Consider the following 56629-nt stretch of genomic DNA (forward strand, 5'->3'; position numbering starts at 1 on the left):
CCGGAGACGACCAGCTTGAGCGGCGCGGCGGGCCAGGCGAGGTCCGGACCCGAGGGGTCCGGGGCGAGGAGGTCCGGCCGGGCAGGGTCCGGGGGAAAGAGCGGGCCAGTCATGCGCGCGCTCCGGTCAGGCGACGCAGCGCACCCAACAGACGCTGCACCAGCGGCGCCGAAGCCGCTGGCGCACTCCCGTCCATGCCGGGAGTGGGCGGGGGAGAGGCGGCGGTGAGGGGAGCCGCGACCGGGGCCGCCGCCCGTTGCGGCGCGATGAGATCGGCAGCGCGCAGCCGGTGCAGCGTTGCCAGGACCTCCGCTTCGGGGCGGGCCACCCGCGCGGCGAGTTCCGCGCCGCTGGCGCCCGCGAGCAGGTGCGGCGCCAGCAGGGACCAGGCGCCCTCCAGGGAAGCCGGGACGGGCAGCGCCGCTGCCGTGGGCACGAAGCGGGTGTCGGGGTGCGGCAACTGGTCCGGCGGAACCAGCAGTTCGGCCGACGCCTCAAGCAGTTCGGCCAGCCGCAGGTCGTAGAAGTGCGGAGCCGCAGCCGGAAAGTCCCGTTTCTGGAACTCGAAGGCTCCCCGGCCCTGCGCCCGCAGCTCGCGCAGGATGTCGCGGACCTGCGCCGGCTGCTGCACCGGAAAGCCGTCCAGGTACGCGGCGCGCAGGTGTCCCCGGATCAGCAGCAGTTCCAGCGTGCGGCTCTGGTAGGCCTCGTGAAAAAACAGGGTCCCGGTCTGGGATCTGAGGACCTTTGCCAGATCGGTGAGTGCGTGGTGTTCCAGATCACCGAAGAGGGCCATGTCAACTCCTTTCAGGGGCGGGGGGGCAGGGCGAGAAGGGCCGAGCAGCCCCCAGAGAGGCGAAAGCCCCGGGGAAACTGGAGAGGCCTGTCTATGGTTGGCTGCTGAAAGGAGTTCTACCCCTCTAAAAATCACAGGTTCATCACACTTCATGTCGAACGGTTCGAACTCGAAACAGCAAGCCGTCTGACAGGGCCTTTTTTGTGTGTCTCCCCCTGTCTGGGGGGGGCCGGGTGGGCACGCAGGCGCCAGAGCCGCCCTCCCGCGCGGAGGGCCAGTCCCCACGTCTCAAGCCCTCAGGGGACCGACCCAGCCAGGGCCAGCAAAGCGGCTGCCCTGGCTCTGGAAGTCACGTGGTTTGGAGGCGCGCCGGGGCCGACGGGCAGAGGAGAGAGGGGCGCTCCCTCAGGCCGTCCTCCAGGGCAACGCGGTGCTGGCCCGGCTCCCGGCATGGCGCGCCCGGCCTGAGGCGCCAGACCGTGAGCTATCGTGAGACCCGGGTGAGAAACCGCGAGACCGGCCTTACAGCACCCCGCCGCCCAGGAACAGCCGCAGCGCCGCGAGGGCGATCAGCACCAGGTTGAGGACCTGGCCCGGTCGGCTGCGGCCCACCGCGCCGAAGATCAGCCCCAGGATCGCAAGCGGCAGGGTCAGGAACCAGTTGGTCCAGCCCAGCAGAGGGATAAAGCCCAGCAGCAGCGCGAGAGCGGCCAGGACACCGGCGACGATCGACAACGTGTTCCACATAGACGTTCCTCCGGGTGTCTCCCCCCAGGTCTCTCCAGTCCGTGTCCGCTGCGCCCGATATACCACAGTGCGGCGGCCTCCTCCGGCCCCGGCCCGCGCCGTCCGACCCGGCCGAACCGTGAGGCGGAGATTTGCACGCTTTCTTGGGCCTCTCACTTTTCAGACAGTTTGCTCCCCCACGCTAGGCGGGTCCCCCCTCATCCTCAGTCTTCCCGACTGCCGATCTCTCTGCGTTGTTTCAGGAAGGGGCAAGAACGATGGCCGACGCCCGACCGTTCCGTTATCAGGCGACTTTTCAGGACCCTGGGCAGGCGAAAGACGACTTTGCCGCCGTCTCGGCGCTGCACCGGACCGGGCTGCTGGGCACCTACGGGGCCGCCCTGATCACCCGGGACCCAGGCTCGGGGGAGGTGTGGCTGTCCACCCGCGCGCTGCCTGCCGAGCGTAGCGCGGTGCTGGGCGCCGTGCTCGGCCTGCTGCTGGGGCGGCTGCTGAGGGCCTCGCTGCTGCTCTCGGCCGCCGCCGGGGCGCTCGCGGGGGGCGTGACCGGGCACCTGCGCGCCGGGCTGCCGCGCCGGGAACTGCAAGCCCTCGCCGCCACCCTCGCGCCCGGCGAGTCGGCGGTGGTGGTGGTCGGGGAGTCGCGGCTGGAAGAGGCGCTGCGGCAGGCGGGGGAGCGCGCGGCCCGGCGGCTCGCGCGGCGGCGGGAGGAGGTGCGGCAGATCAACCGGCAAGGGGAAGAAGCGGCCCAGCGAACAGGCGCCTGACCTTGGGCCGCATCCTCCCCCTTCCCCTCGTCTCCCAGGAGTCCACCCATGACCACCACCACTCCCCTGCGCATCCTCGGCATCGCGGGCAGCCTGCGCGAGGGGTCCTACAACCGCGCCACCCTGCGCGCCGCGACCGAACTCGTCCCGGACGGCGCCGTCATCGAGACCTTCGAGCTGAACGGCCTCCCCGCCTACAACCAGGACGAGGAGCGAAACCCGCCCGAGAAGGTCAGGGAACTCAAGCGCCGCATCCGCGAGGCCGACGCCCTGCTGATCGTGACGCCCGAGTACAACTACTCCATTCCCGGCGTGCTGAAAAATGCCATTGACTGGGCCTCGCGGCCCTACGGCGACAACTCCTTCGACGGCAAACCGGCGGCGATCATGGGGGCCAGCATCGGTTCCATCGCCACGGCGCGGGCGCAGTACGACCTGCGGAAGATGTTCGTGTACCTCAACGTCTTCGCGCTCAACCAGCCGGAGGTGATGATCGGCCACGCCCAGGACCGCTTCGACGAGGAGGGCAACCTGATCGACGAGACGACCCGCGCCTTCATCCGTCAGCAGCTCGAAGCCCTCATCAAGTGGACGCGGCGGCTGGAGCGGGGCAAGGAGGGGGCATGACCGAGGGCGCGAACGCGATGGCCGCCCAGGGGATGACGCTGGACTACACGGGCGAGGTGGTCCTCGTGACCGGGGGCAGCACGGGCATCGGGCGGGCGACCTCCCTCGCCTTTGCCCGCCAGGGGGCGCGGGTGGTCATCGGCGACCTCGCCGACGAGGCCAATGAGACTGTCGAGATGATCAGGGATGGCGTCTGCGTCAACGCCCCCGCCCCCGGCCTGGTCGAGACGCCCATGACCCGGCGCTGGCTGGACGACCCCGAGATGCGGCGGGGGGCCGTCCTCGCCGGGCCGCCGGAGGAGATGAGCGGCATGGTGCTCTTTCTCTGCTCGCCGCTGGCCTCCTTCGCCACCGGACAGGTGTTCGTCGTGGACGGCGGGCAGACCGCGCACTGACTTCTCTGCGGGAGGAACCCGACATGACCCAGAACAGCGACCTCGGCCCCGCCCCCCGCTCGTCCTCGCTGCGTGCCGCTGCCCGTTCCTCGTGGGGCTGGACGGTGGCGCGCGGCGTGCTGACCCTGATCTTCGGCATCCTCGCGCTGATCTGGCCGGGCGCGGCCTTCCTGTCGCTCGCCATCGTATTCGGCGCCTACGCCTTCGTGGACGGCGTCGCCACGCTGATCGGCGGCTTTGCCTCACGCTCGGGGGGCGTGCGCTGGCCCCTGATCCTCAGCGGGGTGCTGGGCATCGTCGCGGGGGTCATCACCTTCGTCAACCCCGGCGCGACCGTGCTGGCGCTGCTGTGGTTGATCGCCGCCTGGGCGCTGGTGCGCGGCATTCTGGAGATCGTCGCGGCGATCCGCTGGCGGGCAGAGATTCCCGGGGCGGGCGAATGGCTGGTCGGCCTCAGCGGCCTGCTGCTCGTGATCCTGGGCCTCCTGCTCTTGTTCAACCCGCTCGCCGGGATCATCACGACCGCGTACCTGATCGGCTTTTACGCCGTCCTGGCGGGCATCGTGCTGATCCTGCTGGGCTTCCGGCTGCGGAACCTGTAGGCCGCCTGAGCGCGGTGGGCCAGGCCCAGGGAGTGTGAAGTCAGACACAAGGTGGGCGCCAGAAAGTGTGGGAGCCGCTGCGCCTCAGTTGACACGAACAGCGCCAGACGCCCACGACGCGCGCCTGAAGGAGGCCCGGCCCATGACCCGTTCGTCCTCTCCCGCTCCAGCCCAGGGCCAGCCCCCTGCCCCCGCTCCTTTCCCCCAGATGGTCTGGATTCCCGGCGGCACCTTCCGCATGGGTTCGGACAGGTTCTACCCCGAGGAGCGCCCCGCCCACCGCGTCACCGTGGACGGCTTCTGGATGGACGAGCACCCGGTCACCAACGGCGAGTTCGCCCGCTTCGTGGGGGCCACCGGGTACGTCACCGTGGCCGAGCGGGCGCCGAACCCGGCGGACTATCCGGGCGCCGACCCGGCCCTGCTGGTGCCCGGCTCGCTGGTCTTTCGCCCGCCGCCGCACCGCGTCAGCCTGCGCGATCTCGGCGCGTGGTGGGCCTACGTCCCCGGCGCGTGCTGGAAGCACCCCGAGGGACCGGGCAGTACCCTCGACGGACGCTACCGCCACCCCGCCGTCCACCTCGCCTTTGAAGACGCCGCCGCCTACGCCGCCTGGATGGGCAAGACCCTCCCCACCGAGGCCGAGTGGGAATTCGCCGCGCGGGGTGGGCTGGAGGGCGCCACCTACGTGTGGGGCGACGAGTTCGCGCCGGGGGGGCACCAGATGGCGAACACCTGGCAGGGCGAGTTCCCGTGGCTGAACCTGGAACTCGACGGCTACGCGGGCACCTCCCCGGTGTGCATCTTCCCGCCGGGCGGCTACGGCCTCTACGACATGGCGGGCAACGTGTGGGAGTGGACGAGCGACTTCTTCCGGCCCCGTCACCCGGGCGAGGTGGGGGAGGCCTGTTGCATCCCCCGCAACCCCCGGGTGGACTCGGCACAGGGGAGCCATGCCCACGACGGACCTGACTCGCACATCCCCCGCCGGGTCCTCAAGGGCGGCTCGCACCTGTGCGCCCCGAACTTCTGCCTGCGTTACCGCCCGGCGGCCCGCCAGGGCGAGGCGGTGGACACGTCCACGGGTCACATCGGTTTTCGCTGCATCGTCCGGGCGACGTGAGGTCCGGCGAGGGAGGAACGTATGGGCTGTCTGTTCGGTATTTTCGCGGGTCTGTTTCCCCGTCTGGGCGTGCTGCTGATCTGGCTGGCGCGGCCCGTCCTGTTCACCGCTGCGTTCGGCGGGGCATGATTGCTGCCGATCCTCGGGGTGATCTTCCTGCCCTTCACCACGCTGCTGTACGTCCTGCTGTGGACCCCGCTGGGGTTGCCGCCGCTGAGCTGGCTGTGGCTGATCCTGGCGGTGCTGCTGGACCTGGGAAGCTGGGGCAGCACGGGCTACGCCAACCGCGACCGCTACGTCAGGCGGCGGGCGTGAGGGGCACCCATGTTTGAGTTCCTGCAACGGCTCGCCGGGTTCACCGTCCCGATCTTCGTGATCGCCACCATGCTCAACGTCGGCCTGACCCAGAAGCCGTCGGACATCGTGCGCTACTGGAAGGAGTGGCCCTTCGTCCTCAAGATGTTGCTGGCGAACTTCGTGCTGGCGCCGCTGGTGATGGTTCTGGCGACAAACTTTTTTACCTTCGACCCGGCGCTGGAGGCGGGCCTGCTGATCTTCGCGCTGTGCGCCGGGGCGCCCTTCCTGATCAAGCTCACCCAGGCGTCCGAGCACGACATCGCCCTGGGTGCCGCCACCATGCTGCTGCTGATGGTGGGCACGGTGATCTACGCGCCGCTGGTGCTGCCCCTGGTGCTGGAGGGCGTGTCCGTGGACGCCTGGGCGGTCGCGCGCGCGCTTTTCCTGCAATTGCTGCTCCCCATCGCCGTCGGGATGCTGCTGGTGCAGTTTCTGGAGGGATTCGCGGGGGCGATCCAGCCCTGGGCAGCCAAGATCGGCAATTACGCCCTGTACGTGGTGCTCGGTGCCACGTTGATCGGCTACCTGCCCAACATGCTGAACATCGTGGGGACGGGGGCCATCCTGCTCGGCGTCGTGTTCGTGCTGGTGGCGTTTGGCATCGGGTACGTGCTGGGCAAGGGCGAGGACCACACCGAGGACGTGGGCGGCCTGGGCACCGCGCAGCGCAACACTGCCGCCGGACTGATCATCGCCACCCAGAACTTCACCGACCCCAACGTGCTGGTGATCCTGACCCTCGCCAACACCATCGGCATCGTCATGCTGCTCTTCCTCGCCCGCAGGCTCAGCCGCGACAACGAGGGCCAGACCGAGAAAGCCTGATCGTCACCCATCTCGTGGGGCAGCTCACGGCGGGAAATTCAGGGAGGGAACCGTATGACGAAAGAAAACGGCGGGAACGAACAGAAGAAAGCACAGCTCAAGGACGGACAGCGCGGCGGAGGGCAGCGGCCTAACATCCTCGTTCTGTGCATCGATCAGTGGGACGTGCACATGAAGCTGCCCGACGGGGTCGAGTTGCCCGCCCTGGAGCGCCTCCAGCAACAGGGCGTCACCTTCGACCGCCACTACTGCACCGTGCCCATCTGCACGCCGAGCCGCGCGACGATGTGGACCGGGCAGCACGCCAAGAAAGTCGGGCTGTGGGACAACACCAACTTCGCCTGGATTCCGCACGGCCTCTCGCCCGACGTGCCCACGCTGGGGACCATGCTGCGCGAGCAGGGCTACCACACGGTCTTCAAGGGCAAGTGGCATCTCAGCGAGTCGCAGCCCGGCGAGGACATGCTCGAACCGTACGGCTTTTCCGACTACCAGGGCTGGGGCGACATGTTCGGCTCTCCCCTTCAGGGCGAGATGCTCGACGGCACCGTCGCCATGCACGCGGTGGACTGGCTGGAGAACAAGGCGCCGGACGTGGACCAGCCCTGGCTCTTGGTCGCCAGCATGGTCAACCCGCACGACATCATGTACTTCTACTCGGACCCCGAGGCCGAGTTCCGGTGGGGCGAGGGCGAGCCGATCATGCGGCCCAAGCTCCACGGGGCGCAACAGCTCGGCTTCTTCGAGGACTGGGACCCCGAGCTGCCCGCCAACCTCCACGACGACCTCTCGGGGCAGCCGCCCGGCGTGCGCTCCTACCAGGAGAATATCCGCCTCACGTATGGGGCACCGCCCGAGAGCCGCGACGACCTGTGGAAGGCGCGGCGCAACTACCTCATCAACTGCATGCGCCTCGTGGACGCCGAGTTTCAGAAGGTTCTGGACGCGCTCGACCGCCGGGGCCTGTGGGAGAACACCATCGTGATCTACACCAGCGATCACGGCGAGATGAACGGCGCCCACCAGATGCACCAGAAGGGCGCCATCCACTACGACGAGGCCGCCGTGGTCAACCTGACGGCGGTGGTGCCGGGCGGGCCGCAGGGGGAGAAGACCGGCTCGGTCGGCTCGCACCTCGACCTCGTGCCCACGCTGCTCGACTTCGCGGGGGTGAGCGAGGAGGAGCGGCACTCGCGGTATCCGCAGCTCAGGGGGCGGTCCCTGCGCGGGGTGATCCAGCAGCCCGATCAGACGGGGCCGCGCGGCAGCGCCCAGCAGCCGGGCGACGGGGCGCTGATCACGTGGGACGGCCTGAACATGCTCGACCCGCAGTGGAACGCCACCGGGGCAATGGGCGGCCTCACGGACCTGGGCCTGGACGAGGCGGGGCTGAAAGAGGCCCTGCGCAAGACGGGGGAGGAGTACGGGGCGCCGGACTTCTCGCGCCGGACCTTTTTCCGCGCGGTCGTGGACGGGCGCTACAAGCTGGTGCGCTGGTTCAGCCCGGAAGAGTATGTCCAGCCGGGCACCCTGAACGAGCTGTACGCCCGCAGCGACGTGACCCTGCACGACCTGCGCGACGACCCCGGCGAGATGGAAAACCTCGGCAGCCTGGACCACCCGGGGTACGACCCGGCGCTCGTGGGGCAGATGCTCGGCAAGCTCACGGCCCTGATCGAGCACGAGCTGGGCGAGGACGACTGCCCCTTCGACCTGAACATGTTCGGCACGCGCGAGGTGAAGGACAAGCAGGCGAAGGCCGGGGCGAGCGGGGATGACTGACCGGGGCACCCCCACCAGAGGAAGCGTCCCGCCCCCATGAGCGGCCTCAACTTCCGTACCCTCCCCAACGACCTCGTCGCCGGGCTGGTCAACGGCGTGGCGAGCGTGCCGTCCAGCATGGCGACGGCGGCCTTGGCGGGCGTCAACCCGGTCTATGGCCTGTACGCCATCACCGTCGCGCCAGCGGTGGGAAGCCTCCTCGCCAGCTCGCAGATGATGCAGGTGGCGACCACCGGGGCGTCCGCCCTGACCGCGAGCCAGGCCATCGCGGGCTACTCGGGGGGCCAGCGGGCCGAGGCACTGTTCCTGGTCGTCGCGCTCGCGGGGGCCTTTCTGGTGCTGTTCGGGCTGCTGAAGGCCGGGCGGCTGGTGCGCTACGTCTCCTACCCGGTGATGACCGCCTTTCTCTCCGGGGTGGCGCTCGTGCTCGTCTTCGACCAGTCGGCCCAGCTCGTCGGTTACAGCCCCCAGGGCCAGACCAGCCTCGGGGAATTCGCCGATCTGCTGCGGAATGTCGGCCAGATCAGCCTTCAGTCCACCGTCGTCGGGCTGCTCGCGCTCGCCATCATCGTGGGGCTGTCGCGGACGCGGCTGAGCAACGTCTCCTCGCTCGTCGGGCTGGCGATTCCGACCGCCATCGTCGCGTTCTGGCGGCCCGCCGACGTGCAGATCGTGTCGGACGTGAGCACGATCCCGCGCGGCCTGCCGCCGTTCGGGCTGCCGGACCTCGGCCTGCTCTCGGCCAACCTGATCTTCTCGGCGTTCGCCCTCGCGGTCGTCGTCGCCATCCAGGGCGCGGGCATCAGCCAGAGTTACCGGAACCCGGACGGCAGCCCGGCCAACGCCTCCCGCGACATGTTCGCGCAGGGGGCGGCCAACATCGCCGGAAGCCTGGTCTCCGGGATGCCCACCGGCGGCTCGGTCGGTCAGACCGCGCTGAACGTCAGCGCCGGGGCGAAAAGCCGCCTGGCGGGCATCTTCCACAGCCTGTCCATGCTGGCGATCATCCTGCTGGTGCCCGGCCTGGTGAGCCTGGTCCCCATGCCCGTGCTTGCCGCCGTGATGATCGTGGCCGGGGTGGGCGCGATCCGCTTCGCGGACATCGGCTTCATCTGGCGCACTGCCGGTTCGGGCCGCTGGGTGCTGGCCGTGACCTTCCTGGCGACGCTGCTCGTCTCGGTGGCGGCGGCGGTCGCGGTCGGGGTGGTGACGGCCATCGTGTTCAACTTCTACTCCGCGACCCGGACGGTGCAGGTGCGGGCGCTCGTGCAGCAGGAGGACGGCGAGATTCACATCGTGGACCCGCCCAGGGAACTGCCGAGCCGCAGCGTCACCGTGCTCGAGGTCTACGGCAGCCTCTTTTTCGCGGCGGCCCGCACGCTCGGGGACCTGTTGCCGAAGCCTGGCGGGGCCGAGCGCCCGGTGGTGGTCTTGCGGCTGCGCGGCAACTACCAGATCGGGTCCACGCTGATCGAGGTGCTGAACGACTACGCGCACAACCTGGCCCAGGCGGGGGGTCGCCTCTACCTGGTCGGCATGGACGAACAGATGAGTGCCCGCCTCCAGCGCGCCCGCCGGTTCGATCTCGACCAGGAGGTCGTCATCATTCCGGCGAGCGATGTCCTGGGGGGGTCAACGCGGGAGGCGGTGTCGGCGGCAGCGGAGTGGCTGCGTCAATCTGGAGACAACGTGGACGTGAGTGACGAAGTGGCGGCATGGAAGGATTAAGGCGTGGGGCGGTGTTAAGCGGGCGGGCTGTGCCTCAGCGGTTTGTCCGTCTCTTTCCTGAGGCTGCCCCGCCCGTCCACCCCCTCTCCTGCGGAGCTGCACCAGTCTGCTTCGCAGCTCTCCGAGTCCCAACCTCTTCCCTCACCAGGGACGGGCGGCAGGGAGGGCGACCGTGAGTGACCCGATGCCCGCCACCGCCAAGGCCGCCCCCGGCGAGTCGCGCTGGAGCAAACTGCGGCAGGACACCGTCGCCGGGCTGATCAACGCCGTCGTGAGCGTGCCCGACGGGCTGGCCTCGGCGGCGCTGGCGGGGGTGAATCCGGTCTACGGCCTCTACACCAGCATCGCTGCGCCGGTCGCCGGGAGCGCCCTGGTCAGCGCCCAACTGATGCAGATTTCTACCACCACTGCCTCGGCCCTGGCGGCGGGGCAGGCCATCGCGGGCTACCCGGCGGCCCAGCGCGACGGGGCGCTGTTCCTGCTCGTCCTGCTCGTCGGCGTGTTCCTGGCGATCTTCGGCGTACTGCGGCTCGGGAGGCTGGTGCGCTTCGTCTCGCACGCGGTGATGACCGGCTTCCTGACCGGGGTGGCGGCGGTGCTCGTCCTCGATCAGCTCGCGCCGCTGGTGGGGTACAGCCCACGGGGTGCCAACGAGATCGTGCAGTTCGTGGACCTGCTGCGCAATCCCGCGCAGTTCAACGTGCCCACCATCCTGACCGGCGTGGTGGCCCTCGCCCTCGTCTTCGGGCTGGCGCGGACCCGGCTCGCCACGCTGGCCTCCCTGGTCGCGCTGGTCGTGCCGACGCTGCTGGCCGTTCTGTTGGGCTGGGGGGCGGTGGAGCAGGTGGCGGACGTCAGCCCCATTCCGCGCGGCCTGCCCACGCTGACGCTGCCGAACCTCTCGCTGCTCTCGGTGCCGCTGCTGCTGGCGGCCTTCTCGCTCGCGGTGGTGATCGCCGTGCAGGGGGCGGGGGTCAGCCAGAGCGTGGAGAACCCCGACGGGCGCCCGGTCAACCCCTCGCGGGACATGATCGCGCAGGGCGTGGCGAACGCGGCGAGCGGCCTGCTCTCCGGCATCCCGGCGGGTGGCTCGGTCGGGCAGACGGCACTGAACGTCAGCGTGGGCGCCCGCACCCGCTGGGCGGGCATTTTCGGCGGCGTCTGGATGCTCGCCATCGTGCTGCTGTTCCCCAGTCTCGTCGGGCGGGTGCCGATGGCGGTGCTTGCGGCGCTGATGATCCAGGCGGGGATCAGCGCGATCAACACGCGCGAGGTGCGCTCCATCTGGAAGACGGGCGGCGCGGCGCGCTGGTCGATCCTGGTGACCTTCGTGGCGACGCTGCTCCTGTCGGTACCCGTCGCGGTCGCAGTGGGCGTGGGGCTGACGGTCATCCTGTTCCTGTCCTCGTCCGCGAGCGACGTGACCGTGCGCGAGCGCGTCACCCTGCCCGACGGGCGCGTGGCCGAGGTTGTCCCGCCGAAGACCCTGCCCAGCGAGGAGATCACCGTGCTCGACGTGTACGGCAGCCTCTTTTTCGCGGGGGCGCGGACGTTGCGGGAAGTGTTGCCCAGCCCCCAGGGCAGCGCCCGTCCGGCGGTGGTGCTGCGCCTGCGGGGCCGCACGCGGGTGGGCGCCACCCTGATCGAGGTGCTCGACGACTACGCCGACGACCTCGCGGAGGTGGGCGGGCGGCTGTACCTCAGCGGGGTGGACGAGGACGTGGGCGAGCAACTGCGGGAGGCGGGCAAGCTCGACATGGGCGGTTCCGTTCATGTGGTGCCCGCCGGGGAGGTGGTCGGGGACTCGACTGCGCAGGCGGTGGCCTCCGCGAGTGGTTGGCTGGGCAGCACGCGGCAGGGCACGCCGCGGATGAAGCGGGCGTAGGAGACCAGGAGGCAGCATGTTTCAACAGCTTCAACAATGGGCTGTCCAGATCGAGACGTTTCTCGACTACGACCGCAGCGTGTCCGACGTGGGCGGGTTCGAGATGGCCCTGCGGACGATCCTGATCTACCTCTTCTCGCTGTTTCTGGTCCGGATCGGGAGCAAACGCTTCCTGAACCAGGCGTCGGCCTTCGACGTGATCATCGGCATCATGCTCGGCTCGGTGATGAGCCGCGCGATCAACTCCTCGGCGCCGCTCTTTCCCACGCTGGGCGCGGGGCTGGTCCTGATCGGCCTGCACGCGCTCCTCGTCCGGCTGGCTTACCGCAGTGGCTGGTTCGGCCCGCTCGTCAAGGGCAACCCGGTGCTGCTGATCAAGGACGGCCAGCTCCAGATGGAGGGACTGCGGGAAACCGGCGTCGCCAGGAACGACCTCGACCAGGCGCTGCGGCTGCAAGGCCGGACGACGGACCCGTCCGACATCAAACTCGCCTACCTGGAGCGCAACGGCCAGATCAGCATGGTCTCCCAGGACAGCGGGCCGCGCGTGCTGGAGGTGAAGGTGGAAGATGGGGTGCAGACGGTCCGCATCCGGCTGGAGTAGTTGGCAGGGCGCGTAGCCGGGAAGGGAGATGGGGACGGGGCAACCAGGCGCGGAGGCACAGGACAGACGACCAAGAGCAGCACAGGGAGGGAAAAGCTATGGACCTGGGGTTGAACGGCAAAACGGCGCTCGTCACGGGCGCAGGCTCCGGCATCGGGCGGGCGGTGGCGCTCGCTTTCGCGGCGGAGGGCGCGAACGTCGTCCTGACCGACCTGAAGCAGGAGGGCATGGACGAGACGCTGCGGCTGATGCGGCAGGCAGGCTCCGGTGAGGGCGCGACCCTGATCGCGGACGCGGGGAGTCCTGAGGACCACCAGCGGGCTGTGGACCTGGCCGTGGAGCGCTTCGGCGGCCTGCACGCCGCCTGCAACAACGCCGGGATCGGCGGCGAGACGAACCCGGTGGCCGACCTCAGCCCGGAAGGCTTCCGCAAGGTCATTGAAGTCAACCTGCTGGGCGTCTTTTACGGGATGCACGCGCAGATTCCCGCCATGCTGCGCGGCGAGGGCGGGGCCATCGTGAACATCGCCTCGATCCTGGGGCAGGTGGGCTGGGAGAACTCCTCGCCCTACGTGTCCTCCAAGCACGGCGTGGTGGGCCTGACCCGCTCGGCGGCGCTGGAGTACGCGCAAAAGGGCGTGCGGGTGAACGCGGTCGGCCCCGGCTTCATCCAGACCCCGATTCTGGGCCAAGACCAGGCGGCGCTCGACCACCTGGCCTCGCTGCACCCGATGGGCCGGATGGGGCAGCCGGAGGAGATCGCCAACCTCGTCGTCTTCCTGTGCAGCCCCCGCGCCAGCCTGATGATCGGGGGCTACTACCCGGCGGACGGCGGCTACCTGGCGAAGTAGGGAGCGGGGGCTGAGAGGGGCGGAGGGGCAAGCGGCCCCCGCTGGGCCTGCCGGAACCCCGGCGCGGGGTCCCGACAGGCCCTGAAAGGGCGCCCACCTCTGCCCCGCCAGAACGCCTCTCGGAGGCGGCACGTTCGTCCCTCAGACTTCGCCCCCGAAAGGTCACCATTCATGCAAAAACCACCCCCCGTCCGGATCGTCAACCTGCTGCCCAGCGCCCTGATCGTGGTCGGCGTGCTGCTGCTGCTGAGCTTTTTCGGGCGGGTCAGTTCGGCGCTGCTGGCGGTCACGCTGGCGGTGCTGCTGGCGACCGCCCTGAATCCGGTGGTGGTCTTTTTCGAGCGGTGGATGCCGCGCGGGGTGGCCGCCGTGCTGACCGTGCTGCTGGTGCTGGGGGGTCTGCTGGGCCTGGTGTGGCTGGCGGTGCCGCCCATCGCCGCGCAGTTTGCCGACCTGCTTCAGGGGCTGCCCAGAGACGCCGCGCAACTGGAGGGCCTCTTGCGCGAGTGGCTGGACCGCACGCCGCAGCTGGCCGCCCTGGCGCAGCAGATCGACCTGGACGCCCTGGCCCGGCGCGCGGTGGGGTGGCTCTCCAACCTGTTTCCCGTGCTGCTCTCGGTCACCGGGGCGGTGGCGTCCTTTCTGGTGCTGGCGGTGGTCACCTTCATCACGCTGCTGTTCGCGCTGAGCAACCCCGTGCCCCTGATCAACGGCGTCCTGGGCGCGCTTCCGCAGCGTCACCGCCCGCAGGCCAGAGAGGCGCTGGCGAACGTGCTCAACCAGATGGGCGCCTGGGGCCGGGCGCAGGTGCTGGTCATGCTGATTATCGGCGTGGGCATGGCCGCCGGGCTGTACCTGCTGGGCGTCGAGAACTGGCTGGTCTTCGGGGTGATCAGCGCCCTCGGGGAACTGATTCCGAACCTCGGCCCGGTGCTCGCCGCCGTTCCGCCGGTCCTCTTTACCCTGCTGGGCGATCCGCAGCTGGCCTTCTATGTCGCCGCCTACGCCGTCGTGCTGCAACAGGTCGAGGGCAACCTGATCGTGCCCCTGCTGATGGGCAAGGCCGCCGAGATGCATCCCTTCTCGATCACGGTGGGGGCGGTGCTGTTCGGCAGCGTCTTCGGGCTGGTGGGCGCGGTGCTGGCCGTGCCTTTTTTGATCGTGATCAAGGCCGTCTACGAGACTTTCTACCTCGACCGGCAGCCGGAGGTGTCCGAACAGAAGACCGAGGACCTGATTCACGGCGAACTGGCGCAGGCGGCGCCCGAGCAGGGCGGGCCAAAGGATCGGCCCTGAGGCCAGCGGGGCAGGCTCCCCTGCGGACCGGGGGCCGCGCTCAGGAGGGGTCGGCGGCGGCCTTTGGCCGGGCGCCCGCGCCCTGGGGCGCGCGCTCCGGCGCGGCGCGCTGGGCCTTGGCCTGGTACATGCGCTGGTCGGCCAGGCGCACCACGTCGCTGATCGCCGCGCACTCGTGGCGCCAGGCGATGCCGATGCTGGCGCTCACGCCGTCCACGAACGGCACCTGAAGGCGGTCGTAGGCCCACGCCGTGAACGCCTCCGGAGGCCCCGGAAACTGGGTCATCAGCAGCAGGTACTCGTCGCCCCCCATCCGGTAGACCCGGCCCCACGGCCCCGTGACCCGCAGCAGCCACACGGCGTACCCCTTGAGCAGCGAGTCTCCCAGCGCGTGGCCGAAGCGGTCGTTGATCGCCTTGAAGCCGTCGAGGTCGATAAACACCACCGCAAAGGAGGTCGAGGTCGCGTCCAGGGCGTCCAGATCGCCCTCAAAGGCGTGGCGGTTGGGCAGGTGCGTGAGGGCGTCGGTCTTGGCCGTCACCGCCAGGGCCGCGAGCTGGTTGCTCAGAAAGACGTTGGTCTCGCGCGCCTCCAGATACAGCAGCCGGAGTTCCAGCACGGCCAGGGCGAGGGGCGAAAACTCCAGCTCGGGCACCGCGCTGACCGCGTGGTCCGACTCTGCCCCCAGCCGCTGCGTCCGGGTGCCTTCCCCAGACGGCTCTCCTGCCCACGCCACCGGGACCCGGTCCCCGCCCTCCTGCGACCACAGGGTGACGCCCCGCAGGCCCCCCGTCCGGTGCAGGAGCGCGGCGAGCAGGTCGGCTCTGGATTCGGCGGCCATCAGCGCGAGCAGCGCGTCAGTGGAGGGTTCTGGAAAAGCGGCCATCGTGTTCGTTAGAAATATCACTCCGGGTGGGCCGGGGTTGGTGTCGCGTGTCTGAATACATTCTTGCGGGTGGCGCGGGGGCGCTGGCCCGCTTGAGCCACGGGCGTCCGCTGGAACTGGTCCACTGGAGCCGGTTCGCTGCGGCCGCCGCTCCCGCCTCCCGGGTTCCGGGAAGAGGCCGCGCCGCAGGCCTGCGGCGCGCACGCAAAAGGCGCGGGCCGCTTCTTTTACACTGTCCGGGTGGGTAATCCCTTGATCGAGTTCGGTATCCTGGTGCTGCTGCTGATTCTCAACGGCTTTTTCTCCGGGTCCGAACTGGGCGTCATGGCCTCGCGCAAGTCGCGCCTGCAAGCCCGGGCCAGCGCTGGACACGGCGGCGCCCGGCGCGCCCTGGACCTCGCGGAGCGCCCCGGCATCTTTCTCGCCACGGTGCAGATCGGCATCACGCTGATCGGCACCATCAGCGCCATCTTTGCCGGGGGCAGCCTCACGGGGCCAGCAGAAGCGCTGCTGCGGCCGCTGTTCGGCCCGGCCGCCGCCACGGCCGCCTCGGTCGCGGTCGTGCTGCTGGTGACCTTTCTGTCGCTGGTGCTGGGCGAACTCGCGCCCAAGAGCATCGCCCTGCGCAACCCCGAGGCCCTGGCCGCCCGGGTCGCGCCCTTTTTTCAGCGGCTCTCGCGGGTGGCCCGCCCGGTCGTGTGGCTGCTGGAAACCACCACCCGGGGGCTGCTGTGGGTGGTCGGCATCCGGGGAGAGCCGCAGGAAAAGGTCACCGAGGAAGACGTGCGCGCCCTGGCGCTTCAGGCGGCGGAAAGTGGCGGCCTGGAGGAGGGCGAGACCGAACGCATCGACCGGGTGCTGCGCTTCAACGACCGCCGCGCCCGCGAGCTGATGACCCCCTGGCCGGACGTGGTGACGGTCGACGTGACCCTGCCCCTGAGTCAGGTGGTGGACCGGGTCCTGGCCTTTCCGCACGACCGCTATCCGGCGGTGGACGCGCGGGGCGAGGTGCTGGGGCAGCTCAACGTGGTGGACGTGCTGCGCGCGTCCCGCACGGGCGAGGCGCTGCCTGGCCTGCTGCATCCGGTGGTCTACATGCCGGAGACCGCCTGGGCAGAAGACGTGCTGGCCCGGCTGACCAGCGAGGGGCACCGCCGCCTGGCGATCGCCGTGGACGAGTACGGCACCCTGTCCGGGCTGCTCACGTCCACCGACCTGCTGACGGAACTGGCGGGGGCGGACTCCCCGCCGGAGGAGGGCCTGATCGTGCGGCGCGAGGACGGGTCCTACCTGGTCGACGGCGGGATGCCCATGCACGACCTGCGCGACACCCTGCCGCTGCCCCGGCAGGGGCGCGAGGACTTCAACACGCTGGCAGGCTACCTCCTCGAAGCCCTGGGCGAGTTCCCGTCGGTCGGCGCCCAGACCGAGGTCGAGGGCTGGACCCTGGAGGTCGTGGACCTGGACGGGCCGCGCATCGACCGTGTCCTGATCTTCCCGCCCCACGACGTGGTGCTCGTCGACCTGCGCGGCCTCTGACCCCACCCCCCTGACCCTTTCCAGGTCAAGCTGGTCCACGCGCCCAGGGCCGTGCCCGTGCGCTGAGCAGCGGCGCGGAGCCGCAGCGGGCCGGGCACGTCCCGGCTCAGGCTCAGGTTTCCCGCAGCAGGGCGTGGACACGGCTCTCCAGCTCCTCCCACTCCACGGCCGTCTGCCGTCCGGCGTCGAACTCCGCGCCCAGCTCGGCGTGCAGCGCCTGCACCCCCGGATGATGCTTGTCCAGCTCCCGCCCGGTGTGGCCCTTGATCAAGAAGATCAGGCCTGCCAGGCCGCTGTCCTTGGTCAGGCTGACCTCCAGCGGGCGGCCCAGCAGCCCCGGCACGTCGAAGGGCGCGTACATCGGCCAGAACTTGTTCAGCCCGTCCGCATGAATCCCGGCGCGGGTCCGGTGGGCGTCGCGCCCGTAGAGCGGGTACTTGGCGGGCACCCCCTGGCCCAGCGCCCCGTACAGCTCGGCCAGGCTGTTCAAGGCCGGGAAGTTCGGCCGCTCCACGAGGCCCAGGCCCACCAGATGCAGCAAGGCGCCCTCCAGCGGGGCGTTGCCGCTGCGCTCGCCCTTGCCCAGCAAGGTGCCGTTGATGGCCGCGCAGCCCGCCAAGACGGCCGCGAGGCAGTTCGCCACGATCAGGTGCGTGTCGTTGTGGGGATGAAATTCCAGCAGCTCGCCCGGCACGCCCGCCGCCCGCAGCTCGCGCACCATACCGGGAACGCTGCGCGGCCAGGCCACCTGCTCCAGCGGGAGGCCGACGCCCATGGTGTCGCACAGGCGGAACTTCGGGGCCTGCTCGGCCGGAAAGTCGGCGGCCAGCGTCTGCACGGCCTCCACGAAGGGCAGGATGAACTCGCGCGGCGCCCGGGTGGCGTCCTCCAGATGCAGCCGGGGGCGCAGGCCCGCGTCCAGCACGGCCGCCACGGCGCCGAGGTAGGCCCCGGCCGCCTGGGCGCGGCCCCCCGGCGTGAACTTGTGGAAGGTGTGGTAGTCGCTGGCGCTCGCCAGCATGCCCGTCTCGCGCACGCCCAGGTGGGCGACCAGCGCCGCGTCCTGGCGGGTGGCCCTAATCCAGGTGGTCGGCTCGACCGGGTGCCCGCCCCGCCAGCGCTCCAGCGCCCCCTCCAGCATGGCGCGGTCCGCCGGGCGGTACACGAAGAACTCCGCCTGCCGCAAAGCCCCCGTCGTTCCGGTGAACTCGCCCATCAGGTCGTAGATGCGCAGGCCCGTCTCGACGGTCAGCGGCAGGCCGCCCTGCTGCCCGTCCCGGTGGGTGGTCTCGGTGGTCCAGGCCTGGACCGGGAGGTCCGCCGGGCGCTTTTCCCAGACGAACGCCGGAAAGTCTCCGGGCGGAAAGGCGTCGGGAAACAGGTTGGCTTCGGCCACGTCGGGCACGGCAGAGGTCGCGGACATGAACCCACGCTAGACATTATCCTCAATGCCGTCAATCTTGATTCGCTAGTCAATGTTAGGGTGAATTCATGTCCTCTCTGACGGCTGCGGAAGCCACCGGGCTGCTGGGCGTGAAGCCCGCCACGCTGTACGCCTACGTGTCGCGCGGGCTGGTGCGCTCGGAACCGGGGCCGGCCGGGACGCGGGAGCGCCGCTACAACGCGCAGGATGTCCACGCCCTGCTGGGCCGCCAGACCGCGCGCCGGGACCCCGAGGGAGCCGTCCACGAGGCGGTGGGCGGCGCGCTGCACTGGGGAGTGCCCGTGCTCGACAGCGCCCTGACCCTGATCGCGGCTGGAAAGCTGCGCTACCGGGGTCAGGACGCGGTCACCCTGGCCCGGCAGGCGAGCGTCGAGGAGGTCGCCGCCCTGCTGTGGACCGGGGACCCGGGGGGCTGGGCGCACTTGCCGCTCAGGGCCAGGATGCCGCTCCAGCCGGTGCCGCACGCCTCGTCGGGCAGCGAGGCCCTCGCTTACGCCCTCGCCCACGCGGGGGCGCACGACCTGACGGCCGGAGACACCCGGCCAGCGGCGCTCCCGGCCCAGGCGGCGCGGGTGCTCAATTTGCTGTACGCCACCCTGGAACGCTTCGGGCGCATCCCGCCTGCCCCGGACCTGGCCTTGCACGCCCGGCTGGCCCGGGTCTGGAACGTCCCGGAGGGGGCCGACCTCCTGCGCCTGGCCCTGATCCTGCTGGCGGACCACGAGCTGAACGTCAGCACGTTCACGGCGCGGGTCACGGCCAGTGGGGGCGCCAACCTGCACCACGTGACCCTGGCCGCCCTGTGCGCCCTCCAGGGCCGCCAGCATGGCCTGAGCGTCGTGGAAGCCTCCGAACTGGTCACCCATGCGCACCGGGACGGCCCGGCCCGGGCGCTGCGGGACGCGGCCCGCCGTCAGGCCCGGCTGCCCGGCTTCGGCCACCGGCTCTACCCGGACGGCGACCCCCGCGCCGCCGCCCTGCTGGCGGCCCTGGAGGAGAACTTTGCCGGTCACCCCGCGCTGAGCGCGGCCCAGGGGCTGGCGGCCCTCGTCCGCGCGGAGACGGGGGAGAGGCCGAATGTCGACCTCGCCCTGGGGACGCTGGGGCAGGTGCTGGGCCGCGAAACGGACGACGCGGTGACCCTCTTTGCCCTGGGCCGCGCCGTGGGCTGGCTGGCCCACGCGCTGGAGGCCATGCTGGGCGGCCAGATGATCCGCCCACGGGCCCGCTATGTGGGCCGGATGGAATAGGGCGGCGCCGGAGGAAACCGTCCCCGACTGCCCCCGCCTCCCGGACAGGGCCAGCCGCATGAAGGTGGGGCCAGCGATGCGCCGACCAGCCGCGCGAGGACGTAGGGGGCGCCCAACGCCTGGGGAACTTGCCCACCAGGGTCAGGGCGGCCGGAAAAGAGCCAGACCCCCCCTTGAGCAGGGGGGTGCCGGATCAACCGTGAGGCCCCGGGGTGTCCCGCTGTCCGGGTAGGGTGACCTATGGACACCTTGCTTCCGGTCTTGCAGAACATCCTCACGCCGCAGGGGGGCTGGTCGCTGGCGTTTCTGGTGCGGATCGTGCTGTCGGTGCTGCTGCTGTACGCCCTGGTGGTGATGATCGCGCGCGCGTTCGGCGCCCGCACCTTCGCGTCGTTTACCTCCTTTGACTTCTTGATCAATGTCGCGGCGGGGTCGCTGGTGGCGAGTTCGATCATGGGCCGCAACCTCGCCGAGGGCGCCCTGGCCCTGCTCTGCCTCGCCGCCGTGCAGTGGCTGGTCTCGTCTCTCAGTGCCCGCTCGCGCCGCTTTCACGACGTGGTGGACAACCCGCCCGTCGTGCTGATCGAACACGGCCGGTATCAGGAGCGGGCGATGCGCCGGGCGCGCATCTCCCAGCAGTCGCTGGACCAGAAACTCCGCAGCCAGGGCGTGGGCGACGTGGGCGAGGTGCGCTTTGCCATCCTGGAGTCGGGGGGCAACGTCTCGGTCATGACGGGCGAGGGCGAGGAGCGGCCCGGCACCTTCCCCCGGCGGGCGGGGTGAGCGGCAGATGACCCACCCGCACACGCACAGCCACGGGCAGAACACGGGCGCCCGGCCACTCGCCCTCGCGCTGGCCCTGACAGGCACCTTTCTGGTCGTCGAGGTCGTCTACGGCCTGCTCTCGGGGAGCCTCGCGCTGCTCTCCGACGCCGGACACATGCTTACCGACGTGATGGCGCTCGTCCTCTCGCTGCTGGCGATCCGCGTCGGGCAGCGTCCGGCCGACCGCCTGCGCACCTTCGGCTACCGCCGCGCCGAGGTCCTGGCCGCCGCCATGAACGCCGGGGCGCTGTTGGCCATCGGGCTGTACATCCTCGCCGAGGCGTACCGGAGGCTGCGCGAGCCGGTCGAGGTCCAGACGACCTCCATGCTGATCGTCGCGTCGCTCGGACTGGTCGTGAACCTGATCAGCGCCCGGCTGCTGGCCTCCGGCGCCGGAAGCAGCCTGAACGTGAAGTCGGCCTACCTGGAGGTGCTGGGCGACCTGCTGGGGTCCGTCGCCGTGATCGTGGGAGCGCTCGTCATCCGCTTCACGGGCCTCACCTGGGTGGACCCGGTGCTGGCGGCGGGCATCGGCCTGTGGGTGTTGCCGCGCACCTGGACCCTGCTGAAAGCGAGCGTGAACGTGCTGCTGGAGGGGGTACCCGGGGGCCTGAATCTGGACGCCCTGCGCGCGGACCTGGCGGCCCTGCCGGGGGTGCGGGGGGTGCATGACCTGCACGTGTGGAGCGTGACGAGCGGGCAACACAACCTCACGGCGCATCTGGTGGCGCCCGCGCCCCGGGGAGACCTGCTCGCGCAGGTCCACGCGGTCGCCGAGCGGCACGGCATCGGGCACAGCACCGTGCAGGTCGAGCCGGAAGGCGCCCACCGTGGACGCGGGGGGCACCTGCACCCCTGAGGGCGACCCGGAGCCTGCCGCCTGCCGGGCCTCGGCCGCTGCCCCGGTGGTCCGGCCCCGCGCGTCCATTCGCCTGCGGCGGCAACCGCGCGCGCGGAGGGGCGAGGAGCGGTCGGTGAGCACGCCGCCCTGCTGGGAGGAGGCCGCCTGCCTTGTCCGGGTTGTCAGGCGGTCACCGGCCCCGCCGGGTTGGCCCTCCCGCGCCTCATCCGGGGCCGGTCACCTCCAGCACGCGCCGGTGGCGTTCTTCCAGGTCCCGGCGGTCGGCCTCCTCCTGGGTCTCGCGCAGGGCCGCCCGCAGGGTCAGGTCCGCGTGGCGGCGCAGGCTCGAGCGCCGCTCCGGTCGGGGTTCTTGCTGCGCGACGCTTTCGAGCACCTCCAGCAGCCGCAGCGTCACCGCCGGGTGCCCGGCCCCGTTTTGCCGGATCTGGTGAAACATCACGTCGGTCAGCCCGTCGTAGTCGGTCATCGGCACGGCCAGGCGCAGGTGGCCTGCCACGAGGTGCCGGGAGGGAGGCAGCTCGCGCCCGCTCACCCGGCACAGGGCCGCCCCCAGGTGGTCGAGCACCGCGATGGCGGTGAAAGGATCGTTGATGCCGGGGGACAGGGCGCGCACGGCCACCTCGACCAGTTGCTGGGCCGCAAACTCCACGTCCTGCGAGGAGGTGCGGCGCGGCCCGGTCAGCAGGGCCGCCCGCACGTCCTCGAGCGCGGCGGGCGAGGTGAGCGCGACGGCCATCCCGGGAAACACGAAGTCGCCGGGCCGCACCGTCAGGCGGATCACCGCGTCATGCTTCCGGGCCAGCCTCAGCAGGGCGTCCACGTCGAGGGCTTGCAGGTACCCGCTGTCTTTGGCCCGGACCTCCTCGGCGTCCTGCGGCTGGGCCTGGGGCAAGGCGGGCGCGGCCCCGGGCGAGGGGCGCTCCGCTTGGCTGGAAAACTGCGCCTCGATGGCCCGGGTGAGTTCGCCCGACACCAGCCGGATGACGTGCCCCACGTTGATGCCCGTGGCGATGTGCGCGATGAAGTAGATCAAGACCGCCAGGCTCACGAGGGCCAGGCCCAGCCCCAGCGTCACCGCGAGGTGCGGGACGAAGGGACTCTCCTCCCCGCCCCGCACGGTCCGCAAGACCAGCAGGCAGTAGGCGAAGGTGGCGATGAAGGTCCCGAGCGTGAGCTGGTTGGCCCGGTCGCGGGTGAAGTGCTCCAGCAGCCTCGGCCCCATCTGGCTGCTCGCCAGCGACAGCGCCGCGATGGTGATGGAAAAGGTCGTGCCCGCCACCCCGATCACCGACCCCGCGATGGCCCCCAGCATCGAGCGCGCCCCGTCCGCGCTGCCGCCGTAGATCCAGGGGAACTGACGCACCGTGTCCAGGCTCACGCGCTCGTCCACGTTCACCGCGCCCTCGGCGAGCAGGAGGGCCAGGGCGGCCATCACGGCGGGCAAAAGCCAGAAGCTGTCGCGCAGGTTTCCCCACAGGGCCACCACGCGGCCCGTCACGGGGCGTCCTCGTCACCGGGGCCGGGGCCGGGGACCCGCCAGCGGGGCCGGGGCGCCTGCGCCCTGCCAGCGGGCCAGCCCTCGCGCTGCCTCTCCCGGTCGCCGTCGCTTTCCTCGGTCTGGTCGTGCCACAGGACCTGCCGGGTCGGAAAGGGCAGGTCGATCCCGTGGGCGAGCAGGGCTTCTTTGACCTTCTGAAGCACCTCGTCCTGACTGTCCAGGGCGTCCTTGCGCCGGGGCGGGTCGATCCACCAGCGCACCCGCAGGTTCACGCTGCTCTCGGCGAGGTCCACCACCAGCACCTCGGGCGCCGGGTCCTGACGGATCAGCTTCAGCCCCGCGAGCGTCTCCTCAATCACCCTTTTCGCCGCGCCGATGTCGTCGCTGTAACCGATGCCCACGTCATACTGGAGACGCCTGACCTCATAGGCCGTCTTGACCGTCACCTTGCCGGTAAAGAGTTGGGTGTTGGGAATCACGACCTGAAGGTTGTCGTAGGTGCGGATGATGGTCGCGCGCACCTGGATGTCCTCCACCGTGCCCTCGGCGCTGTCCACGACGATCTGGTCGCCGATCCGGAAGGGCCGGGTGACCAGGATCAGGATGCCCGCCAGCAGGTTTTGCAGGATGTCGCGGAACGCGAAGCCGATGGCGACGCCGCCCACGCCCAGCAGGCTAAAGAGGCTCGCGGGCGTGACCGAGGGAAAGACGATGGTGATCGCCACCAGCACGCCGAGCGTCAGGATGGACCCCGAGGCCAGGCGCCCGAACAGCCGCCCCAGGTTGCCCTCGCGGCTGCCCCACACCCGCTCGACGAGGCTACGTGCCGCCCGGGCGAGCAGCCAGAACCCCAGCAGGACGACGAGGGCGATCAGCACGTTGGGCAGGGCGGCCACCACGTCCCGCCCGATACTCTGCACCCGCTCCAGGGCGACGTTGACGTTGGCGGCCATGCCGCCCTTCATAGCGGGTGAGGTGGGGCCGGTGCAAGGGAGGGGCCAGTGGACCGGGAACCCGCCACGCTTTCCCAAGGGTGGCCGTTTCACCACGCCGCCCTTCACGGTTTGCCCAGACAGCCGCCCCAGACGGCCTGTCTCCCTGTACGGTCAGGTCCAGGGGAAGGCGGCCCGCTGGCCTGGATGGCGAGCCTGTATCCCCGGGAGGTGAAGCCTATGCGGTTTGTCCTGCTGCTCTCGGCCCTGCTGCTGGCGGTTCCCGCCGCCGCGCAGACGACCGGAGAACGTCTGCTGTCCGGCACCACGCTCGGCCTGCCCTGGGGCTTGTACCAGGGGGGCCTGACCAACCTGAGCGACGGTGAAGCCCGCCTGAGGATGAGTGCCCCGCAGGGTGCCCGCGTCCTGGGGACCCGCTACGACGCGGGCGGCCGCGCGGCCCTGCTGACCTACCGGGGAGACCGGGACGCCCGCGCGGCCCTGGCCTTTGCGGTGGACCAGCTTCAGCGTCAGGGCTTTAACCTGACCTACCGCGCCTACCCCTCGCCGGGTCAGGCCCGCGCGCTGCTGCGGCGGGTCGACCGCCTCCTGGAGGTGCAGATCACGCGCGGCGCCGAGGGTGTCACCCAGGCCCTCTACCTCTTCCGGGACGGCGAACAGCCCGAGCGGCTCCTCACCGATCAGGCGCCCGACGCCCTGCGGGTCTACGCCGCGCCCATCGACCTCCAGACCGTGCAGGCCGAGCCGGGCCGGGTGTACCTCACGCCGCCGGACGACCAGCTGATCGACTTCACGGCCTACCGCGACGGCGCCGTCATCCTGGCGTTCTACGGCAATTACACCCTCCAACAGCTGCTCGACTTCTACCTGCCTTTCTTCATCCAGCAGGGCTTCGTGGAGATCGGGGAGGTGACCACCGACGAGGCGGAAAGGACCCTGCGCTTTGGCCGGGGGACGGAGCGAGTGACCCTGCGGCTGGAAGCCTCACCAAGCGTCGAGCAGACCCGGGTGACCCTCTGGTACCGGCAGTGACCCCCGTCCCTGGGTGACGGTTGGGAGCGCTCCTTGGTCAGTGAATCCGGCATGCTGGAGACGCTTCCAGACGCCGCTCTCCACGGTGCGGCCACCCACTCCCAGGGCAGGGGTGAACCAGAAACTCCCCCACACGTTCAGCTAACCACGGCCAAGCGTGCCCCACCGGGCGTCCTCGCTTGCTTGAACGCGCTGAAGCGGAGAATGGACGCGACCGCCCAGGTATGGTGCCTTTCCCATGACCGACACCCCCGACACGGATGGGCTGTCCGACCTGCTGAATGAACTCCGCATCCTGCTTCAGGGAGCGCAGGTGCTCACCAGTTTCCTGATCATCCTGCCATTCAACACCAACTTTGGCCGCGTGGGGTCGCCCGAGCGCTGGGTGTACCTCGCCACCTTCCTGTGCTCGCTAACCAGCCTGGTGCTGCTGAGTGCCCGGGCCCTGCACCATTACCGGCGCCGCCCGATGCGCCACCTGGAGCACTTCAAGCGCACGGCGACGCGCCTCGTCCAGGTGGGGGCCGTCTTTATGACTCTGGCGCTGGTGCTGGCGACACGGCTGGTCGCCGCACAGGTGGTCCCCGGGCTTCCTGGTCTGGCTCCTGCCCGTCAGCATGGCTGCGCTGCTCCTCGCCGCGTGGTGGTGGCTACCGATTCGGCACGAGCGACGCGTGTACGGTGGGGGCAAGCGATGATTCCCTGGATGGTGCTTGGGCGGCGGACAGCGCCCGGGTCTGGCGCTGTCCGCCGGAGGAGGATAATCCTGAGCCGAAGGGCGCCGGGCCAATCACGCCGGATGAGTTCGCCGAGTGGGTGAAGAGATCGGGCATCAGACTGATCCCGCGTTCTTGGCATCCGATCAGCGGTCGCTTGATGGTGGTTGAGGAAGACGCTTCCTGGCCGGAGAGCAAGGCACCTACGCGGGTAGCGACCGTCTTCCGGGCCTCAAATGGCAAGGTGACTGCGGCACTTCGCCTTCCGGACCTTAAGCAGGCGTTCGAACTCGCCTACATCTGCCGTGAGATGGCGGCGACCGAGTGAGCGCACCAGGTTCTCTTCGACTTCGTCCGATACTGGTCACGCCGATCTGTAACGGGCGATCCGGGACTCGTCGAGCAGGGGCGACTGGTGCTCGTCGCCGAGGCCGTCGGATTCCTGACTGAGAGGGGTGCGGCGGCCACTGTGAACTCAACCGCGCACGCGATCGGCATCGACCAGAGTGGTGTATCTCGCCTGATCACGAGCGCCACGGCGGCCGGTTACCTCGCGGTGCAAGCCTCCGCCACTGACGGACGACGCCGCGAACTGACCCTCACTCCCGCAGGCAACGCCATGTTGGACCAGACACATCGCTGGCAAGAGGAAATCTTCCTTCGACTCTCCGCTGGCTGGTCCGAGAATCGTCGCGGTGAATTCCGGCAGGCTATGACCGACCTGATGAACCGCTCCCACGAGCTCGAAGCATCACCCACGCGAACGCCCCGCTGTCAGTCGAGGGGCGACGCCGCTTGATCGAGCGATGCAAGCGGCGGCTGGCGCATCCATGGTCGTGACAGTGACCAGGCCAAGGCCGCAGGCCGTGCCAAGGCAGCCGGCGCGAAGCGCGGATACACCTACCTCCATTCGGCCATCGACGGCTTCTCTCGGCTCTCCTACACCGAGCCGCTCAATGACGAGAAGGGAGTCACCGCAGCCGCGTTCCTTGCCCGAGCGAAAGTCTGGTTCGCCGCCCACGGCATCACCGACGTCTATCGCGTCGTCACCGACAACCTTTGGCGTGCGCGATTTAGACCTGGGGCGGGTCGAGGGCCAAGTGCAAGGCCGTTACTCGGATATTGATGAACTCGGACCCCTGGGCGCCTGTGTAGAACAGCGTCTTGACCATCAGCCCATACCCTGCTGGTGTGGTGGGCGGGACTGATCTCCTGGGTGGGCAACGGCGCGATGTTCATCGCCCTCCCGGTCTACGTCTACACCGAGACGAACTCCACGCTCGCCACCGCCCTTAGCGTCATGGCGAATGCCCTCGCCACCATCGTGATCGGACAAGTGGCGGGCGTCTTCGTGGACCGCTGGAACCACCGGCGCACGCTGCTGTGGGGCAACCTCGTCCTGGCCGCCTTGACCCTGGTGTTCCTGACCGTCCTGCACGCGCCGTGGTGGCTGATCTTGCCGGTCGCCTTCGTGCAATCGGCCGCCGGGCAATTCTTGGGTCCCGCCGAAAACGCGCTGCTGCCGACCTTGGTCACTGAACAGGACTTGGCGGCCGCCAACAGTTTGAATGCCCTCAACAACAATCTCGCGCGCCTGTTGGGTCCGGCCCTCGGCGGCCTGCTGATCGCGTCCATCGGCTTCGCCGGGGTCGTGGTGGACGCGCTGACCTACCTGCTGGCCGCTGGCCTGGTCTTCCTGGTCCGTGCCTCCCAGGTGAGCCACGAGCAACCCCGGGAAGGGCAGGCGGCCGGGCGCTTCTGGCAGGAGTGGCGCGCGGGGCTTCGCGCCGTCCGCAGGAACCCGCTGCTGACGCTGGGATTCGTCATCGGGGCGCTCGTCGGCCTGGGGAAGGGTTCATCTCCACCCTGATGGCGCCCTGGATCAAGGTCATGCTGGACGGTGGCGGGTTGGAACTGGGGTCTCTGATGTCCGTGCAGGCCGTCGAGGGCATGGTGGCGGCCCTGCTGCTCGCGGGGTTCGCGCAGCAGGTCTCCGCCGTCCGCTTGCTGGGCTGGGGTGGCCTGCCCTTCACCGCCTGGGGGACCGCGCAGATGCTGCTGCTGCAAACGGAGTCTGAGCCGGAGCTGCGCGGACGGATCTTCGGAGCGTACTTCGCCTTGTTTGGGGGCGCTCAGTTCGTGGGAATGGCGCTCTCCGGGATTCTGGGGGACTGGGCTGGGGTCCTGGTCATCAATGTGGACGCCGTGACGTACCTGCTCGCTGGGATGCTCGCACTGGGTTACGCCCTTCGTCATCCCGGCGGGGGTTTAGGGAAGCGATACCGTGAGCAAAGTCTGGGGGGAGGTTCAGCCAGGCCCGTGCCTGACAAACCCGCCCGAAGGCAAAGTCAACCAACAACATGCCGGTTTCCGACTTCGCCAACGGTATCGCTTCTTTAAGCTCCCCCAGCTGTGAGTGGTCGGCTTGGGGCTGCGTTGTCGGGCAGTTGTCAAAACGGACGGGTCCGCCCACGCCTCCTGTTCAATCCCATTTCCTGCCCCCATCGAAATAAGGGCCTGACCCTCCTCGTCTTCGCTTGCCAAGACGGTCAAAGGGGAGTACTGTGGCCCTGTACTCCAATAATAAAGAAAGTTTCCGAACAGGAGACCAGGTATGGGGCAACCTCAGACCCTTAGAAAACTCAACCGTCGACACGTTCTCCAGGCCCTACTGGACGCACCCGCGCTGACACGTCCTCAGCTGGCAGAGCAGCTTGGACTCTCGAAGGTGACGGTCGCGGCCATCGTTCAGGAATTGCTTGAGCACCAGGTCGTCGGTTTAAGCGCTCTGCCTGGGCAAGCCATAGGCCGGACACCTCAGGCTGTCCAGTTGTCGCCTACCATTGGCACCGCTCTGGCAATTGACTTGCAAGCCCATAGCATTCAGGGACAGGCCTTTTCGTTGCACGGTGACCGGACCTCCTCGTTCGGCCAGCTGATCGCTCCTCAAGACGTGGTCTCAGCTGCCGAACGCATCATCCGGGAGGTCTACACGACCGCGCCTTTTGGCCCCCTCTCCTCGGTGGTCGTGAGCGTGCCCGCACCGGTCGATCCCCTGGGCCGTATCGGGGAGCCCAATGCCTTGAGTTCTTTTGACCCCACTCCGCTACACGCCGCAGCCCGCGAACTTGAGCTGGACGTCGTTTATGAAAATGACGCCAACCTGGTGGCGCTGGCGTTGTCCTGCTGTTACCCAGACAGCACGACCCTCGCCGCCGTCATCGAGCGCCCCACCGGGATCGGCATGGGCCTCATTCTGAACGGCCAACTCTACCGTGGCCCCCAGGGAAGAGCGGGGGAGCTGGGGAATGCGCCCTGGCCAGGGCAGCAGGGAGTGACCTGCATCGAGCAACTGCCGGTGGCCGAGCGACTGGACGCCACCGCCTACTCTCTGGCGGGACTGGCGATTGGGCTTGATCTGGAGCATCTGCTGTTGGTGTTTGAGGAGGCTGAACAACTGGCTTCCCGCCTGCGCCGGTTGCTTGATCCTGGTGTAAAGCTCACTCTTCCGCCGTCCTCCTCCGGCCTGCCCCTCCAGGGTGCGGGCCTGCTGGCACGCCGACGTGCCAGTGCCCGCCTGCTCGATTCCCTCGCTGATCTGCGAAACCTGGAGCCCCATGTGGCATGAGACCTACCTCAAGACGGTGCTCAAGCCGGACTACGTCTATGCCAGCGAACACCTGCTTCCTCAATTGTTCGACGCCCTGACCGCGCACAGCCTGATGCTGGACGCCCAGCGCTGCCCACACGCTGCGGACGCCGTCAGGCTGCTCAGGCAGCTCCGGGCCACGCACTTTCCGAAATACGATCCGCTCATCGAGGACGTGTTTTTCACGGTCGACCAGCAACTGGCTGCTCAGGATCCGGACGCGGCTGGCGCCATGCGCACGGCTCTTTCCCGCAACGACCTCGACATGACCATCTACCGGTTAAGTGCCCGGGAGCGTTTGTTGCGGGCGGCCCTGCGGCTGCTCAACCTGCGCCAGGCCTTGCTCAATCTGGCCACCCGTGAGATCGAGACCGTGATTGTGGCCTACACGCATCACCAGCCCGCCCAACCCACCACCCTCGCACACTACCTGGGCGGGCTGGAAAACGTCCTGGCACGCGACACCGAGCGGATGTTCAATGCCCTGGGGCGCGTGAACCTGAGTCCGATGGGGGCAGTTGCCCTGGGCGGCACCAGCTTTCCGATCGACCGGCACCTCACCGCGCAGCTGTTGGCCTTTGACCGGCCGATCGAGAACACCTACGACGCGGTGAGTGCCAGTGACTGGCAGGTTGAACTGGCCTGTACGATCACCGTGACCGCCACCACCCTGTCCCGGGGAGTGCATGACCTGCTGTTCTGGGCATCCCGCGGCCTCCTGACCCTGGAAGACGGGCTGGTCCAGGGCAGCAGCGTGATGCCGCAGAAACGCAACCCGGTGGCGCTGGAGCATGCCCGGACGAAGTTCAGCAAGGCCATCGGCATCACCCAGAGCGTCATCCTGAGTGCCCACAACGTGCCGTTCGGCGACATCAATGACCCCGGCCCAGATATGCAGCCTCCGCTGCACACCATGTGGCAGGAGTTCCGTGAAGGCACCGAACTGCTCACGGCTGCCCTGACGAGCCCCAGGATCAACCGCGCAGCCTGGCTCAGGGAGGCCGAGACCGGAGAGTCCGTCGTGACCGAACTGGCGGACGCCATCGCCCGGCACACCGGACAGGGTTTTCGCTACGCCCACAACACGGTGAAGACTCTCCTCGACAACCTCCATGGGGCCGGACGCGAGTTGCCCTCCACCACACCGCAGGACCTGAAGGAGTTGGGGGTCATCCTCTCTCCCGCCGAGCTGCTCCAGGCCCTCAATCCCGCCGCCTTCGTCGCTTCACGCACCACCTATGGCGGCCCTGCTCCAGCAGTGATGGGCGGGGCGCTGGCGGCCGCCCATGGCCGGCTGCAAGGGGACTTTACGCGCCATCAGCAGGTCACTCAACGCTTTGCAGACGCCCGCAGGCGTCTCGAAGGAGGAGCTCCATGAAAAAGCACAGCCTTGGGCGCTGGACGACTTCCCTTCTCGCTGCACTGGCGTGCTGCGCCGCAGCCCAGGTCGGGCCTGGAAGTTATGGGGGCACCGTGAGCGGCCTCGACCTGATGGACGTGGACCTGATGTTCATCGGGGCCCACCCGGATGACGACGGCGGCGTGACGGCCACCCTGGCGAGGTACGTCCTGGACGGGGGACACAAGGCGACGGTCATCACCCTGACCGGAGGGGAAGGGGGCGGCAACGCCACGGGCACGGAGACGGGCCGTGCTCTGGGCCTGATCCGGGAAGAGGAGGAGCGGCGCTCGCTCAGCATGGTCGGCGTCACGTCGCCGCACTTCCTGGGGCTGCGCGACTTCTACTTCACTCTGTCCGCCGAGGAAACCGAGAAGATGTGGGGCGGGCAGGCCTTCGTGTGCGATGTGGTGCGGATCGTCCGGGTGCGGCGTCCGGAGGTCATCCTGACGATGTGGCCGGGGCCGGGCACCCACGGGCAACACCAGATGGCCACGCGGGCCGCCACCCTGGCCTACAACTACGCCGGGGACGCCAAGTATTGCCCGGAGCAGCTCAAGGAAGGCATCGTTCCCTTCACGCCCCTCAAGCTGTACTACTACCCGGGGAGCGCCGCAGACGCCACAGTCAGGATTCCCACCGACGACATCTCCCGCACCGCCCGCATCCGTTACGCGGACCTCAAGAGTGTGGCTCAGTTCAACTACCGCTCCCAGGGCTGGGACGCCACCAATACCCTGCCTGCCCGGGCAGCCAACCCGGAGTCGTTCATGCTGGTGGGAGCCCGCGTCCCCGTGGCTGAGCAGGAAACGTCCCTGCTCACGGGTGCGGTGACGGCTGGGACGTCCCCGGTGGGGGTCCGCCTGGAAATTCGCCCGGACAGCTATGAGATCGGTCTCGGCCGGGCGGCCCCGGTCCGGGTCACCCTGACCAACCAGACGGGGATGCCGATGACGGCGACCCGGCTTCGCCTGAACGCGCCTGAAGGCTGGCAGGTCACCGGGGGATCAGCGTCCCGGACGCTCGCGCCGGGTGAAACGCATACCGCCGTTTTCAACGTCACCGCGCCTGCTGGCGCCAAGGCGGAGAACATGCGGCTCACGGCAAGCTACACGGCCACCCAGGAGGACCGGGGCATCTCGGGCCGCAACGCCGCCTTCGTGCGCCCACTTCCTGCTGTGGTCGCCACGTTCGCTCCGACGTTCGATGTGGCGGGCTATCAGGCCTTCGCCCGTGAGACGGGCACCGAGTGGGTCACCGGCAGCCTGGCGACCCGTTTGCCGCTGGTGGTGGGACAATCCACCGAGGTCACAGTCAACGTCACCAACCGCGGTACGTCAGCCGCCAGCGGTCAGCTGGAGCTGAAGTTGCCGCCAGGCGTCACGCTCGTCGGCTCGCCGCAGTACCAGGTTGGGGCGGGCGCGACCACCCAGGTCCGCGTTCAGCTGCAGGCGACGGCCGCCGCCCTCCCCGCTGGTCGGCAGAGCGCGCTGCTCCCGATCAGCCTGAGCACCGCTGGATTCACCGACCAGGCCAACGCCTACGTGCTGCCCAGCCTGACCATTCCGCGCCTGGGCACCGCTCCCAAGATCGACGGCGACCTGAGTGACATGGCGGCGGGCGCAGGCGGCGCGTTGGGGCCGGAAGACCTGTGGTGGCGCACCAAGCCGGACTCACCCGCCGACGCCAGCGCCTCGTTCAAGATGGGCTACGACGACCAGTACCTGTACGTCGGCCTGAACGTCAAAGATGAGTTGGTGGCCTGTAACATTGCTCCGAACGACGTCAAGGCCCAGCTGCGGTCCGACGCGATCGGCATCACGGTCGACCCCACGGGTCAGAGCCGGGACACTTCAACCACCCTCCAGGCGGCGGCCTTTCCCTGCACCACCGCAGGCTTCCAGGCCCGGGGCTTCCGCGACGCCGACGCCAATCAGGGCGTGATGGAAGAGACCGCGCCGGGCATGCAGGTCGCCTCGGTCAAGGTGGACGGTGGCTACGCCATCGAGTTTCGACTTCCCTGGGCCGCCATGCCCACCCAACCCAAGGCGGGCGCTACTGTGGGCCTGAACCTCGTGATGTATGACGGCGACCAGGAAGGCGCCCGTGTGGGAGCGAATATCAGCCAGAGCGGTCTGGCCTGGTCAGCCTTCTCCTGGGGCGGCAAGCAGGCTCTGCCCTACCTGTGGCCACGCGTCACCCTCGGCAACTGAGTCCGGCCTCTCATCCTTTCAAGGAGAAGAACATGAAAAAGCTGCTTACCCTGGCCCTCGCCCTGACCGTCACTGCTTCCGCCGCTCCCGTGACCCTGACCTACTGGCAGTACGATTTCGCCACCAAGGTCAGCACCATGAACGAGCTGATCAAGAAATTCGAGGCGCAGAACCCCGACATCAAGATCAAACAGGAAACCTTTCCCTACGACGCCTACAACCAGAAGGTCGCCTCGAGCGTGCCAGCCGGGCAGGGACCGGACGTGGTGAACTTGTTCTACGGCTGGCTGCCCCAATACGTGGACAGCGGCTTTCTCCAGCCGCTGCCCGCCAAGGACTTCCCGACGAAGCAGATCGAGAGCACCTTCGTTCCCATGGTCCAGACCAGCAAGATCAATGGCCAGTACTACGCGTTGCCAACGTCCGTGCGCACCCTGGCGGTGTTCTATAACAAAGACCTCTTCAAGCAGGCGCGCATCGTGCCTCCCCGCACCTGGGAGGACTTTATCGCCGCCGGTCAGAAGATCGTGAAGGGGGCGCCCCCACGCTTCAGTGTCCTGGGTTTCGGCATTCAGCCGGACGGCCAGGATTACCACGTGGTCCGCGAGGTGCTGGTCCGGCAGTTCGGAGGCGTCCCCTTCAGCAAGGACGGCAAGCAGGTCACCTACGACAGCAACGCGGGCGTGCGGGCGATGACCTTCTACACCGACCTGATGACGAAGTACAAACTGGGGACCCCCAACTTCTTTCCTGGCAACAACAGCTACCGCGACGCGTTCATTGCGGGCAAGGTCGGCATGATCATTGACGGCTCCTTCGCCATCGGCTCCATCGAGAAGGGCGCAAAATTCAACTGGGGCGTCGTGCCGCTGCCCGTGCTGAAGGCCAACGGGGTCCGGGGCAACTTCGGGTCGTATTGGGTCAACGGCATCACCAAAAACGCCAAGGGGGATAAGCTCGCCGCCTCCGTGAAGTTCCTGAAGTTCCTGACCAGCGAAGAAACGCAGCGCACCTGGCTCGACGCTGTCGGCGAGATCCCGGCTGGCCGGAAACTGTCTGGAACTGCGGCCCTCCGCACCCACCCGGTTTACGGCCCCTTCGTCAGTGCGCTGCCGTTCGCTTCCTCGACCCTGTTCGTGGATGAAGCCGGGCAGCGCAAGGCCTGGGTCGACGCCATCAACACCGTCATCTTGCAGGGGAACAGCCCGGCCAACGCAGTCAACAGGGCTGCGGCGGAAGAGCAAAAGATCCTGAATGGCTACTACAAATAAACTGGTGGGGGGACAGGCTCCGGCCCGTTCCCCCCGTAAGAGGAACACGGTCAGACAACGGCAGACGATGACGGCCTATACCTTCTTGCTGGTGCCTCTGCTCTTCTTCCTGATCGTGCGGTTCATTCCGACCTTCATGTCACTTCGTCTGAGCCTGTTCGACTGGAACATTCTCCGGGAGCAGCAGCCTTTCGTCGGCCTGGAGAACTACCGCACGCTGGTCGCCGACGAAAAGTTCGGGCAGTCCCTGAGGAATACGGCCCTCTACACCCTTTTCGGCGTGCCGCTCCAGATTGGCTTGGGATTGGCCCTGGCGCTGATGCTGAGCCGCGTTGTCGCTCTGCGGGGCCTTTACCGGGCGCTGTACTTCGCGCCGTACGTCACGCCCATCGTGGCCGCCGCCTGGGTCTGGCAGTGGGTCTTCAGCCCGCAATTTGGCCCGGTCAATACCGTTCTCGGCTGGCTCCAGCTTCCTCCCCAGCCCTTTCTGACCTCTCCGGACCAGGCGCTGGCAACCACCGCCGGGCTGGTCGTCTGGCAGAACCTGGGATTCCAGGTCGTGCTGTTCCTAGCCGGTCTGGCGGCCATTCCCCGCAGCTACTACGAGGCGGCGGAGATCGACGGGGCGACGGGCACCCAGTCCTTCTGGAGAATCACGCTGCCGCTGCTGAACCCGACCATCGTCTTCAGCGTGGTCACCGGGACGATCTCGTACCTTCAGCTGTTCACGCAGGTCGTGAATCTTAATTTCACGGACCAGGGCGGGCCGCTGGGCAGCACCCTGACCGTCGCCGTCTACATCTACCAGATGGCCTTTGGCCGCTTCCAGATGGGTTACGCCTCCGCCATCACGGTGGTGCTGTTCGGCATCATCCTCGCCATCACCCTGCTGCAACTGCGCTTTCTCACGCGGAGGTACGACACATGACCGTGGCCGCCTCAGCGCCCAGAAAACGGGTAGAGACGCGCACCCTGCTGGTCTACGCCGCCCTGACGGTGGGCGTCATCCTCACCCTCTTTCCCTTCGCCTGGATGCTCCTGACCAGCCTGAAAAGTTTTCAGGAGCTGTTCAACCTGAGTTTCCTGCCCAGTCAGCCGACCCTGGACAACTACCGTCAGGTGCTGACGGAAACCCGGTTCCTGCAATGGTTCGGCAACAGCCTGCTGGTGGCGTCTGTCACGACAGCCAGCGTGCTGTTCTTCGACTCGCTGGTGGGCTACACCCTGGCCAAGTTCGATTTCCCAGGCAAGAACCTGGTGTTCATCCTGATTCTCTCGACCCTGATGATCCCGACCGAGATGCTGGTGATTCCCTGGTTCGTGGGGGTCACGGACATAGGGCTTACCCAGAGCGTGCCCGGGGCCTATTTCTCGATCATGTTCCCCGGTCTGATCAGCGCATTCGGGGTCTTTCTGATGCGGCAGTTCTTCGACACGCTCCCCAATGACCTGCTGGAAGCGGCCCGGATCGACGGCATGCACGAGTTCGGCATCTTCTGGCGGATTGCCCTGCCACTGGTGCGTCCCGCCCTGGCGAGCCTGGCTATCTTTACCTTCCTGGGCAATTGGAACGCCTTCCTCTGGCCGCTGATCGTGATTCAGCAGCCCCAGTTCCGCACGCTGCCGATCGGAACGGCTCTGTTCAACGGCGAGGCTGGAACCCAGTGGGGATTGATCATGGCGGCCAGCAGCCTGGCCGTGATCCCGGTGCTGATCGTGTTCGCCATCTTCCAGAAGCAGATCATCGAAGGCATCGTGCTAACCGGGTTGAAAGGCTGAGATGCGCCCGTCCCTCCTGGCCGTCTTTGCCCACCCAGACGACGAAACACTTCGCTGCGGCGGCACCCTGGCCCGCTATGCACAGCTTGGCGTGCGCGTGACTCTGGTGTGTCTCACCCGGGGAGAAGCGGGCAAGAACACGGATCCGGCCCTGGGGGAGATCGATCTGGCGCAGCGCCGTGAAGCGGAACTGCGGGAGGCCTGCACCCACTTGACCATCGACCCTCCCCTCTTCCTCGGCTACCACGACAGTGGACGGGGCGAGCGGCTGCGCCGGGATGATCCGCTGGCGACCATCAACGCCGATCCCCTGGAGATGGAAGCGAAGGTGCTGGAGATCGTCGCCCGGGTCCAGCCACAGGTCATGCTGAGCTTCGACCCACACGGGATCTACGGCCACCCGGATCATCTGGTCGCCCACCGCCTGGCCACCGCCGTATTCGCGCGCAGTGGAAGCGTCGGAGTCCCGATCTCCAGGCTCTATTACACGGTGCAGACCCACTCGGAAATGCGCCTGCTCCAGACTGGCCGCTGCTTGGGCGTCCTTTCCGGTCTGGAACCGGACACCTACGCCGTCTGTGAGGAGACCGTCGCCGCCCGGGTGGATATTGCCCAGCAGGGCGAACGGAAACGCCGGGCGCTGTACGCGCACCGAACGCAGACCGGCCCCCTCAGCACCCTGGGTAACCTGACCGAAGCGCAGTGGAAGCCCCTCCTGACGTCTGAGACCTTCAGCCTGGGCGGCACCCGCACGCCCATTGCACGCTACCCACATCCGGACCTCTTCGAGGGCCTGCCGCACCCCGGGTTCCGGGACGTTCAAGCATGAGTGCGCTGGTTGTCCTGGGCAACGTGAATGTCGACCTGATTCTGGGTCCTCTGCAGTCGTGGCCTGAGCCTGGCACGGAGACGCTGCTTCCCCAGGCCACCTGGCGGGTGGGTGGAAACGCAGGCAACGCCGCGGTGACGCTCGGGGCGCTGGGAACCGACGCCCGCATCATCAGCACCGTCGGGCAGGATCTCCCGGGCCGGTGGCTTCAGGAAAATTTACGGGGCATTCCCGTCACCTGGGTTTCCGTCCCGGCCCAGACGTCCATCACTGTCGCGTTCACCCACCCGGATGGGGAACGCTCCTTCGTTACCCACCTGGGCCACCTGAACTCGCTGTGCTGGGACGACCTGATGCCTCACCTCCTCACCTCCGGGTGGGTCCTGCTGGCTGGAGCGTTCCTCACCCCGCGCCTTCGCCAGAACTACCCGTCCATCCTGGAAGCCCTGGCACGCCGCGGCGTACAGGTGGCCCTGGATGCTGGTTGGCCCGATGGAGGCTTTACCCCTGCGGTTCGCCTGGAAGTCGCTGGCTGGCTGCCGCTCGTGCATCACCTGCTGGTCAACGAGGTGGAGGCGTGCGGCCTGACGTGCGAACGCGATCCTGAAATTGCGGCCCTGCGGCTGGCCGAGCAACTGGCTCCTGGAGGCACCGCCGTCGTGAAGCTGGGCGGCCAGGGCGCCCTGGCCGCCCAGCACGGCGCAGTGGTCCGGGCGCAGGCCCCCGAAGTCCAGGTGGTGGATACCGTGGGCGCTGGAGACACCTTCAACGCGGCCTATCTCCACGCCCTGATGCAGGGGTGCAGCCTGCCCGCGTCCGTGACCTTCGGGGTTCAGGTTGCCTCGCACGCCGTGTCCAGCGAAGTGCGCCACGTTCTTCCTGCGGCCCTGTTGGTCCCGACCTGATGACTCTGTCTGACCCGTTGATGCTCCGTGAGGCGCGCGAGACGCCCGAACTGATCACCCGGCAGTGGCAGGAAAACGCCGCAGTCTCGGGCGCCTTGGCGGCAACGCTGGCAGACCGGCGCCCACCTTACGCCGTGACCATTGCCCGGGGCAGCAGCGACCATGCCTGCACGGTGCTGAAGTATGCACTGGAGACCGAACTGGCCCTGCCCGTCGCCAGCCTGGGTCCGAGTGTGCACACGCTTTACGGGGCGCAGCTCGAGCTGCGCGGCGCTCTGGTCATCGCCGTATCGCAGTCCGGGGCCAGTCCGGACGTGGTCGCGAGTGTTCGGATGGCCCGGCGGAGCGGTGCCACGACCGTGGCGGTCGTGAATGTGGAGGACAGCGATCTGGCCCGAGAGGTGGAGTTTGTGCTCCCGTTGCACTGCGGTGAGGAGCGTGCCGTCGCCGCGACCAAAAGCTACCTGACCAGCCTGACGGCGCTGCTGCCCGTGGTGGCCAGCCTCAAAGGCGACCGGAGGTTGCTGGCGGCTCTAGAGCGCCTGCCTGAGGCCCTGCAGCTCACCCTTGGCCTGGAGCGCCCGGCCAGCGAACTGGCCGAGCGTTACCGTTTCGCCGAGAATCTGCTGGTGCTGGCGCGGGGACTGCACTTCGGGGTGGCGCAGGAGGCGGCCCTCAAGCTCAAGGAGACCTGCGGCATCCACGCCGAGGCGTACTCGGCGGCGGAGTTCGACCACGGTCCCAAGCGGCTGCTGGCGGGGGGAGTGGCGCTGCTGGGCTTCACCTCTGCGGATGCGGCGGCAGACGCGACGGCCCGCACCTATGCCGATTTGACCGGGAGTGGAGCGGACCTGCGAACCCTGGGACCCACGCCGGGCAGCACCCTAACCACGCCAGCGACCAATCACCCATTGACGGACCCGGTCGCGAGCGCCCTGGCGTTCTACTTGTTCGCCGCCCATCTCGCCCTCCACCGGGACCTGGACCCGGACGCGCCGCCACTGCTCAGCAAGGTGACCCTGACCCGTTAGGGCAAAAGGACGGGAAGAGAATAGGCAGCACACTTTTGCTTCGGGGCCACACCAGGAAAGCCATTAAGCTGTCACCATGGACTTCGAGACGCTCCGCGTTGACCTGATTGGTACGGACGCCGTGACTCGGGTGGGACCATCGGCCTCCCGCGGCATAAAGGCAAGGACGCGCCGAGGGTCTGTGACGGCATCCACGTGGAGCTGAGCACCCAGGACCTGGACGGGCTGTACGCCTGGATGCAGGAGACGGGCATCGCGGTTGAGACACCGCCGCACGACCGGCCCTGGGAGCGGGTGATGGTGCTGCGCGACCCCGACGGCTTCAGGGTCGAGGTCTCGCGGGGCGAGCGCCAGCGCAACCGTCCCGAGTAAGGCGCTGGACGACGTGAGGGTGAAGACCATCTCGCCGGTCTTCACTTCTTTCGGGCGCCACTTCCCCGGTGACCGGGCGCCCGCCTCGCACCAGTCAAATACCCACACCCATTTTCGGCGGACTTAAGTTGACCTTCATGTTATTCTGTTCCTACCAGAATAGGCGCCGGAGGGTGGCCGTGTGTCAGGAGGGAGCGAAGTGACCAAGCATCTGCTGATCGTTGAGGACAACCCGCACGACCTGGAACTGGCCCGGACGGCGCTGGAGCTGAGTGACGTTTGTTGCGAAGCCCAGGTGGCCCGCGACGGTCAGGAGGCACTGGACCTGCTGCGCCAGGCGGGGAGCATGCCGGACCTGGTGCTGCTCGACCTCAACATGCCGCGCGTGTCCGGGCATGAAGTCCTCCAGCGGGTCAAGAATGACGAGCTGCTGTGGCAGGTACCGGTGGTGGTGTTCACCACGTCGAGCGAGCCGAGCGACCAGGCGGCGTGCGCGGCGGCCGGAGCGGACGACTACGTGGTGAAGCCGGGCGGATTCGAGGAGCTGATTGAGACCCTGAACGCCCTGGGGCGGCGCTGGCTGGCAACCGCACATGCCCCTCTGCGGCGGCTGACCGTCCTGTAAGCGCCGTCCACCTTGTCCCCTTATCACACTCACCTGGCGGTTCTGTACTTTCAGAGAGTCTCTCACAACCACCGACCGGGTGAAGTCGGCAGGGCGCTCCTGGCCCCATCTGGAGCCAGGAGCTTACTTCTTGGCCTTGGTCGTGCGCCCGCGCGCGGGTGCGGCCTTCTTGCCTCTGGCCTGCGAGCGGGATTGGCCCAGTTGCTGCCCTTTCTCGAAGCTGGCCTGCATCTTGCGGCGGGTTTCGGCCGCCAGCGTCTTGAAGTCCACGTCCCCGGCTTCGATGGCCTCGATGGTGGGCTTGACCTTCGCGCTTCGGCGGGGGCTGGCCGCCAGGTCCGCATTGACCCGTTCAAACCAGGCCTGATACTCCGGGGTCAGGTCAATGACCATCTCGCGGGTGTCCCGGGTGCCGGTCTCGTCGCTGCCGCGCTTGCGGTAGGTCTTGGGCAGGGTTGGGCAGGGTGAAGCGCCCCGGCACCTGCGCGGCCTCCAGTTCGCCGGTTCGCACGGCCTCCCGGAGGCGCCGCACAAAAGCGTCGCTCCGCTGGGGGTTGGAGAGGCGGCCGACCTGCTCGCTCAGCGTGATGTAAGGCATCGCCGTCATCTTCAAGGCTCCTCGCCTTGCTGAAGCGGGAACTGGGAAGCAAGGCACCCTGAACGGGGGGCACAACCAAGCAGCGAGGCCAGATATGGAAAACCTGGAGTCGCCTGTAAGCGTCAGCATTTTCTTTTGCCAGAGGCACTTTTTTTATCGCGGTCTGTGTGAAAGATGGTACCAGGAGGGCAGGATGGCCCCGGCCACCACTGGCGGCACGATCAACCTGCTCGGCCCCTCGCCCGGAGGCAAAGCCCCTGGAGACCTCCGGGCGGGGATCTCAGGTCATGCCAACCAGCTTCCTTACCCCCCTCAGCCGCTTTCCAGACAAGCTGCCGCCATGACCCCACAGACCCCACAGGATGAAGATACGGCGTGTCCAGAGCGGCGGGAGCCAGGCGTCAGGCAAAGACCGCGCGGGGAAGGTACAGGCTGACCAGGTAATTGGGCAGATCCACCACTTCACTGATCCGCAGGTCCGCGCACACGCTGCACAGCAGGTAGGCGTCGTCCGGCGCGAGGCCGTACTCCCGGCCGAGGTGGTCGATCATCTCGCGGACCGCGTCCCGCGAGGCACTCAGCAGGTCGCTGGCAACGCCGGTCGTCACGTCGTACCCCTGCTGGTCGATATGACGTGTGACCGGACCCGGCGTCCGGAAGCGCGGGAAGGCGAAGTTCGCCTGCTTGACCAGCGAGAGGTGCAGAGTGACCTGCATCGCGGACTCGATGGCCGTGCCGCAGACCTCGCCGTCGCCCTGAGCTGCGTGCGTGTCCCCGATGCTGAACAGCGCTCCGGGCACCTCGACCGGCAGATACAGCCGCGTGCCCGCGCGCAGGTCACGGATGTCCATGTTGCCGCCCACCCGGCGCGGAGGCACCACCGAGGGCGGCCCCGGCTCTGCGGGCGCATTCCCCAGGGTCCCGGGAAATGGCTGGACCGGCACCCGGATTCCCGGGGCGAACTCCGCCACGTTCCGGTCGTAGGTCCAGACTTTCAGGTAAGGCTCGGGGAACTCGTCAGCCAGCAGCCCGAAGCCGGGAATGTTGACGGTCCAGCCGCTTCCGGACGGGATGAATTCCAGCAGCTCGACCACCAGCGCGTCGCCCGGTTCCGCGCCGTGGACGTACACCGGCCCCGAGAGCGGGTTGACCCGGCCGAAATCCAGCGCTCGCAGGTCGGCCAGGGTCGCGTTCGCGCCGAGCTGTCCGCCGCTGGCGTCCGCGACGCTGAAGGAGACGGTGGTACCGGGCGCGACCTCCAGCGCGGGCGGCAGGTCACGGTCCCAGCCGTGGTGGCAGGGATGGTCATGCAGGGTGCGGTGGGTCATGTGGGAAAGCTCCTCATGGGACTCCGCTTGGACCGCTCACGAAGGGATTCGGGCCAAGCGAATGGAAGCGGAGGCCGGACGTGAGAGTGACGACCCGGGTTGGTTGGCCGGGTGGACGGCGGGACAGACCGAAGCCGGGTCAGGAGGTGCGGCCCCGGGGGTCGAGGGCCTCGCGCAGCCCGTCCCCCACCAAGTTGAAGGCCAGCACGGTCAGAAAGATCGCCAGACCGGGAAAGATCGCCAGCCACGGGGCGTCCGCGAGGTACCCGCGCGCCGTGTTCAGCATCGACCCCCAGCTGGGCGTGGGCGGCTGCACCCCCAGGCCCAGGAAAGACAGGCTGGATTCGGCCAAAACGGCGTTGGCAATCGCCAGGGAGGTCTGGACGATCAGGGGGCCGCTGATGTTCGGCAGCAGGTGACGCCAGAGGGTCCGGCCACTGCTGGCGCCCAGCGCCTGCGCGGCCTGCACGTATTCGCGCTCGCGCTGGGCCAGCACCTCGCCCCGGGCCACCCTGGCAAAGGCCGGAGCCGTCACAATCGCGATGGCGAGCATGGTGTTTTGCAGGCTGGGTCCCAGGATGGCCGCGAGGGTGATCGCCAGCACCAGAAAGGGGAGGGCCAGCATTGCGTCCACCACGCGCATGATCAGCTCGTCGAGCCAGCCCCGGAAATAGCCAGCAATCAACCCGAAAAACGTCCCGGACAGCATGGCGAGCGTGACCGAGACCAGCCCCGCGCTGAGCGAGACCCGCGCCCCGTAAAGCACGCGGGTCAGGTTGTCCCGGCCCAGTTCGTCTGTGCCGAAAGCGTGCTCGGGGCTGGGCGCACTTCGCAGGTCGGTGAAGGATGCCTGCGCCGGATCGTAGGGACTGATGACCGGCGCCAGCAGGGCCAGCGCCGCGAACGTCAGCAGGATCAGAGCGCCGAACACGGCGAGCTTGTTGGCCAGGAAGCGCCCCAGGGCCTTGTTCCTCCGCCAGGCGCGCAGGCGGGAAGGTGGCGAGGCGGGCAGAGACCGGGCCATCACTGGTACCGGATGCGCGGATCGACCGCCGCATACGTAAGATCGACGAGAAAGCTCACGGCGAACACCGCGAGCGCGGAGGTGAGCACCATGCCCTGGATGACCGGCAGGTCGCGGGTGAACACCGCGTCCACCAGCAGCCGCCCGAAGCCCGGCACGCTGAAGATCTGCTCGGTGATGACCGCGCCCCCCAGCAGCCCGCCGAGTTGCAGGCCGAAGGCCGTGATGACCGGAATCAGGGCGTTACGCAGCCCATGCTTGATCAGCACGCGCGAGTGGGTCACGCCCTTGGCCCGGGCAGTCCGCACGTAGTCCTGGGTCAGGGCCTCGGTCATGCTGGCGTGCAGATAGCGGGTGAGCACCGCCGCCGACGCGGTCCCCAGCGTGATCGCGGGGAGGATCATCAGCGAGAGGTTGCGCAGCGGGTCCTCGGCAAAAGACACGTACCCGCTGGCCGGAATCCACGCGAGCTGAACGCTGAACACGTAGATCAGCAAAATCCCCAGGAAGAAGTTGGGAATGCTGATCCCCGCCAGCGAGAGCAGCGTCACCACCCGGTTGGTCAGCCCCCCGGGGTTCAGGGCGCTGAGCAGTCCGGCAGGCAGCGCGATCACCAGCGCCAGCAGCATGGATAGCACGGCGAGTTCAGCGGTGGTCGGCAGCTTGTCCGCGATCAGGGCCGCGACGCTGGCGTTGTCCTTGACGCTGGTCCCGAAATCGAACCGCAGGGCGTCAAGCAGCCACTGGCCGTATTGCACCGGCAGGGGCTGGTCGAGGCCCAGGCTGCGGCGCAGTTCGGCCAGGGCCTGCGGCGTCGCTTCCTCGCCCAGCAAGAGCCGCGCGGGATCACCGGGTAGAAGACGAACCATGGTGAACACCAGAACGGTGACCACCAGGAGGGTCGGAAGGGTCGAAAGCAGGCGGCGCAGCGCGAACTGGATCACGGGAAAAATGCTCCTCGGCGCCGAAGCCGGGCGGGAGAAGCCTGGCTCCACGGGCGCCCGTCACCTTCAGAAACCGGACCTTCGGGAACTGCCTACTTCAGCGACACGTCTTTGAAGCGCATGATGCCGTCCGGGATGGGCTTCAGGCCGCTGACGGCCCGGCTCATGCCCAGGACGTTGCGCTGGTGGTACACGAAGATGTAGGGCACGTCGCTGCGGATGGTGTTGAGCGCCACGTTGTAGCTGGCCTTGCGGGCCGACATGGCCGTCTGGGCGCGTGCCCTGTTCAGCAGGGCGTCCACCTGCTTGTTGCTGTAGCCGGAGTAGTTGTTCGTCCCGCCCGTCACGAAAAACTCGTAGATGTTGCCGTCGGGGTCCGGGCGACCGCTCCAGCCCAGGATCAGGGCGTCGAAATCCTTTTTGTCCGAACGCTCCAGCAGGGTCCCGAACTCGACCTGCTCGATCTTGGCGTTGATCCCTGCCTGCGCGAACATCGCCTGGTAGAGCTGGGCGAGCTGGGTGGTGACGGAGCCGGGCGTGGTCAGCAGGGTAAAGGTGAGGTTGCTCTGGCCCGCCTCCTGAAGCTTGCGGCGGGCCAGGGCCACGTCGGGCTTGGGCGCGCTCCCGGCGATGTAGACGGGTGAGCTGGGCGCGAAAGGCCCCGTGGCGGGGGTCACCGTGTTGTAGAACACGACCTTGTCAACGGCCTCGCGGTCGATCACCGTCGCGAGGGCCTGCCGCACGGCCTTGTTGTTGAAGGGGGCGCGGGCCGTGTTGAGGTGGATGCCCTGGTAGCCCAGCCCGGCATAGTTCATCACGTCGAACCTGGCGTTCTTGTCCAGCTTCGAGATGTCCTTGGGGTCGATGGGATTGATGACCTGCACGGCGCCCGAGAGCAGGTTGGCGTAGCGCACGTCGCCGTCCGGGAAGGGGCGGAAAACCAGTCGGCCGATCTTGGGCGCGCCGTCCCAGTAGCTCTTGTTGGCTTCCAGCGTGATGTTGTCCTGCCGCTTGCGGCTGACGAACACGAAGGGGCCGCTGCCCACCGGCTCGTTGCCAAAGTCCTTTCCGGCTTTCTGCGCCGCTTTGGGATTCACGATCATGCCCGAGCGGTCCGCGAGCACCGCGAGCAGCGGGCCGTAGGGCTGGCTGAGCGTGATCTGCACGCTGGTGGGGCTGAGGACCCGGACCTCCTTGACGCTTTTCAGCTCGCTCTTGCGGGCGCTGCCCTCCAGGGTCATGTGGCGGTCCAGCGAGAACTTCACCGCGTTGGCGTCGAGCGGGGTGCCGTCGTGGAATTTCACGCCGGGGCGCAGGGCAAAGGTATAGGTCAGGCCGCCGTTGGTGACCTTCCAGGACCGGGCCAGCATCGGCACGACCTTGAGGTTCTGGTCGAGATCGACCAGCTTGTCGAAAATCTGGTTGAGCACCTGGCGGTCGACCAATGCGCTCGACAGCGTGGGGTCGAGACGCGGCGGGTCGGCGTCCAGCCCAACCGTGAGGGTCTGGGCCGCAGCGGTGCCGAGGGCCAGCAGGGCGAACAGTCCGAGGGTCTTGGCGTGGCGCATGGGCGTCTCCTTGGTCACAGCGTGACTTCCCCGGCAGGGCGGGAAGACCGGTCCTGGGCCGTGGGCTTGAGGGCGGACGTTTCGACGACGGCGGTGAGGTGGTCAAACATCGCGGTCCTGGCGCGCTCGGGATCGTTGGCGAGGATGGCCTGCGCGATGCGCCCATGCTGGGCGATAGTAAGTTCGGGCAGGTGGCCGGTCAGGGCCGTGGTCCGCAGGTCGCTCAGCAGGGAACGCAGCAGGGCGAGCACTTCGAGGATGACCGGATTGCCCGCCGTCTGCGCGACGAGCTGGTGAAACTGGAGGTCCTCTTTGGACAGCCGCAGGCCCCGCGCCGCCGCCTCACGCTGCTGGTTCAGGGCGAGTTCGAAGGCCGGGGCGTGCCCCGCCGCCGCGCGCCGTGCGGCGAGGGCCGCGACTTCCGGCTCCAGCAGCAGGCGGAATTCCAGCAGATCGAGGGCCGCCTGGGGACTGCCGCTGAGCAGGCCGCGAAAGGGCAGACTCAGGGTCTGGGCGTTGGGAGAGCGCACGTAAGTTCCGTCGCCCTGGCGGACTTCCACCTGCCCCAGCAGTTCGAGCTGGCGAAAAGCGTCGCGCAGGCTGGCCCGCGACACCCCGAAGCGGGCGCTGAGTTCGCGCTCTGGCGGAAGGCGAGTGCCACTAGGGTACGTCCCGTTGCGAATAAGGAGCAGAAGCTCGTTGGCGACCGTGTCTGACAGTTTGACCTTGCGGATGACACTCGGCACTCGACCTCCTAGACGTACATCAACGCTGGAAGAGGTAGTATGGTCAGACCAATTGTATGTGGACCGAGTGTACCTCCTGGCTGCTGAAAATGCACGTCTGTTCTGACTAGACAGACCGCCTGAGCACGCCTCTGCGCGCTCCTCGTCAGCCTGACGCGATGGGGCGCTCCCCGACCTGGCCCGGCGTGGGAACCGGCCCTGCGGTCGGCGGGCAGGCCGATAGGCAGGCTCCGGCAGGCCGCCCGGTAGGCGAGGGAAAGCCGGTCTTGGGCCTGGTGCTCGCTGACGGTGCCGTCCGGGTGCGTCAGGGTGACCGTGTGGACCTCGGTGGCCAGCGCGGCGAAGCGGACGCGCTCGCGGCGGCTGCAACAGCGGTAGCCGTGGGCGCGCAGGTGGTCGCGGTACACCCGGCACACGTCGCTCATGGGGACCACCCGGCGGGGACCTGTGCTTGCGAGGTCGGTGCGGGGAAACTCGCGAATCAGAACAGCGGATGACCCCAGCAATTCAAATCACAGAGCGAAGTGGTCGGCACCACCCCGACAGCAGATGGGAATGCCCGGCCGCCCGGATTCGGACAGGCGGCAGAAGTTTTGGCGATGACAACACCAGGCCGTTCCCGGTGTGGGAGCACCTCAAGCGGTGACCACCCATCCCCGAAAGGCGAACCCGGTATAGAACAGGCTGACCCCCCGGAACCCGGCGTCCCGCAAGGTGGCCTCGTCCTCCTCCGGCGTGAGGATGTGCAGGCGCGCGTCCAGGGCCACCCAGGCCTTCGCCGCCTGCTGAGGCTCGATGCCGGAAGTCACCAGGAAGGCGGCGTGGCGTGACAGCCACAGGTCCCGCTCGCCTTCCCCCTGCGGAAAGCTGAAGTGGGCCACCACGAACGGCGCGCCGGGCCTGAGACGGCGGTGAACCTGGGCCATATGGGTCTCCCTGAGAGCACCACTGATGACTGGGCTTGCCCCGATTGTGCGTAGTTGAAGTTAAGCGGCTGTAGCTTGGCGTTCGAACTCCAGGGGCGTCAAGTACCCCAGGGTGGAATGGCGGCGCTGGCGGTTGGAGAAGACTTCAATGTCCTCGAAGACGGCTTGGCGGGCAGCCGCACGGCTCTCGAAGATGACCTCCTCGAACAGCTCCCGTTTCAGGGAGCTGAGAAAGCCCTCCACGACGGCGTTGTCCCAGGAATCCCCCTTGCGGCTCCTGCTGCCCCTGGCCCGCAGGCGGGCCAGTTCTGCCTGAAAGAGCCTGCTGACGTATTGGCTGCCCCTATCGCTGTGATGGAGCAAGCCCGAGGGCGGATCACGACGCCTGGCGGCCATCTGGAATGCGGCCAGCGGCAGAGTGGCGGGCATGGACGCGGCCATCGCGTACCCAATCACGGCCCGCGAATACAGGTCCAGGGTGACCGCCAGGTACAGCCAACCCTTCCGGGTGGGCACGTACGTGATGTCGGACGCCCAGACCGGATTGGGCTGCGGAACCTCGAACTGGCCTGGCGTTCCAGGCGGTTGGGGCAGACCGGGAGAGGGTGGTGGCTGTCGGTGGTGCGCAGCCAGCGGCGCTTCCCTATGCCCGGAGACCCCCCGAGCGCATCAGGCGAGCCACACGCTTTCGAGACCCCCGCAGACCTTCGGCCCGCCGTTGCGCGTGAAGTCGTGGCGCCCCATATCTGCCCTTACTCCGCTGGTGAGCGTCCTGGATGCGCTGCTCCAGCAGCGCATCCTGCTGCTTGCGGTCGGAGATCGGCCTTCTCCGCCAACGGTGGTACCCACTCACCGACACCTCCAGCACCCGGCACCTCACGTCCAGACGGGAGTGCTCGCGGTGAGCGTGGATGAAGCGGTACCTCAGCGCGTGGTTTCTTTGGCGAAGAAGGCCGCCGCTTTATTCAGGATTTCGCGCTCCTGGCGCGAGATCTCGTTTTCTTTGCGGAGTCTCTGAATCTCCTGCTGTTCCGGGGTCAGGACCGGCTTCCCCTGACCAGGACAAGCCGCCTCGCCCTTTTCCTGTTCGGCGTTCATCCACTTCCGCAGTAATGAGACGTTGATGCCCAGGTCGCGGGCGGTGCCCGAGAGCTTGCCGCCGGTTCGGGCGAGTTGCACTGCCGTAACGCTTGAACTCGGCGGTATGAATGCTGCGGTTTGTCATGATGGCGCCTCCCCTCTTCGAGGCTGACCTCCACCTGCGCACAACCGGGTCACCCTCAGTGCAGCGGGCAGCCTGAAGTTCAGGTGGCTCACCAGGAACGTCGACCCGCTCCTCGTGAACTTGCCCGAAGCTCCCAGCCTGGCGACATCCCCTTCGCCGCGACGGACGGCGCGGGGCAGCAGCCTGGCCTCACGGGTTTTCCACCCTTTTCCAGCACACTTCCAGCTCGCCTACGGTGACGCGGCCACGCGGTCCCGGCCCGCCGCCTTGGCCTCGTACAGCTTCTCGTCGGCCAGAGCGATCATCTTCTCGTGGTCGCGCACGTCCGTCCGGGCGCAGACGCCGATGGACAGGGTCACCTCGAGGTCTGGTGCCAGCTCAGACCAGGGATGATGCCGCACCGCAAGGCGAAGCCGCTCGGCCATGTCCGCTGCTTGTTGGGGGGTGGCGTGGGGGAGCACCACCAGGAATTCCTCGCCGCCGTAGCGGCCCACCAGGTTTCCGGGACGGCAGAGGTCCTGAAAGAGCCGCGCCGCCCGGCGGAGGACCTCATCGCCCACCGGGTGGGAGAAACGGTCGTTAATCTGCTTGAAGTGGTCGAGGTCCACCATCAGCAGGGCGAGCGGGTGGCCCGTCTGCCGGTGTTGCTCGAAGGCCTGCAGCAGCCGCTCCTCGATGTGGCGGCGGTTGTACACGCCGGTCAGGCCGTCTTCGCGCAACTGGCGCTCCAGCCGCTTGGACTGCTCCTGCAGCGCCGCCAGCAGCGCGGTCTTCTCGCGGTTGGCTTTTTCAAGTTCGGCGTTTGTCCCGGCCAGTTCCAGCGTGCGGATCCTGTAGGCCTCTGCCTCGGCGCGGGCCCGCTCGGCCTGGTGCTCGACCATCAGGGCCGCCGTGCGCTGCGAGTTCTCCTGGCGGTAGATCTCCAGGTCGAGCGCGTACGCGGTCTTGAGATGCTCAGTTGCCTGCACCGGGTCAGCAGCACCCTGGTAGGCCGCCGCCAGATCCCGGTGCGCCTCGGCGGCGGCACGCTTGATGCCGTAGCGCTCGGCCAGGATGCGGGCCTCTTCAAGGAGTGGCTGTGCCCCCTGACCCCCGCCGTTACGCAGCAGGCCCCGGCCAAAATACAGCGCTGCCCACACCGCCACTTCCGGGTACCGCTCGGCAACCGGGGAGACCCGGTGCCACGCGTCTGTGTACAGCTTCAGGGCTTCTTCCCAAGCCCCCTGTTCATCCATGGCCCGGGCCAGGGTGGAGGTCGACACGATGTCGAGCATGAAGTTGCCTTGTTGCCTTGCCAGCGCCACGGCCTGCCGACCTTCGTCAACCGCCGCTTGCAGCTGCCCTGTTTCCAGATGGAGATCTGAAAGGTTGTACCGGCACAGCAGCTCGCCGTCCGCGCTGCCCTCCCTCAGGTGCATGCCCAGCGCTTCTTGAAAGTATTCGGCAGCCTTGCCGAAGTCCTCCAGATTTTTGTAGAGGAGCGCCAGGTTTCCCAGCATCTTCGCTTCGCCGCTCAGATCCCGCAGCTTTCTGGACAGCTCAATGGCCTTGAGGCAGCAGGCGACGGCCTTTTCCGTGGAGTGCAGGCTGGCGTGAACCCAGCTCAGGATGTTGAGGCTGTCACGCTGCAGTGGGAGGTCAGGCAACCGCTCACCGATCTCCAGCGCCTGACCCAGCAGGTCCAGGGCCTGTGAAAGCTCCTGCATGTGAAAATGCGCGAAGGCCAGATTCCTGAACCCGAACCCGGTGCCGCGGGCGTACCCGTGCTGCTGCGCCAGCGTCAGGGCCGCCTGGGTCCGTTCCCGCAGCGCCTCGGGATCCTGGGACCGCAAGTCCCACGCCTGGTCCAGCATGGCGTCGATCAGGGCCTGGGCCTGACGCTCGGCGTCCGTCAGCACCGGTTCCCCTCCCGCCTCTTCGGGGGCTCCCCCGGGGTCCGCCGCCGGGCGCGGCTGCTCTTCCGGGAACGTCTCGTGCTCGCCCCGGCGCAGCAGCTCGGCAAAGGCCCCCACAATGTCCGGGTCAAAGTGCTTTCCAGCTTGCGCCTGCAACTCGGCGAGCGCGTCCTCGGGGGGCCACGCCGCCTTGTACGGACGTTGGGTGGTCAGGGCGTCCCAGACGTCCACGACGGCGACGATCCGGCCAACCAGGGGAATCTGTTCCCCAGCCAGGCCCTGGGGATAGCCGCTGCCGTCCCAGCGCTCGTGGTGGGTCAGCGCAATCTGCTCGGCCAGACGCAGCAGTTCCGAGCGTCCACCCTGCAGCACGCGCGCGCCAATGGTGGTGTGGTGCCGCATCACCGCATGGTCCTCGGGCGTGAACTTCTCCTGCTTGAGCAGCACGGCGTCGGGGACGCCGATCTTGCCCACGTCGTGGAGCCGCGCGGCGAGGCGAATCAGGTGGACGTCCCGGGCCGGCAGGCCGAAAGCCTGGGCCAAGCGTCCGGCGAGGTTGCCCACCCGGTGGGTGTGCAGGGCGGTGCGGTCGTCGCGGTACTCGGCTGCGACGCCCAGCCGGGTCACGGTCTCGAGTTGTGCCTGTTCCAATTCCTCGGTGCGTGCCCGCACCTGCGCCTCCGCGTCCTCCTTGGCGCGCAGGGCCACGTCGTTGAGCTGGCGGTACATCTCCGACTGGTGCCGGGCCTTTTCCAATTCGAGCTGATCGGTCAGGTGCCGCAAGCGGCGGTCACTGTCCTCCCGGAACAGCTCACGCTGCCCCCGAATCACTTGCTCTTGGTGAACCAGGGCGTCCTCCAGGTCCCCCAGGACCCGCAGGCTGGCCGCGAGCTGTTCGCGGGCCAGCAGGGCCTCGCGGGGCATGGACCCCGCAGTCAGGGTCAGCGCTTCCCGCAGGTGCCCGGCAGCGGCCTCATGCTCGCCGCGCCCAGCATGCAGCGCACCCAGGTGGATGAGGGTGCTGGCCAAGACAGGCTTGTCGTCGAGGCTCCGGGCCAGCTCCCGCGCCTCGTGCAAGGTGGCGCGGGCCAGGTCGTCTTGCCCCAGGGCGGACTGGACTTGTCCCAGCGCATCCAGGGTACCGGCCTCCTCGTGCCGCAGGCCATGGGCACGGGTGATGGTCAGGGCGTGCAGGAACGCGTCCAGGGCGCCGCGGTACTCCCCACGCTCGCGGTACACGATCCCCAGTTCGTTGTGGCCGGCCGCCATGCTCAGAAACGTGCCGGTGCGTTCCCCCACCTCGATGCCGGCCCGCAGGGACGCCTCGGCCTCGGTCAGGTTTCCCAGCTCGCGGTAGACCTTGCCCACATTGACCAGGCACATGCTCAGGAGGCTGTTGAGCGATACCTCATGGTTGCGCAGGAACTCCAAGCAGCGCAGGAACGAGTCAAGGGCCTGCATGAAGTGCCCCAGGCCCTCGTGCACCAGGCCCAGGTTGTTGAGGGCTTTGGCATGGCCCTCGCGGTCCCCCAGGCGCAGGCGCAACTCGGCGAGCCGCTCCAGGGTCGAAGCGGCCTCCACGAAGTTCCCCTGGCGAAACTGCACCATGGCCTGAAGGTCCAAGACCTGCACCAGCACGCTGTCCATGGCCATATGCCCGCTGAGACGAATCACTTCCTCGCACAGCGGCAGTGCGAGGTCGAAGCGTTCGAGCTGCTCGGCACAGCGCAGCCGCAGCAGCAGCGCCTCGCCGTACAGCGCGGCGTGCGGGACTTGCAGATAAGCCCGGGCGGCCTGCTCGGCGAGCAGGTCGCCCCGTTCCGGATCACCCAGCGCCAGCGCCGCCAGGGCCTGGGTGTGCAGCGCCTCGGCCACGCCCAGGGTATACCCGGGCGCCTGCACCTGGCCCAGAATCCCCGCCGCCCGGTCCCAAGCGGCTTGAGGATGGTCCGGCACCAGTGCCCGGGCCTCCCGGTTGAGCGCGTCACTGTCTTGGCGCAACCGCTCCAGGGCTTGTGCCTCCGAGTTCTTCGTGCTGCTGCTGCTGCTGTTCGTCATAGGATCCCTAGGGGGCAAGGTGAGGCGAGTCAGGGGGAAGACGTCGGCCGGAATCCAGGAGACGAGGATCCGGCCGGGAAGCCACCAGCAGGGCCAGCTTAACGGACGCTCTTCAGAAAGGCACCCACATTGATGGCCCCCTGGCCCAACAGGGCCGATCCACCGGCGGCGAGGTTCGGGTTGTTCGGCGCCACGCTGGTGGCTGTGGCGCCGAGCTGCTGCGCCAGGCGTCCCCGGTCGTCCCCGCTGTAGGCTTCTCCCAGGGCGAGCGCCAGCGCTCCTGCCAGGACCGGTGCGGCGAAAGACGTGCCCTTGACGGCAACGACCGTGCCGTTCAGGCCTGCGGTGACCAGGTCGTCGCCGGGCGCGAGGACTTCCAGGTTGCCGCCGTAGTTGGTCCAGGGCGTGAGTGTGTAATCGCTCCGGATCGCGCCGGCGTTGATCGCGTACTGCCCCAGCGTCGTGTTCTGGGTGCTGCTTCTGGCAGGGTACTGAACGTACCTCGTGCCGTCGTTGCCGGTGGGCAGCGTCACGTACACTCCCTGTTCGGCGGCCTCCCGGATCGCTTCGGTGAGCGTGCTGTCGTACCCCGACACGGCCGAGACGTTGATGATGTCTGCGCCGCTGGCGACCGCGTGACGCACGGCCGCCGCGACGGTATCTGCGGGCGTCTCGCCGCTGGCCTTCAGGGCGCGCAGGGGCAGGATGGTGGCGCCGGGGGCCACCTGCAGGATCAGGCCTGCCACGGCGGTGCCGTGACCGGACACCGTTCCGCCGTCCTCCTCCTGGGGCACGGCGTCGTTGCCGATAAAGTCGCGCCAGTGGGCGGCGTCGGCGAGGTGATCGGCAAAGGCGGGATGGCCCAGGTCAAGGCCGGTGTCCACCACAGCGACCATAACGCCCTCGCCCAGATGAGGGGCCTGGGCCTGACCCGCCGCGAGGTGGATGGCTTCCCAGTCGGCCAGGTTCTCCGCAAAGGTGTTGCGCAGCCCACCCGGGAGGGTACTGGCCCAGAGGTCGTCGGTGGCCCTGGCCCAGGCCCCGTAGGACGCTCTGGCCCAGGCTCCATAAGAGGCGCTCGCCTCGGCCACCTTGACGTGGGTTGAGGTGGCTCCTGGGAGAGCGAGGGCCGCCGCGGGGGGGGGCGCTGTGGGCGAGCCATTTCCGGCCGGCACGGTGCCGCAGGCCGACAGGAGGGCCGCAACCCCGGCCAGCCGCATGGTGTTCTGGAGCAGGGACGACATCATGGATTCCTAACGGTACACGTCAACGAGGCGGAAAGCAGAGACTGTCCCGAAGCCCAGGCCGTTTGGGTAAGCGGGATCCGAACCGGGCCGGGCCGTGCTGTTGAGGTTCCCCATCAAGGCCTTTGCGCCGGAACTTTCGGTGATGTTCAGGCCGGTGCTGAGCGCCAACGCGAGGATCCCGGACACGACCGGGGCGGCGAAGGACGTGCCGGTGGCGTCCACGACGTTGCCGCCGGGAAACAGGGTACGAATCCTCTCTCCAGGGGCGGTCAGCTCCAGGTGGTGGCCGTAGGTGCTGAAGCTGGATTTCAAAAAGGTGCCCGTAACGCTCCCCACCCCCACCGAACCCTGGCCCTGTGAGCCGGTCAGGTAGTCGGCCGGCGCTGCGGGGAAGAGCACGTTGGTGTCCCCCGAGTTGCCCGCCGCAGCGACCACCACGATGCCCTTGCCGATGGCGGCACTGACGGCGGTGTTCAGCGCTTTCACGTCTGCATTCGAGCCCAGTGACAGGTTGATGACTTTCGCCCCCTTGAGGACGGCGTAGTTGATGGCGTCGGCCACCGTGGCCACGTCGCCCTCGCCAAAAGGGTCGAGGACGCGAAGGGCAAGAATGGTGGCCTTGGGCGCGACTTGCGCGATGATCCCCGCCACGGCGGTGCCGTGCCCGTACCCCTGGGAATAGGTGCCGTCGGTGTTGCCATTGACCTCGCTGGGATCCAGGTCTCCCTGCACATAATCCTTGCCGTTGGCCAGGTCGAGCCTTCCCTGCAGGCCGGGGTGGTTCAGATCGATCCCGGTGTCGATCACCGCCACCTTAATCCCACTGCCCTGTTCTGGAACCAAGGCCTGCGCGCTGCTCAGGCCAATCGCGTCCCAGTTGACGATGTTTTCGGTGAAGGTGGTGGCCGAGCTCGTGGTGCCCGACCCCCAGGCGTTGTACCCGCTGCCCCAGGCATTGTAGCCACTGCCCCAGGCGTTGTAGCCACTGCTCCACGCCGCCAGCCCTTGCTCGGCCACCTTGTAGACGCGCGTATTGGACTCGACAGCCGCATCGTACTTTCCCTTGGCGCTGCTGTTGTTGGCCAGCACAGCGGTCCGGGCGACAGGGTCGTACACGAGCACTTGGCCGCCGTAGAGCGACTTGAGGGTACTCGGCGTTTCCGTGGCGGGCACACCCGCGAGCGTATGCACGTACCGGAAAGCACTCAGGCGGTTGACCACCCCGGTGGTCGCCTGGGGCTGCAGCCCTGGGCCAGCCAGCCCCACGTCGGGGCTGCTGCCGCAGGCGCTCACCAGCAGGGCGATGAGTGCAAGGACTCCTCGGGAGGTCCAGAGTTGACGTTGCTTCATCATGACTCCTTTTAAGCAGAGCAGTGGTGGAGGGCTCTGCGGCAGTATTCAGAAAGAATGATCACACGTCCATCACCTTTTACATGAAGCCATTGCAGCTGTAGCGTTCTGGAGTGAAACTCTGCGTGCCCGACGCGCTCTTCGAGGCTGCCGGGGAGATCCCAGCCATTTGAGGGCCTGCAGCGATGCAGATCAAGGCGCAAAAGTAAGGAGACTGTCAGGCCGTGTGGAGTAAGGGCTGTCAGCGCCGTGGACTGCCCCCCTCAGCGTGGACCCGGCGTCAGGCACTCCGCCCTGCGCGCCCATGATCCCCTGGAGTGACGGCACCGGAAAAGCCCCTGGGCCGCAGCGCAACGACAGCCGCGGGTTCACACTGGAGATCGTCAACCAGGTTGGAAGCGGCCAGGAGGCTGCCGCCCGGCTGAGCCGAGGGCACCGCCTCCCGCCCAGTTTGATTCACCGAGTCGCGTGGGGAGGTCGAGACTCGTGGAAAAGGGGCCTTCACCGACCCTGGCCAGGAAGACCGCAGCAGCACGGTCGGTCGCCCCAACCCCGTCCGCGCCCCCTGCACCGCCGCCACCTCCGCGTCCACGTCCGCCGCGTCTCCCAGGGTCAGCAGGACCTCGGCCCCGCACGCCGCCGCGAGGTCCGCCTGCGTCTGAGTGCGTAAGGCCGCCGCCGTGCTGGCCTCCCAGCCGTCCCGGATCAGCAGCTCCGACGCCCGGTCCAGCGACCCGTGGTAGGCCCGCCCAGGATCAGGGGAACGCCGCGTGGACGTGGTTCTGGTGGGAGCGGTCCGAGGTGTCTCGGTAGGCGTTGAAAGTCTGGGAGGGGCTTGACCCCGCAGCGATCAGGGCGTCGCGGGCGGCGGTGTGGGCGGGACCCGGCACGCCGAGGCTGGTGCCGTTCCACACGCCGATGTCCACCGCCCGTCCCCGGTAGTGGTCGGAACTGCGGCTGTGTCGTCCCCCGGCGAAGGAGGTCACATAGAACGTGTGGCCGCGGTTGGCGAGCCCCAGCAAGGCTTGAAGCATCCGGGGACTGAGGGGCACGGTGGGACTGCACTGGCGGGTGTCGTAACAGCCGCTCCGCGCGGGTTGGCCGTTCGCGGTGTCGAGGATGTTCTGCCGGGGGTTGCCGTTTGGCGTGGAACTGCTCGTCGCCAGGGTGATTCCTGGATGGTTGAGAATCTGGCGAGCGAGCCCGGCGGCGCTGGCCGTTCCCGGGGGGGGTGAGGTCGGCTGCCTGGGAGCGGCCCCCGGTGGGCGGGGCGCCCCCGCCGCGATCAGCGCTGCCTCCGTGACCGGGCCCACGACGCCGTCCACGGCCAGGCCCTTCTGCCCCTGAAAGGTTCGGACGGCGCTGCGGGTTTGGGAACCGATGATGCCGTCCACGGCCAGCCGCGTGCCGAGGACTTGATTGAGGGATCGCTGCACCCACCGGGCGTAGTCGGGACTGCTGCGATTCGGGGAGGCGGCGGGAGGAGCACCCGCGGGCGTACCGGTCGCCGGCGCCGCACCGCCGAGTCTCCCCCGGACAAACGAGGTGGCCTCGGCGACGGTGACGCTCCCGTCGCGGTTGACGTCCAGGGCGCTGTTCTGCGCGTAGGCGGTGGACGGGGTGCGGAAGAGCACGAAGTCTGCGCCGCGTCCGATGGCGTCCGGCCAGAGGATGGCCATGTAGACGTCCTCCAGCGTGGTCAGGCGTCCGCGGTAGGGAGCGAAGTACCGCGCCACGTCATCGAGCTGCTGCTCCGCCGTCATGGCGGCGAGGGCGCCCACGGTCGTCCCGAGCCGCTCGGCGGTCTTCGGCATGAACTGGATCAGGCCGGTCGCGCCGCTGGAAGGATTGACCGGCCGGGGGTCGAGCCGCGACTCGAAGCTCATGGCTGCCATCAGGAAGTTGGGGTCGGTCCCCAGGTCCCGGGCGATCCCGATGACCCGGAGCTTGAACGCCCGGCTGACATTCTCGCTGCCGGGAACGGAAGCCAGGCTCTCCGGCGTCGGCCCGGCGCCTCCCCACACCTCCGCCTCGGGTTCGGGTCCCTCGCTCGCCCGGCGCAGCGCCGCCATGGTGGACGGACCCAGGAGACCGTCCACCGGCAGGCCCTCACGGCGCTGGAAGCCGCGCAGGGCGCTGCGGGTCGGGGCGTCCAGCCGGCCGCTGGGCGGGAGCCGCAGGCCAAGCGCCGCGTTGAGGCTGCTCTGCGCCCAGCGTACGTCCTCCTCCCCCGGGTCGGGCGCGGTATGCATGTCCT

Annotated in this window: 52 protein-coding genes and 2 pseudogenes (1 of these 54 cut by a window edge); 34 read left to right on the plus strand and 20 right to left on the minus strand. The window is 68.4% G+C overall.

Annotated features, from left to right (window positions below):
* Positions 1 to 109 precede the first annotated feature (109 nt).
* On the minus strand, positions 110 to 796 hold the full coding sequence (locus HNQ09_RS10215; RefSeq protein ID WP_184028726.1) for a hypothetical protein: 687 nt from the start codon (positions 794 to 796) through the stop codon (positions 110 to 112).
* A gap of 522 nt (positions 797 to 1318) precedes the next feature.
* Positions 1319 to 1543: a hypothetical protein gene (locus tag HNQ09_RS10220; RefSeq protein WP_184028729.1), complete on the minus strand. Its 225-nt coding sequence runs from the start codon at positions 1541 to 1543 to the stop codon at positions 1319 to 1321.
* A 257-nt stretch (positions 1544 to 1800) separates the two neighbouring features.
* On the opposite strand from HNQ09_RS10220, the gene HNQ09_RS10225 reads away from it, so the two are divergent.
* The 13 genes from HNQ09_RS10225 (at position 1801) to HNQ09_RS10285 (ending at position 14385) form a co-directional block, all read left to right on the plus strand.
* A complete protein-coding gene (locus HNQ09_RS10225; protein WP_184028733.1) occupies positions 1801 to 2310 on the plus strand; it encodes a DUF1269 domain-containing protein in 510 nt (169 codons plus the stop codon).
* 48 nt (positions 2311 to 2358) lie between these two features.
* A complete protein-coding gene (locus HNQ09_RS10230) occupies positions 2359 to 2937 on the plus strand; it encodes an NADPH-dependent FMN reductase (protein WP_184028736.1) in 579 nt (192 codons plus the stop codon).
* Positions 2934 to 3332 (plus strand): SDR family oxidoreductase, encoded by a 399-nt coding sequence (locus HNQ09_RS10235; protein WP_221269746.1) that lies wholly within the window; start codon positions 2934 to 2936, stop codon positions 3330 to 3332. Before HNQ09_RS10230 ends, HNQ09_RS10235 begins: the two co-directional genes overlap by 4 nt.
* A 23-nt stretch (positions 3333 to 3355) precedes the next feature.
* The gene (locus tag HNQ09_RS10240; protein ID WP_184028739.1) at positions 3356 to 3934 is read left to right on the plus strand and encodes an HdeD family acid-resistance protein; all 579 of its coding nucleotides are present in this window, start codon (positions 3356 to 3358) and stop codon (positions 3932 to 3934) included.
* 142 nt (positions 3935 to 4076) lie between these two features.
* The gene (locus HNQ09_RS10245) at positions 4077 to 5057 is read left to right on the plus strand and encodes a formylglycine-generating enzyme family protein (protein WP_246363284.1); all 981 of its coding nucleotides are present in this window, start codon (positions 4077 to 4079) and stop codon (positions 5055 to 5057) included.
* A gap of 129 nt (positions 5058 to 5186) precedes the next feature.
* Positions 5187 to 5372, plus strand: a complete 186-nt coding sequence (locus HNQ09_RS18680) for a hypothetical protein (RefSeq protein ID WP_221269747.1) — start codon at positions 5187 to 5189, stop codon at positions 5370 to 5372.
* A gap of 9 nt (positions 5373 to 5381) precedes the next feature.
* Positions 5382 to 6239, plus strand: a complete 858-nt coding sequence (locus HNQ09_RS10255; RefSeq protein ID WP_184028742.1) for a bile acid:sodium symporter family protein — start codon at positions 5382 to 5384, stop codon at positions 6237 to 6239.
* Positions 6240 to 6293: 54 nt separating this feature from the next.
* Positions 6294 to 8021 (plus strand): sulfatase-like hydrolase/transferase, encoded by a 1728-nt coding sequence (locus HNQ09_RS10260; RefSeq protein ID WP_184028745.1) that lies wholly within the window; start codon positions 6294 to 6296, stop codon positions 8019 to 8021.
* Between the two features lie 36 nt (positions 8022 to 8057).
* Positions 8058 to 9749 carry a SulP family inorganic anion transporter gene (locus tag HNQ09_RS10265; RefSeq protein ID WP_184028748.1) on the plus strand — a complete coding sequence of 564 codons (1692 nt, stop codon included), beginning with the start codon at positions 8058 to 8060 and terminating at the stop codon, positions 9747 to 9749.
* Positions 9750 to 9921: 172 nt separating this feature from the next.
* Positions 9922 to 11634, plus strand: coding sequence for a SulP family inorganic anion transporter (locus HNQ09_RS10270; protein ID WP_221269748.1), 1713 nt, complete (start codon positions 9922 to 9924; stop codon positions 11632 to 11634).
* 16 nt (positions 11635 to 11650) lie between these two features.
* Positions 11651 to 12238 (plus strand): DUF421 domain-containing protein, encoded by a 588-nt coding sequence (locus HNQ09_RS10275; protein ID WP_184028751.1) that lies wholly within the window; start codon positions 11651 to 11653, stop codon positions 12236 to 12238.
* 98 nt (positions 12239 to 12336) lie between these two features.
* A complete protein-coding gene (locus HNQ09_RS10280) occupies positions 12337 to 13089 on the plus strand; it encodes an SDR family NAD(P)-dependent oxidoreductase (RefSeq protein WP_184028754.1) in 753 nt (250 codons plus the stop codon).
* A gap of 171 nt (positions 13090 to 13260) precedes the next feature.
* The gene (locus tag HNQ09_RS10285) at positions 13261 to 14385 is read left to right on the plus strand and encodes an AI-2E family transporter (RefSeq protein ID WP_184028757.1); all 1125 of its coding nucleotides are present in this window, start codon (positions 13261 to 13263) and stop codon (positions 14383 to 14385) included.
* 40 nt (positions 14386 to 14425) lie between these two features.
* On the opposite strand, the gene HNQ09_RS10290 is transcribed toward HNQ09_RS10285, so the two are convergent.
* On the minus strand, positions 14426 to 15271 hold the full coding sequence (locus tag HNQ09_RS10290; RefSeq protein WP_184028760.1) for a GGDEF domain-containing protein: 846 nt from the start codon (positions 15269 to 15271) through the stop codon (positions 14426 to 14428).
* A 240-nt stretch (positions 15272 to 15511) separates the two neighbouring features.
* On the opposite strand from HNQ09_RS10290, the gene HNQ09_RS10295 reads away from it, so the two are divergent.
* Positions 15512 to 16810 (plus strand): CNNM domain-containing protein, encoded by a 1299-nt coding sequence (locus tag HNQ09_RS10295; RefSeq protein ID WP_184028763.1) that lies wholly within the window; start codon positions 15512 to 15514, stop codon positions 16808 to 16810.
* Between the two features lie 112 nt (positions 16811 to 16922).
* Here HNQ09_RS10295 and HNQ09_RS10300 read toward each other — a convergent pair whose 3' ends face one another.
* Entirely contained in the window at positions 16923 to 18233 is a 1311-nt protein-coding gene (locus tag HNQ09_RS10300) for a beta/alpha barrel domain-containing protein (RefSeq protein WP_184028766.1), read from the minus strand.
* Between the two features lie 68 nt (positions 18234 to 18301).
* On the opposite strand from HNQ09_RS10300, the gene HNQ09_RS10305 reads away from it, so the two are divergent.
* From HNQ09_RS10305 to HNQ09_RS10315, 3 genes are all read left to right on the plus strand, one after another.
* Positions 18302 to 19504, plus strand: coding sequence for a citrate synthase (locus tag HNQ09_RS10305; RefSeq protein WP_184028769.1), 1203 nt, complete (start codon positions 18302 to 18304; stop codon positions 19502 to 19504).
* A gap of 240 nt (positions 19505 to 19744) precedes the next feature.
* Positions 19745 to 20287, plus strand: coding sequence for a DUF421 domain-containing protein (locus HNQ09_RS10310; RefSeq protein WP_184028772.1), 543 nt, complete (start codon positions 19745 to 19747; stop codon positions 20285 to 20287).
* Positions 20288 to 20294: 7 nt separating this feature from the next.
* Complete coding sequence (locus HNQ09_RS10315; RefSeq protein ID WP_184028774.1) at positions 20295 to 21188, plus strand: cation diffusion facilitator family transporter; 894 nt, start codon at positions 20295 to 20297, stop codon at positions 21186 to 21188.
* A 205-nt stretch (positions 21189 to 21393) separates the two neighbouring features.
* Here the strand turns inward: HNQ09_RS10315 and HNQ09_RS10320 are convergent, their stop codons facing one another.
* Complete coding sequence (locus tag HNQ09_RS10320; protein WP_184028776.1) at positions 21394 to 22689, minus strand: DUF2254 family protein; 1296 nt, start codon at positions 22687 to 22689, stop codon at positions 21394 to 21396.
* Positions 22686 to 23642 (minus strand): mechanosensitive ion channel family protein, encoded by a 957-nt coding sequence (locus tag HNQ09_RS10325; protein WP_184028778.1) that lies wholly within the window; start codon positions 23640 to 23642, stop codon positions 22686 to 22688. The genes HNQ09_RS10320 and HNQ09_RS10325 overlap by 4 nt, the downstream gene beginning before the upstream one ends.
* Before the next feature lie 219 nt (positions 23643 to 23861).
* Here HNQ09_RS10325 and HNQ09_RS10330 point away from each other — a divergent pair, with 219 nt between their 5' ends.
* From HNQ09_RS10330 to HNQ09_RS10405, 17 genes and pseudogenes are all read left to right on the plus strand, one after another.
* The gene (locus HNQ09_RS10330) at positions 23862 to 24674 is read left to right on the plus strand and encodes a hypothetical protein (protein ID WP_184028780.1); all 813 of its coding nucleotides are present in this window, start codon (positions 23862 to 23864) and stop codon (positions 24672 to 24674) included.
* Positions 24675 to 24912: 238 nt separating this feature from the next.
* Complete coding sequence (locus tag HNQ09_RS10335) at positions 24913 to 25494, plus strand: DUF6328 family protein (RefSeq protein WP_184028782.1); 582 nt, start codon at positions 24913 to 24915, stop codon at positions 25492 to 25494.
* A gap of 311 nt (positions 25495 to 25805) precedes the next feature.
* Positions 25806 to 26189, plus strand: a complete 384-nt coding sequence (locus HNQ09_RS10340) for a MarR family winged helix-turn-helix transcriptional regulator (protein WP_221269749.1) — start codon at positions 25806 to 25808, stop codon at positions 26187 to 26189.
* Between the two features lie 15 nt (positions 26190 to 26204).
* A pseudogene (locus HNQ09_RS18685) lies at positions 26205 to 26447 on the plus strand (IS481 family transposase); the annotation flags it as partial.
* 132 nt (positions 26448 to 26579) lie between these two features.
* Positions 26580 to 27260, plus strand: coding sequence for an MFS transporter (locus tag HNQ09_RS10345; RefSeq protein ID WP_184028784.1), 681 nt, complete (start codon positions 26580 to 26582; stop codon positions 27258 to 27260).
* A complete protein-coding gene (locus tag HNQ09_RS10350; protein ID WP_184028787.1) occupies positions 27260 to 27790 on the plus strand; it encodes an MFS transporter in 531 nt (176 codons plus the stop codon). Before HNQ09_RS10345 ends, HNQ09_RS10350 begins: the two co-directional genes overlap by 1 nt.
* A 214-nt stretch (positions 27791 to 28004) precedes the next feature.
* Positions 28005 to 29018 (plus strand): ROK family transcriptional regulator, encoded by a 1014-nt coding sequence (locus HNQ09_RS10355; RefSeq protein WP_184028789.1) that lies wholly within the window; start codon positions 28005 to 28007, stop codon positions 29016 to 29018.
* Positions 29008 to 30417, plus strand: coding sequence for a lyase family protein (locus HNQ09_RS10360; protein WP_184028792.1), 1410 nt, complete (start codon positions 29008 to 29010; stop codon positions 30415 to 30417). Before HNQ09_RS10355 ends, HNQ09_RS10360 begins: the two co-directional genes overlap by 11 nt.
* Positions 30414 to 32651, plus strand: a complete 2238-nt coding sequence (locus HNQ09_RS10365) for a PIG-L family deacetylase (RefSeq protein WP_184028795.1) — start codon at positions 30414 to 30416, stop codon at positions 32649 to 32651. Before HNQ09_RS10360 ends, HNQ09_RS10365 begins: the two co-directional genes overlap by 4 nt.
* A 32-nt stretch (positions 32652 to 32683) precedes the next feature.
* Positions 32684 to 33922, plus strand: coding sequence for an extracellular solute-binding protein (locus HNQ09_RS10370; RefSeq protein ID WP_184028797.1), 1239 nt, complete (start codon positions 32684 to 32686; stop codon positions 33920 to 33922).
* 91 nt (positions 33923 to 34013) lie between these two features.
* Positions 34014 to 34850 (plus strand): carbohydrate ABC transporter permease, encoded by an 837-nt coding sequence (locus HNQ09_RS10375; RefSeq protein ID WP_343057733.1) that lies wholly within the window; start codon positions 34014 to 34016, stop codon positions 34848 to 34850.
* On the plus strand, positions 34847 to 35701 hold the full coding sequence (locus HNQ09_RS10380) for a carbohydrate ABC transporter permease (protein ID WP_184028802.1): 855 nt from the start codon (positions 34847 to 34849) through the stop codon (positions 35699 to 35701). Before HNQ09_RS10375 ends, HNQ09_RS10380 begins: the two co-directional genes overlap by 4 nt.
* Position 35702: 1 nt before the next feature.
* A complete protein-coding gene (locus tag HNQ09_RS10385) occupies positions 35703 to 36530 on the plus strand; it encodes a PIG-L deacetylase family protein (RefSeq protein ID WP_184028804.1) in 828 nt (275 codons plus the stop codon).
* Positions 36527 to 37435, plus strand: coding sequence for a carbohydrate kinase family protein (locus HNQ09_RS10390; protein ID WP_184028806.1), 909 nt, complete (start codon positions 36527 to 36529; stop codon positions 37433 to 37435). Before HNQ09_RS10385 ends, HNQ09_RS10390 begins: the two co-directional genes overlap by 4 nt.
* Positions 37435 to 38466 carry an SIS domain-containing protein gene (locus tag HNQ09_RS10395; protein ID WP_184028808.1) on the plus strand — a complete coding sequence of 344 codons (1032 nt, stop codon included), beginning with the start codon at positions 37435 to 37437 and terminating at the stop codon, positions 38464 to 38466. The genes HNQ09_RS10390 and HNQ09_RS10395 overlap by 1 nt, the downstream gene beginning before the upstream one ends.
* Before the next feature lie 189 nt (positions 38467 to 38655).
* Positions 38656 to 38838, plus strand: a complete 183-nt coding sequence (locus tag HNQ09_RS10400; RefSeq protein ID WP_343057754.1) for a VOC family protein — start codon at positions 38656 to 38658, stop codon at positions 38836 to 38838.
* Between the two features lie 199 nt (positions 38839 to 39037).
* Positions 39038 to 39463 carry a response regulator gene (locus tag HNQ09_RS10405; protein ID WP_184028812.1) on the plus strand — a complete coding sequence of 142 codons (426 nt, stop codon included), beginning with the start codon at positions 39038 to 39040 and terminating at the stop codon, positions 39461 to 39463.
* 123 nt (positions 39464 to 39586) lie between these two features.
* Here the strand turns inward: HNQ09_RS10405 and HNQ09_RS19260 are convergent, their stop codons facing one another.
* From HNQ09_RS19260 to HNQ09_RS10470, 14 genes and pseudogenes are all read right to left on the minus strand, one after another.
* Positions 39587 to 39856, minus strand: coding sequence for a hypothetical protein (locus HNQ09_RS19260; RefSeq protein ID WP_343057734.1), 270 nt, complete (start codon positions 39854 to 39856; stop codon positions 39587 to 39589).
* Positions 39846 to 40070, minus strand: a complete 225-nt coding sequence (locus HNQ09_RS19265) for a hypothetical protein (protein ID WP_343057736.1) — start codon at positions 40068 to 40070, stop codon at positions 39846 to 39848. Before HNQ09_RS19265 ends, HNQ09_RS19260 begins: the two co-directional genes overlap by 11 nt.
* Before the next feature lie 392 nt (positions 40071 to 40462).
* The gene (locus HNQ09_RS10415) at positions 40463 to 41389 is read right to left on the minus strand and encodes an acetamidase/formamidase family protein (protein ID WP_184028815.1); all 927 of its coding nucleotides are present in this window, start codon (positions 41387 to 41389) and stop codon (positions 40463 to 40465) included.
* Between the two features lie 139 nt (positions 41390 to 41528).
* Positions 41529 to 42413: an ABC transporter permease gene (locus HNQ09_RS10420; RefSeq protein WP_184028817.1), complete on the minus strand. Its 885-nt coding sequence runs from the start codon at positions 42411 to 42413 to the stop codon at positions 41529 to 41531.
* Positions 42413 to 43357: an ABC transporter permease subunit gene (locus HNQ09_RS10425; protein ID WP_184028819.1), complete on the minus strand. Its 945-nt coding sequence runs from the start codon at positions 43355 to 43357 to the stop codon at positions 42413 to 42415. Before HNQ09_RS10425 ends, HNQ09_RS10420 begins: the two co-directional genes overlap by 1 nt.
* A gap of 92 nt (positions 43358 to 43449) precedes the next feature.
* On the minus strand, positions 43450 to 44925 hold the full coding sequence (locus tag HNQ09_RS10430; RefSeq protein WP_184028821.1) for an ABC transporter substrate-binding protein: 1476 nt from the start codon (positions 44923 to 44925) through the stop codon (positions 43450 to 43452).
* A gap of 14 nt (positions 44926 to 44939) precedes the next feature.
* Complete coding sequence (locus HNQ09_RS10435; RefSeq protein WP_184028824.1) at positions 44940 to 45671, minus strand: FCD domain-containing protein; 732 nt, start codon at positions 45669 to 45671, stop codon at positions 44940 to 44942.
* A gap of 8 nt (positions 45672 to 45679) precedes the next feature.
* Entirely contained in the window at positions 45680 to 46096 is a 417-nt protein-coding gene (locus HNQ09_RS10440; RefSeq protein WP_184028826.1) for a hypothetical protein, read from the minus strand.
* 210 nt (positions 46097 to 46306) lie between these two features.
* Positions 46307 to 46597 (minus strand): hypothetical protein, encoded by a 291-nt coding sequence (locus HNQ09_RS10445; protein WP_184028828.1) that lies wholly within the window; start codon positions 46595 to 46597, stop codon positions 46307 to 46309.
* A gap of 60 nt (positions 46598 to 46657) precedes the next feature.
* Positions 46658 to 47822, minus strand: a pseudogene (locus HNQ09_RS10450) (IS3 family transposase).
* A 230-nt stretch (positions 47823 to 48052) separates the two neighbouring features.
* Positions 48053 to 51775: a tetratricopeptide repeat protein gene (locus HNQ09_RS10455; protein WP_184028830.1), complete on the minus strand. Its 3723-nt coding sequence runs from the start codon at positions 51773 to 51775 to the stop codon at positions 48053 to 48055.
* 98 nt (positions 51776 to 51873) lie between these two features.
* Positions 51874 to 53022 (minus strand): S8 family serine peptidase, encoded by a 1149-nt coding sequence (locus HNQ09_RS10460; RefSeq protein ID WP_184028832.1) that lies wholly within the window; start codon positions 53020 to 53022, stop codon positions 51874 to 51876.
* 6 nt (positions 53023 to 53028) lie between these two features.
* On the minus strand, positions 53029 to 54375 hold the full coding sequence (locus HNQ09_RS10465; protein WP_184028834.1) for a S8 family serine peptidase: 1347 nt from the start codon (positions 54373 to 54375) through the stop codon (positions 53029 to 53031).
* Positions 54376 to 55127: 752 nt separating this feature from the next.
* On the minus strand, positions 55128 to 56629 hold the 3' portion of the coding sequence (locus HNQ09_RS10470; protein WP_184028837.1) for a peptidoglycan-binding protein. Its footprint extends 10 nt past the window's final position; the window shows 1502 of its 1512 coding nt (coding positions 11-1512); its start codon lies beyond the right edge, outside the window; the stop codon is at positions 55128 to 55130.

It is taken from the genome of Deinococcus budaensis (genome assembly GCF_014201885.1).
GTDB classification, from domain to species: domain Bacteria; phylum Deinococcota; class Deinococci; order Deinococcales; family Deinococcaceae; genus Deinococcus; species Deinococcus budaensis.

Bases quoted from the DNA above. Each gene is read 5' to 3' on its own strand.
- HNQ09_RS10215 (WP_184028726.1), bottom strand. From the start codon at position 796: ATGGCCCTCTTCGGTGATCTGGAACACCACGCACTCACCGATCTGGCA.
- HNQ09_RS10220 (WP_184028729.1), bottom strand. From the start codon at position 1,543: ATGTGGAACACGTTGTCGATCGTCGCCGGTGTCCTGGCCGCTCTCGCG.
- HNQ09_RS10225 (WP_184028733.1), top strand. From the start codon at position 1,801: ATGGCCGACGCCCGACCGTTCCGTTATCAGGCGACTTTTCAGGACCCT.
- HNQ09_RS10230 (WP_184028736.1), top strand. From the start codon at position 2,359: ATGACCACCACCACTCCCCTGCGCATCCTCGGCATCGCGGGCAGCCTG.
- HNQ09_RS10235 (WP_221269746.1), top strand. From the start codon at position 2,934: ATGACCGAGGGCGCGAACGCGATGGCCGCCCAGGGGATGACGCTGGAC.
- HNQ09_RS10240 (WP_184028739.1), top strand. From the start codon at position 3,356: ATGACCCAGAACAGCGACCTCGGCCCCGCCCCCCGCTCGTCCTCGCTG.
- HNQ09_RS10245 (WP_246363284.1), top strand. From the start codon at position 4,077: ATGACCCGTTCGTCCTCTCCCGCTCCAGCCCAGGGCCAGCCCCCTGCC.
- HNQ09_RS10255 (WP_184028742.1), top strand. From the start codon at position 5,382: ATGTTTGAGTTCCTGCAACGGCTCGCCGGGTTCACCGTCCCGATCTTC.
- HNQ09_RS10260 (WP_184028745.1), top strand. From the start codon at position 6,294: ATGACGAAAGAAAACGGCGGGAACGAACAGAAGAAAGCACAGCTCAAG.
- HNQ09_RS10265 (WP_184028748.1), top strand. From the start codon at position 8,058: ATGAGCGGCCTCAACTTCCGTACCCTCCCCAACGACCTCGTCGCCGGG.
- HNQ09_RS10275 (WP_184028751.1), top strand. From the start codon at position 11,651: ATGTTTCAACAGCTTCAACAATGGGCTGTCCAGATCGAGACGTTTCTC.
- HNQ09_RS10280 (WP_184028754.1), top strand. From the start codon at position 12,337: ATGGACCTGGGGTTGAACGGCAAAACGGCGCTCGTCACGGGCGCAGGC.
- HNQ09_RS10285 (WP_184028757.1), top strand. From the start codon at position 13,261: ATGCAAAAACCACCCCCCGTCCGGATCGTCAACCTGCTGCCCAGCGCC.
- HNQ09_RS10290 (WP_184028760.1), bottom strand. From the start codon at position 15,271: ATGGCCGCTTTTCCAGAACCCTCCACTGACGCGCTGCTCGCGCTGATG.
- HNQ09_RS10300 (WP_184028766.1), bottom strand. From the start codon at position 18,233: ATGTCCGCGACCTCTGCCGTGCCCGACGTGGCCGAAGCCAACCTGTTT.
- HNQ09_RS10305 (WP_184028769.1), top strand. From the start codon at position 18,302: ATGTCCTCTCTGACGGCTGCGGAAGCCACCGGGCTGCTGGGCGTGAAG.
- HNQ09_RS10310 (WP_184028772.1), top strand. From the start codon at position 19,745: ATGGACACCTTGCTTCCGGTCTTGCAGAACATCCTCACGCCGCAGGGG.
- HNQ09_RS10315 (WP_184028774.1), top strand. From the start codon at position 20,295: ATGACCCACCCGCACACGCACAGCCACGGGCAGAACACGGGCGCCCGG.
- HNQ09_RS10325 (WP_184028778.1), bottom strand. From the start codon at position 23,642: ATGGCCGCCAACGTCAACGTCGCCCTGGAGCGGGTGCAGAGTATCGGG.
- HNQ09_RS10330 (WP_184028780.1), top strand. From the start codon at position 23,862: ATGCGGTTTGTCCTGCTGCTCTCGGCCCTGCTGCTGGCGGTTCCCGCC.
- HNQ09_RS10335 (WP_184028782.1), top strand. From the start codon at position 24,913: ATGACCGACACCCCCGACACGGATGGGCTGTCCGACCTGCTGAATGAA.
- HNQ09_RS10350 (WP_184028787.1), top strand. From the start codon at position 27,260: ATGGCGCCCTGGATCAAGGTCATGCTGGACGGTGGCGGGTTGGAACTG.
- HNQ09_RS10355 (WP_184028789.1), top strand. From the start codon at position 28,005: ATGGGGCAACCTCAGACCCTTAGAAAACTCAACCGTCGACACGTTCTC.
- HNQ09_RS10360 (WP_184028792.1), top strand. From the start codon at position 29,008: ATGTGGCATGAGACCTACCTCAAGACGGTGCTCAAGCCGGACTACGTC.
- HNQ09_RS10365 (WP_184028795.1), top strand. From the start codon at position 30,414: ATGAAAAAGCACAGCCTTGGGCGCTGGACGACTTCCCTTCTCGCTGCA.
- HNQ09_RS10370 (WP_184028797.1), top strand. From the start codon at position 32,684: ATGAAAAAGCTGCTTACCCTGGCCCTCGCCCTGACCGTCACTGCTTCC.
- HNQ09_RS10380 (WP_184028802.1), top strand. From the start codon at position 34,847: ATGACCGTGGCCGCCTCAGCGCCCAGAAAACGGGTAGAGACGCGCACC.
- HNQ09_RS10385 (WP_184028804.1), top strand. From the start codon at position 35,703: ATGCGCCCGTCCCTCCTGGCCGTCTTTGCCCACCCAGACGACGAAACA.
- HNQ09_RS10390 (WP_184028806.1), top strand. From the start codon at position 36,527: ATGAGTGCGCTGGTTGTCCTGGGCAACGTGAATGTCGACCTGATTCTG.
- HNQ09_RS10395 (WP_184028808.1), top strand. From the start codon at position 37,435: ATGACTCTGTCTGACCCGTTGATGCTCCGTGAGGCGCGCGAGACGCCC.
- HNQ09_RS19260 (WP_343057734.1), bottom strand. From the start codon at position 39,856: ATGGTCATTGACCTGACCCCGGAGTATCAGGCCTGGTTTGAACGGGTC.
- HNQ09_RS19265 (WP_343057736.1), bottom strand. From the start codon at position 40,070: ATGACGGCGATGCCTTACATCACGCTGAGCGAGCAGGTCGGCCGCCTC.
- HNQ09_RS10415 (WP_184028815.1), bottom strand. From the start codon at position 41,389: ATGACCCACCGCACCCTGCATGACCATCCCTGCCACCACGGCTGGGAC.
- HNQ09_RS10420 (WP_184028817.1), bottom strand. From the start codon at position 42,413: ATGGCCCGGTCTCTGCCCGCCTCGCCACCTTCCCGCCTGCGCGCCTGG.
- HNQ09_RS10430 (WP_184028821.1), bottom strand. From the start codon at position 44,925: ATGCGCCACGCCAAGACCCTCGGACTGTTCGCCCTGCTGGCCCTCGGC.
- HNQ09_RS10440 (WP_184028826.1), bottom strand. From the start codon at position 46,096: ATGAGCGACGTGTGCCGGGTGTACCGCGACCACCTGCGCGCCCACGGC.
- HNQ09_RS10445 (WP_184028828.1), bottom strand. From the start codon at position 46,597: ATGGCCCAGGTTCACCGCCGTCTCAGGCCCGGCGCGCCGTTCGTGGTG.
- HNQ09_RS10455 (WP_184028830.1), bottom strand. From the start codon at position 51,775: ATGACGAACAGCAGCAGCAGCAGCACGAAGAACTCGGAGGCACAAGCC.
- HNQ09_RS10460 (WP_184028832.1), bottom strand. From the start codon at position 53,022: ATGATGTCGTCCCTGCTCCAGAACACCATGCGGCTGGCCGGGGTTGCG.
- HNQ09_RS10465 (WP_184028834.1), bottom strand. From the start codon at position 54,375: ATGATGAAGCAACGTCAACTCTGGACCTCCCGAGGAGTCCTTGCACTC.